Annotated in this window: 57 protein-coding genes and 3 pseudogenes (1 of these 60 only partly in view); 28 read left to right on the top strand and 32 right to left on the bottom strand. The window is 65.8% G+C overall.

Annotation, left to right across the window (positions count from 1 at the left end; all coding sequences use genetic code 11):
- Both BLV60_RS25725 and BLV60_RS25720 read right to left on the bottom strand, forming a co-directional pair.
- Nucleotides 1–199, bottom strand: partial view of a sensor histidine kinase gene (locus tag BLV60_RS25725; RefSeq protein ID WP_093058117.1) — the 5' end (the start) only. 1154 nt of this gene lie to the left of the window's left edge; 199 of the gene's 1353 nt are visible here — the first part of the coding sequence; the start codon lies at nt 197–199; its stop codon lies off the left edge, out of view.
- A 1-nt stretch (nt 200) separates the two neighbouring features.
- Complete coding sequence (locus tag BLV60_RS25720) at nt 201–884, bottom strand: response regulator (RefSeq protein ID WP_093058116.1); 684 nt, start codon at nt 882–884, stop codon at nt 201–203.
- Between the two features lie 121 nt (nt 885–1005).
- Here BLV60_RS25720 and BLV60_RS25715 point away from each other — a divergent pair, with 121 nt between their 5' ends.
- Nucleotides 1006–1695 (top strand): phosphatase PAP2 family protein, encoded by a 690-nt coding sequence (locus tag BLV60_RS25715; RefSeq protein ID WP_256329579.1) that lies wholly within the window; start codon nt 1006–1008, stop codon nt 1693–1695.
- Between the two features lie 19 nt (nt 1696–1714).
- On the opposite strand, the gene BLV60_RS25710 is transcribed toward BLV60_RS25715, so the two are convergent.
- Nucleotides 1715–2764, bottom strand: a complete 1050-nt coding sequence (locus BLV60_RS25710; RefSeq protein ID WP_093058115.1) for a threonine aldolase family protein — start codon at nt 2762–2764, stop codon at nt 1715–1717.
- Entirely contained in the window at nt 2761–3750 is a 990-nt protein-coding gene (locus BLV60_RS25705) for a Bug family tripartite tricarboxylate transporter substrate binding protein (protein WP_093058114.1), read from the bottom strand. Before BLV60_RS25705 ends, BLV60_RS25710 begins: the two co-directional genes overlap by 4 nt.
- Before the next feature lie 117 nt (nt 3751–3867).
- Between BLV60_RS25705 and BLV60_RS25700 the strand changes: the two genes are divergently transcribed.
- Nucleotides 3868–4740 (top strand): LysR family transcriptional regulator, encoded by an 873-nt coding sequence (locus BLV60_RS25700; protein WP_256329578.1) that lies wholly within the window; start codon nt 3868–3870, stop codon nt 4738–4740.
- A 10-nt stretch (nt 4741–4750) separates the two neighbouring features.
- Here BLV60_RS25700 and lpxO read toward each other — a convergent pair whose 3' ends face one another.
- From lpxO to BLV60_RS25685, 3 genes are all read right to left on the bottom strand, one after another.
- A complete protein-coding gene (lpxO, locus tag BLV60_RS25695; RefSeq protein ID WP_093058112.1) occupies nt 4751–5647 on the bottom strand; it encodes a lipid A hydroxylase LpxO in 897 nt (298 codons plus the stop codon).
- Nucleotides 5648–5740: 93 nt separating this feature from the next.
- A complete protein-coding gene (locus BLV60_RS25690) occupies nt 5741–7168 on the bottom strand; it encodes a sensor histidine kinase (RefSeq protein ID WP_093058111.1) in 1428 nt (475 codons plus the stop codon).
- A complete protein-coding gene (locus BLV60_RS25685) occupies nt 7165–7848 on the bottom strand; it encodes a response regulator (protein ID WP_093058110.1) in 684 nt (227 codons plus the stop codon). Before BLV60_RS25685 ends, BLV60_RS25690 begins: the two co-directional genes overlap by 4 nt.
- Nucleotides 7849–8092: 244 nt before the next feature.
- Here BLV60_RS25685 and BLV60_RS25680 point away from each other — a divergent pair, with 244 nt between their 5' ends.
- Nucleotides 8093–9253: an alpha/beta fold hydrolase gene (locus tag BLV60_RS25680; protein WP_093058109.1), complete on the top strand. Its 1161-nt coding sequence runs from the start codon at nt 8093–8095 to the stop codon at nt 9251–9253.
- Between the two features lie 16 nt (nt 9254–9269).
- On the opposite strand, the gene BLV60_RS25675 is transcribed toward BLV60_RS25680, so the two are convergent.
- Nucleotides 9270–10142 carry an NAD(P)-dependent oxidoreductase gene (locus BLV60_RS25675; RefSeq protein WP_093058108.1) on the bottom strand — a complete coding sequence of 291 codons (873 nt, stop codon included), beginning with the start codon at nt 10140–10142 and terminating at the stop codon, nt 9270–9272.
- Nucleotides 10143–10278: 136 nt separating this feature from the next.
- Here BLV60_RS25675 and BLV60_RS25670 point away from each other — a divergent pair, with 136 nt between their 5' ends.
- A complete protein-coding gene (locus BLV60_RS25670) occupies nt 10279–10632 on the top strand; it encodes a winged helix-turn-helix transcriptional regulator (protein WP_093058107.1) in 354 nt (117 codons plus the stop codon).
- 22 nt (nt 10633–10654) lie between these two features.
- Nucleotides 10655–11830 (top strand): serine hydrolase domain-containing protein, encoded by a 1176-nt coding sequence (locus tag BLV60_RS25665; protein WP_176928940.1) that lies wholly within the window; start codon nt 10655–10657, stop codon nt 11828–11830.
- A gap of 10 nt (nt 11831–11840) precedes the next feature.
- On the opposite strand, the gene BLV60_RS25660 is transcribed toward BLV60_RS25665, so the two are convergent.
- The 3 genes from BLV60_RS25660 to BLV60_RS25650 are packed head-to-tail and all read right to left on the bottom strand — an operon-like array spanning nt 11841 to nt 13237.
- Nucleotides 11841–12242 (bottom strand): OsmC family protein, encoded by a 402-nt coding sequence (locus BLV60_RS25660; protein WP_093058105.1) that lies wholly within the window; start codon nt 12240–12242, stop codon nt 11841–11843.
- A gap of 28 nt (nt 12243–12270) precedes the next feature.
- Complete coding sequence (locus tag BLV60_RS25655; protein ID WP_093058104.1) at nt 12271–12765, bottom strand: GNAT family N-acetyltransferase; 495 nt, start codon at nt 12763–12765, stop codon at nt 12271–12273.
- Nucleotides 12766–12769: 4 nt separating this feature from the next.
- The gene (locus BLV60_RS25650; RefSeq protein ID WP_093058103.1) at nt 12770–13237 is read right to left on the bottom strand and encodes a winged helix-turn-helix transcriptional regulator; all 468 of its coding nucleotides are present in this window, start codon (nt 13235–13237) and stop codon (nt 12770–12772) included.
- Nucleotides 13238–13365: 128 nt separating this feature from the next.
- Here BLV60_RS25650 and BLV60_RS25645 point away from each other — a divergent pair, with 128 nt between their 5' ends.
- The gene (locus BLV60_RS25645; RefSeq protein ID WP_093058102.1) at nt 13366–14667 is read left to right on the top strand and encodes a D-amino acid dehydrogenase; all 1302 of its coding nucleotides are present in this window, start codon (nt 13366–13368) and stop codon (nt 14665–14667) included.
- A 12-nt stretch (nt 14668–14679) separates the two neighbouring features.
- Here BLV60_RS25645 and BLV60_RS25640 read toward each other — a convergent pair whose 3' ends face one another.
- Nucleotides 14680–15762, bottom strand: coding sequence for an aromatic ring-hydroxylating dioxygenase subunit alpha (locus BLV60_RS25640; RefSeq protein ID WP_093058101.1), 1083 nt, complete (start codon nt 15760–15762; stop codon nt 14680–14682).
- 344 nt (nt 15763–16106) lie between these two features.
- On the opposite strand from BLV60_RS25640, the gene BLV60_RS25635 reads away from it, so the two are divergent.
- The 9 genes from BLV60_RS25635 to BLV60_RS25595 all read left to right on the top strand — a co-directional run bounded on the left by BLV60_RS25635 (nt 16107) and on the right by BLV60_RS25595 (nt 25220).
- Nucleotides 16107–17135: an ABC transporter substrate-binding protein gene (locus BLV60_RS25635; protein WP_093058100.1), complete on the top strand. Its 1029-nt coding sequence runs from the start codon at nt 16107–16109 to the stop codon at nt 17133–17135.
- Entirely contained in the window at nt 17132–17656 is a 525-nt protein-coding gene (locus BLV60_RS25630; RefSeq protein ID WP_093058099.1) for a nucleoside deaminase, read from the top strand. Before BLV60_RS25635 ends, BLV60_RS25630 begins: the two co-directional genes overlap by 4 nt.
- A gap of 32 nt (nt 17657–17688) precedes the next feature.
- Entirely contained in the window at nt 17689–18519 is an 831-nt protein-coding gene (locus BLV60_RS25625; protein WP_093058098.1) for an urease accessory protein UreD, read from the top strand.
- A gap of 118 nt (nt 18520–18637) precedes the next feature.
- Nucleotides 18638–19531, top strand: coding sequence for an iron-containing redox enzyme family protein (locus BLV60_RS25620; RefSeq protein WP_093058097.1), 894 nt, complete (start codon nt 18638–18640; stop codon nt 19529–19531).
- Nucleotides 19525–20469: a methyltransferase gene (locus tag BLV60_RS25615; protein WP_093058096.1), complete on the top strand. Its 945-nt coding sequence runs from the start codon at nt 19525–19527 to the stop codon at nt 20467–20469. Before BLV60_RS25620 ends, BLV60_RS25615 begins: the two co-directional genes overlap by 7 nt.
- Nucleotides 20469–21563 carry a hypothetical protein gene (locus tag BLV60_RS25610; protein ID WP_093058095.1) on the top strand — a complete coding sequence of 365 codons (1095 nt, stop codon included), beginning with the start codon at nt 20469–20471 and terminating at the stop codon, nt 21561–21563. Before BLV60_RS25615 ends, BLV60_RS25610 begins: the two co-directional genes overlap by 1 nt.
- A gap of 18 nt (nt 21564–21581) precedes the next feature.
- Nucleotides 21582–22403 carry a GNAT family N-acetyltransferase gene (locus BLV60_RS25605; RefSeq protein ID WP_176928938.1) on the top strand — a complete coding sequence of 274 codons (822 nt, stop codon included), beginning with the start codon at nt 21582–21584 and terminating at the stop codon, nt 22401–22403.
- Complete coding sequence (gene lplT / locus BLV60_RS25600) at nt 22400–23662, top strand: lysophospholipid transporter LplT (protein WP_256329577.1); 1263 nt, start codon at nt 22400–22402, stop codon at nt 23660–23662. Before BLV60_RS25605 ends, lplT begins: the two co-directional genes overlap by 4 nt.
- A 34-nt stretch (nt 23663–23696) precedes the next feature.
- On the top strand, nt 23697–25220 hold the full coding sequence (locus BLV60_RS25595; RefSeq protein WP_256329576.1) for a GGDEF domain-containing protein: 1524 nt from the start codon (nt 23697–23699) through the stop codon (nt 25218–25220).
- Nucleotides 25221–25235: 15 nt separating this feature from the next.
- On the opposite strand, the gene BLV60_RS25590 is transcribed toward BLV60_RS25595, so the two are convergent.
- Entirely contained in the window at nt 25236–26114 is an 879-nt protein-coding gene (locus BLV60_RS25590; protein ID WP_093058093.1) for a LysR substrate-binding domain-containing protein, read from the bottom strand.
- Between the two features lie 106 nt (nt 26115–26220).
- Here BLV60_RS25590 and BLV60_RS25585 point away from each other — a divergent pair, with 106 nt between their 5' ends.
- From BLV60_RS25585 to metC, 4 genes are all read left to right on the top strand, one after another.
- Entirely contained in the window at nt 26221–26811 is a 591-nt protein-coding gene (locus BLV60_RS25585; protein ID WP_093058092.1) for a cysteine dioxygenase family protein, read from the top strand.
- A gap of 86 nt (nt 26812–26897) precedes the next feature.
- Nucleotides 26898–28478 (top strand): rhodanese-like domain-containing protein, encoded by a 1581-nt coding sequence (locus BLV60_RS25580; protein ID WP_093058091.1) that lies wholly within the window; start codon nt 26898–26900, stop codon nt 28476–28478.
- 55 nt (nt 28479–28533) lie between these two features.
- Entirely contained in the window at nt 28534–29544 is a 1011-nt protein-coding gene (locus BLV60_RS25575) for a Bug family tripartite tricarboxylate transporter substrate binding protein (protein WP_093058090.1), read from the top strand.
- Nucleotides 29545–29578: 34 nt separating this feature from the next.
- Nucleotides 29579–30784, top strand: coding sequence for a cystathionine beta-lyase (gene metC / locus BLV60_RS25570; protein ID WP_093058185.1), 1206 nt, complete (start codon nt 29579–29581; stop codon nt 30782–30784).
- A 38-nt stretch (nt 30785–30822) separates the two neighbouring features.
- Here the strand turns inward: metC and BLV60_RS25565 are convergent, their stop codons facing one another.
- From BLV60_RS25565 to BLV60_RS25530, 8 genes are all read right to left on the bottom strand, one after another.
- Nucleotides 30823–31257, bottom strand: a complete 435-nt coding sequence (locus BLV60_RS25565; protein WP_143042638.1) for a hypothetical protein — start codon at nt 31255–31257, stop codon at nt 30823–30825.
- On the bottom strand, nt 31254–32054 hold the full coding sequence (locus BLV60_RS34705) for a TonB family protein (protein WP_093058088.1): 801 nt from the start codon (nt 32052–32054) through the stop codon (nt 31254–31256). The genes BLV60_RS25565 and BLV60_RS34705 overlap by 4 nt, the downstream gene beginning before the upstream one ends.
- Complete coding sequence (locus BLV60_RS25555) at nt 32045–32707, bottom strand: phosphoribosyltransferase (RefSeq protein ID WP_093058087.1); 663 nt, start codon at nt 32705–32707, stop codon at nt 32045–32047. Before BLV60_RS25555 ends, BLV60_RS34705 begins: the two co-directional genes overlap by 10 nt.
- A 22-nt stretch (nt 32708–32729) precedes the next feature.
- Entirely contained in the window at nt 32730–33422 is a 693-nt protein-coding gene (locus BLV60_RS25550) for a hypothetical protein (protein WP_093058184.1), read from the bottom strand.
- A gap of 99 nt (nt 33423–33521) precedes the next feature.
- Complete coding sequence (locus BLV60_RS25545; RefSeq protein WP_093058086.1) at nt 33522–33941, bottom strand: SEL1-like repeat protein; 420 nt, start codon at nt 33939–33941, stop codon at nt 33522–33524.
- 157 nt (nt 33942–34098) lie between these two features.
- A complete protein-coding gene (locus BLV60_RS25540; protein ID WP_093058183.1) occupies nt 34099–34902 on the bottom strand; it encodes a class I SAM-dependent methyltransferase in 804 nt (267 codons plus the stop codon).
- A gap of 112 nt (nt 34903–35014) precedes the next feature.
- Nucleotides 35015–35221: a YbdD/YjiX family protein gene (locus BLV60_RS25535; RefSeq protein ID WP_093058085.1), complete on the bottom strand. Its 207-nt coding sequence runs from the start codon at nt 35219–35221 to the stop codon at nt 35015–35017.
- A 4-nt stretch (nt 35222–35225) separates the two neighbouring features.
- Nucleotides 35226–37301 (bottom strand): carbon starvation CstA family protein, encoded by a 2076-nt coding sequence (locus BLV60_RS25530; protein ID WP_093058084.1) that lies wholly within the window; start codon nt 37299–37301, stop codon nt 35226–35228.
- Nucleotides 37302–37516: 215 nt separating this feature from the next.
- On the opposite strand from BLV60_RS25530, the gene BLV60_RS25525 reads away from it, so the two are divergent.
- The 5 genes from BLV60_RS25525 (at nt 37517) to BLV60_RS25505 (ending at nt 43300) form a co-directional block, all read left to right on the top strand.
- Entirely contained in the window at nt 37517–38767 is a 1251-nt protein-coding gene (locus tag BLV60_RS25525) for an FAD-dependent oxidoreductase (protein ID WP_093058083.1), read from the top strand.
- A gap of 124 nt (nt 38768–38891) precedes the next feature.
- On the top strand, nt 38892–39626 hold the full coding sequence (locus BLV60_RS34185) for a DUF3348 domain-containing protein (protein ID WP_143042637.1): 735 nt from the start codon (nt 38892–38894) through the stop codon (nt 39624–39626).
- A complete protein-coding gene (locus BLV60_RS25515; RefSeq protein ID WP_093058082.1) occupies nt 39623–41980 on the top strand; it encodes a DUF802 domain-containing protein in 2358 nt (785 codons plus the stop codon). Before BLV60_RS34185 ends, BLV60_RS25515 begins: the two co-directional genes overlap by 4 nt.
- Nucleotides 41980–42630, top strand: coding sequence for an OmpA family protein (locus tag BLV60_RS25510; protein WP_093058182.1), 651 nt, complete (start codon nt 41980–41982; stop codon nt 42628–42630). The genes BLV60_RS25515 and BLV60_RS25510 overlap by 1 nt, the downstream gene beginning before the upstream one ends.
- A gap of 28 nt (nt 42631–42658) precedes the next feature.
- A complete protein-coding gene (locus BLV60_RS25505) occupies nt 42659–43300 on the top strand; it encodes a DUF2894 domain-containing protein (RefSeq protein WP_176928949.1) in 642 nt (213 codons plus the stop codon).
- Between the two features lie 31 nt (nt 43301–43331).
- Here the strand turns inward: BLV60_RS25505 and BLV60_RS25500 are convergent, their stop codons facing one another.
- The 10 genes and pseudogenes from BLV60_RS25500 to BLV60_RS25455 all read right to left on the bottom strand — a co-directional run bounded on the left by BLV60_RS25500 (nt 43332) and on the right by BLV60_RS25455 (nt 49544).
- The gene (locus BLV60_RS25500) at nt 43332–43859 is read right to left on the bottom strand and encodes a YcxB family protein (protein ID WP_093058080.1); all 528 of its coding nucleotides are present in this window, start codon (nt 43857–43859) and stop codon (nt 43332–43334) included.
- A gap of 11 nt (nt 43860–43870) precedes the next feature.
- Nucleotides 43871–44398, bottom strand: coding sequence for a C40 family peptidase (locus BLV60_RS25495; RefSeq protein ID WP_093058079.1), 528 nt, complete (start codon nt 44396–44398; stop codon nt 43871–43873).
- Nucleotides 44399–44524: 126 nt separating this feature from the next.
- The gene (locus BLV60_RS25490) at nt 44525–44815 is read right to left on the bottom strand and encodes an HU family DNA-binding protein (protein WP_093058078.1); all 291 of its coding nucleotides are present in this window, start codon (nt 44813–44815) and stop codon (nt 44525–44527) included.
- 193 nt (nt 44816–45008) lie between these two features.
- A complete protein-coding gene (locus BLV60_RS25485) occupies nt 45009–46685 on the bottom strand; it encodes a tannase/feruloyl esterase family alpha/beta hydrolase (RefSeq protein WP_093058077.1) in 1677 nt (558 codons plus the stop codon).
- A 174-nt stretch (nt 46686–46859) separates the two neighbouring features.
- Complete coding sequence (locus BLV60_RS25480) at nt 46860–47258, bottom strand: hypothetical protein (RefSeq protein ID WP_256329575.1); 399 nt, start codon at nt 47256–47258, stop codon at nt 46860–46862.
- Nucleotides 47259–47277: 19 nt separating this feature from the next.
- Nucleotides 47278–47697, bottom strand: coding sequence for a hypothetical protein (locus BLV60_RS25475; RefSeq protein ID WP_218132250.1), 420 nt, complete (start codon nt 47695–47697; stop codon nt 47278–47280).
- Nucleotides 47698–47728: 31 nt separating this feature from the next.
- A pseudogene (locus BLV60_RS34700) lies at nt 47729–47895 on the bottom strand (SAM-dependent methyltransferase); the annotation flags it as partial.
- A 4-nt stretch (nt 47896–47899) separates the two neighbouring features.
- On the bottom strand, nt 47900–48145 hold the full coding sequence (locus BLV60_RS25465; RefSeq protein WP_093058076.1) for a hypothetical protein: 246 nt from the start codon (nt 48143–48145) through the stop codon (nt 47900–47902).
- Entirely contained in the window at nt 48142–48621 is a 480-nt protein-coding gene (locus tag BLV60_RS25460) for a type VI secretion system amidase effector protein Tae4 (protein ID WP_093058075.1), read from the bottom strand. Before BLV60_RS25460 ends, BLV60_RS25465 begins: the two co-directional genes overlap by 4 nt.
- 299 nt (nt 48622–48920) lie before the next feature.
- Nucleotides 48921–49544: a DUF938 domain-containing protein gene (locus BLV60_RS25455; RefSeq protein ID WP_093058074.1), complete on the bottom strand. Its 624-nt coding sequence runs from the start codon at nt 49542–49544 to the stop codon at nt 48921–48923.
- A 301-nt stretch (nt 49545–49845) separates the two neighbouring features.
- On the opposite strand from BLV60_RS25455, the gene BLV60_RS25450 reads away from it, so the two are divergent.
- Both BLV60_RS25450 and BLV60_RS34480 read left to right on the top strand, forming a co-directional pair.
- The gene (locus BLV60_RS25450) at nt 49846–50355 is read left to right on the top strand and encodes a DUF1993 domain-containing protein (protein WP_093058073.1); all 510 of its coding nucleotides are present in this window, start codon (nt 49846–49848) and stop codon (nt 50353–50355) included.
- Nucleotides 50356–50409: 54 nt separating this feature from the next.
- A pseudogene (locus tag BLV60_RS34480) lies at nt 50410–50583 on the top strand (hypothetical protein); the annotation flags it as partial.
- Between the two features lie 57 nt (nt 50584–50640).
- Here BLV60_RS34480 and BLV60_RS25445 read toward each other — a convergent pair.
- Nucleotides 50641–51204 carry a hypothetical protein gene (locus BLV60_RS25445; RefSeq protein ID WP_093058072.1) on the bottom strand — a complete coding sequence of 188 codons (564 nt, stop codon included), beginning with the start codon at nt 51202–51204 and terminating at the stop codon, nt 50641–50643.
- A gap of 506 nt (nt 51205–51710) precedes the next feature.
- On the opposite strand from BLV60_RS25445, the pseudogene BLV60_RS34180 reads away from it, so the two are divergent.
- Nucleotides 51711–51794: pseudogene (locus tag BLV60_RS34180) on the top strand (SEC-C metal-binding domain-containing protein); the annotation flags it as partial.
- An 81-nt stretch (nt 51795–51875) separates the two neighbouring features.
- Nucleotides 51876–53129 (top strand): hypothetical protein, encoded by a 1254-nt coding sequence (locus BLV60_RS34475; RefSeq protein WP_176928936.1) that lies wholly within the window; start codon nt 51876–51878, stop codon nt 53127–53129.
- Nucleotides 53130–54207 lie beyond the last annotated feature (1078 nt).

The following is a 54207-nucleotide window of genomic DNA, read 5'->3' as shown; positions in this document are numbered from 1 at the left end:
CCACCAGTTGCCCATCGGGGCCGCGCGCCAGCGCGCGCTGGATCACGGTGACGGTCTCCTGCCCGGTCTCGTCGACCACGCGGCCCAGCACCCAGGCCAGCCCGAGAAAGCCGCCCATCACCAGCGAGCCGACCACCACCTGCAACAGGATCAGGCTCCAGATCAGCCGCCAGCGCAGCGAGAGCAGGCTCAGTGTCATGTCATGCCGCCATGCGGGCGGCGCAGATCAGGTAGCCGACACCGCGAATTGCATGGATCTCCACCTGCGCACCGGCCTTGTCGAGCTTGGAGCGCAGCCGCGACACATGCGTGTCGAGCGCGTTCGACTGGATCTCGTCCTTGTGCCCGTACACACGGTCTTGCATGGCCTCGCGCAGCACGGTGCGACCACGGTGTTCGAGCAGTGCCTCGAGCACCAGCAGCTCGCGTCGCGGCAGCGTGAGGCAAAGATCGCCCACATGGGCCTGCCGCGTGTGATGGTCGAAGCGCAACTGCCCGAGCGTCATGACGAGGTTCGCCCGCACTGCTGGGCGCCGCGCCAGTGCGCGCACGCGCGCCATCAGTTCGTCCATCGAGAAGGGCTTGGCGAGGTAGTCGTCCGCGCCGCCGTCGAGGCTCAGCACGCGCTCGGCCACGTCGGTCATGGCCGTGAGCACCAGCACCGCGGTGGCGATGTGGTTCTGCCGCAGGAAGGCCACGAGCGAGAGGCCGTCGCCATCGGGCAGGCCACGGTCGAGCACGATCACGTCGTGCTGCGCCGACAACGCTGCCTCCTCGGCCTCGCGCAGCGAACTCGCCACGTCGACCACTGCCTGGTTCTGCCGCAGCGCCGAGGCCAGGGCTTGCGCCAGGTCGACTTCGTCTTCGACGAGCAGGATTCTCATGAGGGGTGCGACAAGGGCTGTGTGCAAAAAAGAAGCGGGCCATTCTAGGAGAGGCCTCATTGCAGCTCATTGCGGAAAGCGCAATGTTCACGCAATGCAGCTGCATAAGCTGGAGCACTGCATGACCTCCCGCCCGGCGACTTCCTCCTCCCACCCTTTCGTGCCCTGGTACGTGGCATTGGGCCAGCGGATCGCCACGCTCTGGGTGGTGAAGATGATCGGCACCACGGTCGGCATCTCGGGCTTCTTCGTCGTGTACTTCTGGGTGATGCACAACCCGCCATCGGAGCCGATGGTGATGCCGCTCACGCGGCTCGACCACTGGGTGGGGGTGAGCGACGACGCGATGGTGCTCTACGGCTCGCTGTGGTTCTACATCTCGCTGGCGCCGGCCTTCGCGAAAGACAAGGCAGAGCTCTGGGCCTGTGCGCGCGACGCCGCCATCATGGCCGCCGTCGGCCTCGTGGTGTTCTGGCTCTTTCCTACGACGGTGCCGGTGTTTGCGGTCGACTGGGCGCAGTACCCGGCTCTGCAGTTTCTCAAGGCCACCGACGTGGGGGGCAATGCATTTCCGTCGCTGCACGTCGCGTTCGCGGTGCTCACCGCGGTATTGCTTGAGCGCCAGTTGCGCAGCGTGACAGCGCCCACATGGTTGCGCGCGCTGAACATGCTATGGGCCTTCGGCATCGTCTACTCGACGCTGGCAACGCGACAGCACGTGCTGCTCGACGTGCTCGGCGGCACGCTGCTCGCGGCCGCCGTGAGCTGGGCCAGCACCACGCGCGACTGGCTGGTGTGGACCGAGGCCTGAGCCCCAGCACACCAGACAATCAAGCAGCAGCGCTCGCGGCGACGGACCTGAAAACCTCCAGGGCCGTGTCAATTTCGCGCTCGCCCGTATGACGATGGGTGACGCAGCGCAGCTTGTGCCTGCCCCAAGTCCGGGCCAGCACGCCCAGCTTGCGCAGCGCGGCTTCCCACTGAGCCGCGTCGAGCCCGGTGGCGCTCACGTCGACCTGCACGATGTTGGTCTGCGGCTCGTTGGCGGAAAGCCCACGGAGCTGGCCGATCCCGTGAGCGAGGCGGCGCGCGACCGTGTGATCGTCCGCAAGCCGGCCCACCATGGTGGTGATGGCAACCAGCCCCGCGGCCGCGGCGATCCCGACCTGGCGCTGGCTGCCCCCGAGCAGCTTTCTGTGCCACCTGGCACGCTGAATGGTGTCCGCCGGCCCGGCAAGCACGGCCCCCATGGGCGCGCTCAGGCCCTTGGACAGGCACAGCGAAACGGTATCGGCAAAGGCCGTGATCTCCGCAGCTGGCACGCCCAGTGCCGCTGCCGCATTCATCAAACGTGCGCCGTCCAGGTGGACCGCAGCGCCCGCATCCCTGGCCACTGCAAACACCGCCTGCATGTGGGTGAGCGGCAGCACCGCCCCTCCGGCGTTGTTGTGGGAAGTTTCCAGACAGACGAGCCCGGTGCGCAGCTTGTTGCGGCCCGGCCCCAAGGCCTGCGCGAGCAAGCCCAGGTCCATGGCGCCGTCGACGCCGGCAATGCCCTGATAGAACGACCCGGTCAGCGCGGCCGCGCCGCGCTCGGTCACGTAGATGTGCGATGCCGCTTCGGCAAGCACGACTTCCTGCCGCCCGGCCTGGGCGAGGATGGCAAGGAGGTTGGCCATCGTTGCGCTCGGGACATACAGCGCGGCCTCCTTGCCCAGCAGTCGGGCGGCCTCGGCCTCCAGCTCCAGCGCGGTCGGGTCGCCGTCGAGCCCGTCGTCGCCGAGAGGAGCGGAAGCGATGCGGTCGTACATCTGCTCTGTGGGCAGCGTCACCGTGTCGCTGCGAAGGTCCACCGGCGGATACATGCTGTCCTGGGTCATTCGGCAGTTGCGCCGGTCGCCTTCACGACCTCCGCCCATTTCTTTCTCTCGCTGTTCAGGAATGTATTGAACGCTTCCGGCGTTCCGGTCCGCACATAGATGCCGCGCGCGGCGAGATTGGCGCGGACATCCGCCGAATCGAGCACCCGGTTGATCTCCGTGTTCATGGTCCGGACGATGTTCTCCGGCGTCTTCGCGGGCACCACCACGCCGTAGAGCGTGTAGTACTCGAAGCCCTTGAAGCCGCTCTCGATGAAGGTGGGAACGTCAGGCAGCGATGGATCCCGCGCTCCCGAAGTCACGGCGAGCGCCCGCAGCTTGTGGTCCTTGATGAGCGGCAGCGCCGAAACGAGGGAGGAGATGTAGAAGTCGACCTGCCCGCCCAGCATGTCCGTCATGGCCGGGCCACCGCCCTTGTAAGGCACATGCAAAACGTTGGCTCCCGCCGTCACGCGCAGGTTCTCGGCCACCAGATGCCCGACGGTTCCGTTGCCGGACGATGCGTACGCAAGTTGCTTCTTCTTCGAGCCCGCCAGCAGCGAAGCAAGGCTGTCGTACGGACTGGAGGCATTCACCACCAGCACCGACACGCCCGTGCCGACCAGCGCAACCGGCGCGAGGTCCTTCGAGGGATCGAAGCTGAGCTTCTTGTAGAGGAACTGGTTGACCGTAAGGTTGCTGGTTTCGCCCAGCACGGCGGTGTAGCCGTCGGGCGGCGACTTCGCGCCGAACTCCAGGCCGATGTTGTTGCCGGCACCGGGCTTGGTGTCGACGACGACCTGCCACTTGGCCTGCTCGCCCAGCTTGGCCGCAAGCAGGCGGCAGACGGCATCCGTGCCCCCACCCGGGGGACTCGGCGAGACCAGGTGAATGGGACGCTCGGGCACCCACGCCGCGGCGGCCGCATGCGCTGCGGCGAGCGCGAGCCCCAAGGTGCATGCCAGGCTCCTGGCGCGCGCGAGACGATGGCGTCGGATGTCGTTCATGAGCGGGTGGTTCCGATCGGGCAGGTTGAATGAATTCAGCGAATCCTAGGCCCGCAATAAAATGAGTAAAGCGAGATATACAAATATCAACTGTGAGGATTTCTCATGAATCTCACGATGCTGGTCACCCTGCGCACCATCCTCGAACAGGGCAGCTTCACCGCCGCGGCCGGCGTCGTGGGCTGCAGCCCGAGCGCGGTGAGCCTGCAGGTCAAGCAGCTGGAGCAGTATTTCGGCAAGCCGCTGTTCGACCGCTCCACCCGCGTGGTGGCGCCAACGGCCTTTGCCCATGAGGTAGTGAGCGCGGTGGGCGACTTCTCCCACCGGCTGCAGATGCTTCGCTCCCGCCCGGTGGTGGAAGTGGCGGGCCGCATCAGGGTCGGCGTGATCACCAGTATGCAGAGCGACGTGCTGCCGCAGGCGCTGCATGAGCTTCGCCGGAAGCATCCGTCGCTGGATGTGGTGGTTCCCCCGCTGAACGACAGCGACGAAATGATCTCCGAGCTGAAGGCGGCGCGGCTCGACGTCGCGTTGCTCGTCAGGCCGGAAGCCGGCGGCTCGCGCCGGCTGGTCTGGCGGGAACTGCACCGCCAGCCCTACGTGTTGCTGGCGCCGCCGAATGCCTCCGGTAAAACCGTCAGGCAACTGCTGGAAGCCTACGACTGGATCGGATACGACCTGTCTCTTTCGGGAGGACGCGTCGCCGCGCGATACGTGCGCAGCCTGAAACCCGATGCGCGCTGCGTGATGGAGCTGCGCTCGATGGACGCCATCGTTGCAATGGTCGCCCAGGGCCTGGGGGTTTCCGTCGTCCCGCAGCCCAGGCGTCCGCTGGTCGATGCCTATGCGGTGCGCGAAGTGGGCCTGGGAAGTCGTGCTCCGTTTCGCAAGCTCTCGCTGGTCTGGCGAAACTCGGACGAAGGCAGCCGCAATGTCGAGGCGGTTGCACAGGCCTTCGCAACCGCCTTCGGCCTTCAGCGAAAGCCGTGAAAAGCCGGCATTACCAGAAGATCCAGAGGGCCAGGCCACCGAAGATGGCCCACTTCACGAGGTAGTACACGCGCTTGTCCCAAGCCTTCAGGCGCTTGCCGATCACGCGGATCTGGTAGATGTACTTGAAGGCGCGATTGATGCCGCCCGTCTTGTCGCCCGCGTCGTTGGGCGAGCTCGCTGCGGCCAGCAGGTTCTTCGCGAACCAGCGGTTCACGGCGCTGGCCCAGCGGTACTTCAGCGGGCGCTCGATGTCGCAGAACAGGATCACGCGGTCGTGGTCGGTCGTGTTCTCGGCGTAGTGGATGAAGGTTTCGTCGAACACCACAGCTTCACCGTCGCGCCAGTGATAGCGCTGGCCGTCCACGTCGATGTAGCAGCCTTCGACACCCGGCGTCCACAGGCCCAGGTGGTAGCGCAACGAACCGGCGAAGGGGTCGCGGTGGCGCACGAGGCGGCTGCCCGGCGGCAGCTCGGCGAACATCGCGGCCTTGATGGTGCCGATGCCCTTGAGCAGCTCTGTGGTGCGCGGGCACAGCACCGCGGCCGAGGGATGCGCTTCGTCGTACCACTTCAGGTAGAAGCGCTTCCAGCCGCTCTTGAAGAAGGAGTTGAAGCCCACGTCGTTGAACTGGCTCGACGCCTTGATGCTGCCGCCATTGCGCATGGCCAGCGCTTCTTCGCGGATGACTTCCCAGTTTTCTTCGAGCACGCGCATCTCGGGGAACTGCGCGGGCGACAGGTACGGCGTACCCGGCACCTTCGAGAAAAGGTACATGAAGACGTTCAGCGGAGCCAGGAAGGTCGAGTGATCAGAGAGCTGTCTGAAGAAGCGATGCCGCACCTGGCCGCGGAAATGAACGTAGAGCGCACTGAGCGCGAAGATGGCAAGAATGACCCACTTCATTTGGAAAGTGTCCTGTAAACAGCACCGGGTAGTGTAATTCTTTGCACCAAATTGGCCCTGCCCTGATCCTTTGGCCGTGCGCCGGGCGAGGTTTCAGCTGCAGAGCATTGGCTGCGGCGTATCGGCCATGGCCAGCGGCAGCCGCACGGTGGCCAGCAGGCCGCCGTTCGCGGTTTCACCAAGCGCGACCTCGCCGCCGTGCCGGTCGACCACCGACTTGACGATGGCCAGCCCCAGCCCGCTGCCGCTCTGGTTCTGGTCGGGGTTGCGGAAGAAGCGGTCGAACACCCGCTCGCGCAACGCGGGCGGAATGCCGGGCCCCTCGTCTGCCACCGTCAGAAGTGCCTGGGTGCCCTCGCGCGCCACATGCACGACCACCGTGCTCCCCGGCGGGCTGTACTTGATGGCGTTGTTGATTAGGTTGTCGATCATCGAGACCAGGCTTTCGCGCTCGCCGAGCACCGGCACGCGGTCTTCGCTCACCAGTTCCAGCTCGACGTTGCGGGCGCTGGCCAGCCCTTCGATCATGGCCAGCCGGTCTTGCACCAGCGCGTCGAGCGACAGCATCACGGGTAGCGCGTTGTCCGAAACCGCGTCGCTGCGCATGAGCTGCAGCAGCTGCCCCACCAGCCGCGCCGCGCGGTCGTTGCTGCGCAGCAGATTGCCCATGAGCTCGCGCTGCTGTTCGTCGGTGCTCTGCTCTTTCAGCGCCTCCACATTCACTCGCATGGCCGCCAGCGGGGTGCGCAGCTCGTGCGCGGCATCGGCGATCAGGCTGCGCTCGCGCGAAGTGCTGTCGCGCACCCGCTGCAGCAGGCTGTTGATGCTCTGCACCAGCGGCTGCAGTTCCTTGTGCGGCGGCGCGTACGACAGCGGCGTGAGGTCGGCCGGCCCGCGCTCTGCGGTTTCCTGGCTCACCCGGCGCCACGGCCGCAGCGCAAGGCGCACCGACAGCCACGCGGGAAACACCAGAAAAGGCAAGCTGATGACCAGCGGCAGCAGGTAGTAGCCGCGGTACATCACGGTGACCGTCAACCGCCAGACGCTGGGCTCGGCCAGCATCACGCGAACGTCCGAGGTGGGCGAGGCCAGCGTGCGCGCGCGCCACTCGCGGTTGCCCGCCTTCACGGTCTCGACGCGGTTCGGCACGGTATTCAGAATGACAGGCACGGCCGCCGTCGAGCGATAGATCAATTTGTCGCCCTGCCAGACCTGCAGCACCGGCGAGGTGTCCGAAGCGGCGTCGCCGTCGCCCATGGTTTCGAGCAGCGCAGCCTCGAAGGCGGCCAGGGTTTCCTGTTGCTTGTCGGGCTGGTCGGCCGTGTTCTTCGCGATTGCAATCACCGACTGGAAGATCTTGTCGAACTTCAGCAGCTCGGGGTCGTCGTAGGAGTCGTACAGCAGCAGCGCGATGGCCATGGTCCACAGCAAGGCGACCACGCCCATCTGCGCCAGCAGCAGGCGCCGCATCAGGGAAGGTTGTTTCCAGTTCTTCCAGCGCTGCGCCAGCGCCTGCATCATTTCTGCGTGCTCCGCACGAGCGACTGCACGTCGATCACGTAGCCGATGCCGCGCACCGTGCGGATGTAGCCCTGGCCGATCTTCTTGCGCAGGTTGGAGATATGCACTTCGAGTGAATTGCTGCCGTTGGCCTGGCCACCGGGCAGCACCTGCTCTTCCATCACGCGGCGCGTGACCACGCGGCCGGTGCGCTTGAGCAGCAAGGCCAGCAGGTCGAACTCGCAGCGCGAAAGCTCCACCGGCTCGCCATCGACGATCACGCCGCGCGTGGGCTCGTGCAGCGCCAGGCCGCGCATGCGGATGGTCTCGTCGTTGAAGCCGTAGCTGCGCCGCGCGAGCGCCCGCACGCGCGACAGCAGCTCGGCCAGCGCAAAGGGCTTGACGAGATAGTCGTCCGCGCCGTCGTCCAGGCTGCGCAGCCGGTCGGTCAGCGCGTCGCGAGCGCTCAGCACCAGCACCGGCAATATCTGCCGGTCGCGGCGCAGGCGGAACAGCAGGTCGAGCCCGTCGCCGTCGGGCAGGCCGAGGTCGAGCAGCACCATGTCGAAGGTGCCGCCGTCGAGGGTGCGCAAGGCGTCGTCGAGTCTGCGGACCCACACCACATCCATGCCTTGATTGGCCAGCGCGATGCGCACGCCGTTGCCCAGGTCAAGGTCGTCCTCAACAAGCAAGAGATTCATGAGCCTCCACGTGAACGAACCACTCCGTTTCCGGAATGTGGCCGGAGTATCAGCGACACGCCGGTGAAGCACTTCAGGAAATCTTCATGAATGCCGAAGCAGCCCTTCAGGTGGGGCCAGGACACTGGAGCGACTCCTCACCACACAGAAACGGAACACCGACGTGAATCGATCGCCCACCCTCCTGGCCCCTCGCGACCAGCCGGATCGCAACCGCCTCCGGCGGCGGGACATCCTCCATGCCATGGCACTGACCAGTGCTGCAGGGCTCGCCGCCTGCGGTGGTGGCGGCGGCCGCGGCGGCGTTGGCATCGGGCCCGGCATTGGCACGGATGCCAGTCCTGCTGCTCCCGCCGCTGCCGGCCCAGGTGCCAACCCGGATGCCCCCCCGAACACCAACCCGGGTGTTGGCGATGGAAGCCCAAGGAACGACAGTGGCGAAGGCAAAGTCTCCGTCATCGACCGCCGTATCAAGGTCTCGAGCTCGCCCGAAGTCTCGCTCCAGGTGCGCGACTGGCAGCCGCCCCGCAGCACCGGCCCGGTCTTTGTATTTCTGCCCGGGCTTGGCGCCAACGCGCGCAGCTTCGACGGCCTCGCACCCGCACTGGCCGCCAAGTCGCGCGTGATCGCGATCAGCCGCCGCGGCTACGGCCTCTCGGACAAGCCGCTGCCCGTGAAGACCGCCACGCAGTACTACGAGGTGGACACGCTCGTGGCCGACCTGAAGGCCGTGCTTGACGCCCTCGGCGTACGGCGCGCGGTGCTGGGCGGCCATTCGATCGCAGGCAACGAGCTCACGCGCTTCGCGGGCCTGTATCCCGAACGGACGCAGGGCCTGATCTATCTCGACACGACCTTCGACTACACGGTGGGCGCAGACAGTGGCGGCGAGGACGTACCGACGAACTCACTGCTCGAAGAACCCAAACCGAAGCCGGAGAACGGCCGCTCGCTGCAGGCTGCCATCGCCTTCTCCCGCCGCAATTCGAAGAACTGGTGGCCTGTGCTGGAAGCGAACTTGCGCGACAGCCTCGACATTCATGCCGACGGAAGCGTGAGTCTCAACACACCCAGCGAAGTGAATGACGCCATGGAAACAGCCGCCCACTCGTTCTCGCCCGACTACAAGGCCGTGCGCGCACCTTCGCTGGTCGTGACCGCCCTGCCTGCGGACACCCGCGACATGTTCCCGTGGCTGGAACTGCCGCTCGATGCCAAGACGCAGAAAGATGCCTCGGACTACGTGCGCATGATCCGTAGCGCGGCCATCACGAATTCGAACCAGCTCGTGGCGGCGCTCAACACCCCGAACCGGCTGACCCTCGACAACAGCAACCACACCGACTTCTTCATGGAGCGCGAGGCCGATGTGCTGCGTGCCATCCAGTTCATGACATGGGCTTGAGCCATGCCGATGCCTTTCAAGCGCGCAGCAGCTTGATCAACGCGGCGAGCTCCTCGCCGCCGAGCCCTGCCGCATCGGCCCGCTGGAAGAGTCCCGCGGCGAAGGCCGGAAACTCGGTGTTGATGCCCGACGCCTGCGCCGCCTGCAAGATGCGCTGCGTTGCCTCGACCGAGATGCGCATCGGGCTCTGCGAAATGCTGAAGTCGCCCGACTGGATGACGGAGCCCTCATGCTGAAGAAAACCCGCGAAGGTCGGCATGATGCCCGCAACGATGCGACCGTACTCGGCCACGTCGAAGCCTTCGTGCTCGGCAATGCGCGCACCGTGGATGAAACCCAGCATCGTGCCGTAGATGGTGGAGAGCGTAGCGAGGTCCATGGCCGCCGCGGCGCTCGCCTTCTCGCCCAGGTAGACGATGCCGCCGGCCAGCACCTTCAGCCACGGCTCGGCCTCGTCGAATACGTGCTTTTCGCCAGACACCAGCAGCGGCGTATCGGGCCGGCCCATCTGATCCGGCGCGGCCTGGATCGCGCCTTCGAGATACGCGGCGCCGTGGCGGTGAGCCCAGACCTCTGCATCGCGCGCGTCCTGCGGGCTGCCGGTGGTCAGCTGTATCAGCAGGCGGCCGTCCATGGCGGCCACGACTCCGTCGAGCGCGAGGATCGCATCGGCGCCCCGGTAGTCGTAGACGCACATCACCGCGACGCGGCTCGCACGCAACGCCTCGCCCGCGCCGCACGCCAGCACGGCGCCCTTCGCGACCAGCGCATCGGCCTTGCCGGGCGTGCGGTTCCACACCGCGACTTCGTAGCCCTGATCGAGATAGAGCTGAGCAATGGTGAAACCCATCGAGCCCAGGCCCAGAACGGAAACTCGCTTGTTGTTCATGACGATTCGATTTCTGTTTGTGAAGACAATTGAATCGTAGAAATTTCGCTTCTATATGGTCAAGTACCTACAATAAAGTCAGGTACTTACCAAAACGTATGTATTGGGTATTTACGGGGCATTCCACGGATAAGAAATGAAATCGAAGAAACCCTACAACTGCGGCATCGGGCCTGCGTTCGACGTCATCGGCGGCAAATGGAAGGCCGTCATCCTCTGGGAGCTGAACGCGCAGGCCTATCGCTTCGGCGAGCTCAAGCGGCTGCTGCCCGACATCAGCGAGAAGATGCTGATCCAGCAGCTACGCGAACTCGAAACCGACGGCATCGTCCATCGGGAGGTATTCCACGAAGTGCCGCCGCGCGTGGAGTACTCGGCAACCAAGCTGGGCGCCACGCTCAATGCGGCACTCGGGCCGCTGGCCGATTGGGGCGACCGCAATGCCAAGCGCATTGAAACCGCACGCGCGAAAGCCGAAGCGGCCAAGTAGGCCGGCACACCGGGAGCACCGAATGTCGTTGCGGAAGATTTCATCGGCCGTTCTGCTGGCCACGTCGGTGGCGTGGGGCCTCGCGCAGGCGCAGTGCGCGCCCTCGCCCATCTACGCCGGCCCGCCGATGCGCTCGGCGCCCGAAGCTGTATGGCAGAAGGACTTCAAGCGCTCCATCGACGGCGAGTTGCCTGTCGAGCTGCAGAAGGCACTCGGCGACGCGCTCGACAAGATGCTCGCGCACGTTCCCGCTGCCAGCGTGGCGGTCGCGATTCCCGGCGAAGGCATCTGGTCCGCCACGCGCGGCCTGGCTCGCAAGGAGCCGCCGCAACCCGTCGTGCCCGACCAGCCCTTTCAGGTCGCGAGCACCGCCAAGACCTTCACGGCCGCCGTCGTGCTGCAGCTCGTCGAGGAAGGCAAGCTCAGGCTCGACGACACCATAGACAAGTGGTTTCCCGACGCGCCGAATGCGAAGCTCACAACCATCGAGCAACTGCTGCGCCACACCAGCGGCCTCGTGAGCTTCAACGCGCTACCGTCGCTGGGAGCGGCCTACCGCACGCCCGCCGACGTCATCGCACTCGGCATGTCGCAAAAGCCGCAGTTCTGCCCCGGCACGAATTGGAGCTACACCAACACCGGCTACGCAATGCTCGGCGTGATCGTCGAGAAGGTGGACGGCGCTCCGTTCGCAGACGTGCTCACGAAGCGGCTCATCAAGCCCCTTGCGCTGAAGCACACAGCCATGCGCAAGCCGGGCGTCGAACTGCCCGTCGCCACGGGCCATGCAGCCGGCCGACCAGTTGACGCGCCGGACCAGTACGCCACGCCCTACGCCACAGGCGCGCTGGCATCGACCGCAGGCGATCTCGCGGTGTTCTGGCACGCATTGCTCGCGGGCAAGGTGCTGCCCGGCGAAGCGGTACACCGCATGTTCACCGGCATGCCCGCCATGCTCGGCCCCTATGCCGGGAGCAACGCGTTCTATGGCATGGGCGTGCAGCTCTACGACGTGCCCGACGGTCCCGGGTTGATGCTCGGGCACAGCGGCGGCATCGAGGGCTTCACGAGCATCGTGGCCTACGTGCCGGCCGACGACGTGTACATCGCCGTGTCGTTCAATGAGAAGAAGGTGCCGGCCGAGGCCGGTTTATGGGCGCTGCTGCGCGCGGTACGCACCTACCGCGTGCTGCATTGACCCAACCCGGTCAGTCCGCCCAGCCGGTCTCGATCTCGGTCTTCACCTCGGTCATGAGCTTGTGCACAGGGCACTTGCCGGCCACGCGCAACAGTTCGTCACGCTGCGCCTCCGTCAGGTCGCCGCTCAGCCGCAGGCCCGACTTGAGGCGGTAGACGCCCTTGCGCTCCTCGCTGTCGTCGCGGTCGACCACGACCTCGATGTCTTCCACCGGAATGCCCTTGCGCCGCGCATAGATCAGCACCGTGAGCGCCTTGCAGGCCGCGAGCGATGCGTCGTACAGGTCATGCGGCTCGGGGCCGGCGTCGCTGCCGCCGCCAGCGGGCGATGCATCGACCGGAATCTCGTGGTTGCGGATCTTCAGGATGTGGCGCGTGCCGGTGGTGCCGTCGCGGCGGATCGAGATCGTCATGCAGGTGTCCTTGGTAGGGAGTTGCGGTTCAGGAGGAAAGCGTCTTCACGTACAGGATGGTCGTGAACCCGCTGTGCCATTCGAGATCGGGGTAGCGGTCGGCCTCGCGGTAGCCGAGCGCGAGGTAAAAGCCCTGGCTCTGCGTGTTGAAGGTGTCGGTTTCGAGCCGCGCGAGCGCCACACCATCAGCGCGCATGCCGTCTTCGGCGAAGGCCATCAGGGTACGGGCGATGCCCTTGCGCTGACGCTCTGCCGGCACGTGCAGCGCATGCACGAAGTCGTGCTCCCAATGGACCATGCCGACCACCTCGCCGTCGATCTCCGCCACGAAGAAGGCCGGGCCCATCTCGTCGATGTAGCCCACGGGCTCGCCGCTCTCCTTGTAGGCCTTCGCGGCCTCGGGCGTGAGCTGCGGCAGCCAGGTGCCGGCGAAGGTGTCGTCGAGGATGGCCTTCACCGCGTCGAAGTCGTCGAGGCGCCAGGGCCGGATGGCGATGTCGGGAACGTCGTGGTTCTTGCTCATCGGTTCAGCGGTCGACGGCCAGCATCAGCGTTTCCTTGATTTCTTCCATCACCACGTAGCTGTGCGACTCGGCCGCCACCGGCAGCTTCTTCAGGATGTCGCCCAGCAGGTGCCGGTACTCGCTCATGCCGCTGAGCCGCGCCTTCACGAGGTAGTCGAAGCTGCCCGACACCAGGTGGCATTCGAGCACCTCGGGCATGTGCAGCAGTTCCTTGCGCACCTTGTCGAACACGTCGCCGGACTTGGCCGAGAGCTTGATCTCGACGAACACCAGCAGCGTCTTGCCCAGCGCCTCGGGCGACACATGCGCGTGGTAGCCCGTGATGACGCCGTCGCGCTCCATGCGCTTCACGCGCTCGGCGCAGGGCGAGGCCGACAGGCCGATGTGCTCGGCCAGCTCGGTCATGGAAACACGGCCCTGGCGCTGAAGCAGGTCGAGGATCTTGCGGTCGATTCGGTCGAGTTCGGGCATTTCACTTCGCGCGCGGCTTTGGACGATTGGCGGCAGTGTATTTCACTGCCAAATCGCTGAAAACAATGGAATCCACTGCATTGTGCACTTTAGATTCCACTCATTCCATCTGAATCAGTGAATACACCATGAAAGTCATCGTTCTCGGCGGCGGCGTGATCGGCACCACCACGGCCTACTATCTCGCGCGCTCTGGCGCCGAGGTCATCCTGCTCGACCGGCAGGCCGGCCCCGCCGAGGAAACCAGCTTCGGCAACGCCGGCCAGGTGTCGCCGGGCTACTCCACGCCGTGGGCTGCGCCGGGCATTCCGCTGAAGGCGATCAAGTGGATGTTCAAGAAGCACGCGCCGCTGTCCATTCGCCCCGACGGCACGATGTTCCAGCTGCGCTGGATGGCCGCGATGCTGCGCAACTGCTCGCCCGAGGCCTACGCGGTGAACAAGGAACGCATGATGCGCGTGGCCGAATACAGCCGCGGCTGCCTGCAGCAGCTGCGCGCCGACACCGGCCTGCAGTACGAGCAGCGCACCGGCGGCACGCTGCAGCTGTTTCGCACGCAGGCGCAGCTCGACGCGGTGCAGCGCGACATCGCGGTGCTCGAAGAATGCGGCGTGCCTTACGAACTGCTCGACCGCGATGCGCTCGCCGGCGTCGAGCCCGCGCTGGCCGGCGCGCGCGACCGCCTCACAGGCGGCCTGCGCCTGCCCAACGACGAAACCGGCGACTGCCACCTGTTCACGCGCGGCCTTGCAGAAATCGCGCGCGGCCTGGGCGTGGATTTCCGCTTCGGCCAGACCATCGACGGACTGGAGACCGACGGCAACCGCATCACCGGCGTACGCACCACCACCGGCAAGATCCTTACGGCCGACCGCTACGTGATGGCCTTCGGCAGCTACTCGCGCGCCGCCATCGCCTCGCTGGGCCTCGACATCCCGGTGTACCCGGTCAAGGGCTACTCGCTGACCGTGCCGCTGCTCGACGAATCGCTCGCGCCGCAATCGACCGTGCTCGACGAGACCTACAAGGTCGCCGTCACGCGCTTCGACAATCGCATCCGCGTGGGCGGCATGGCCGAACTCGGCGGCTTCGACCTGCGCCTGAACCCCAACCGCCGCGCCACCCTCGAGAAGGTCGTGACCGACCTGTTCCCCGGCGGCGACGTGCCGCGCGCCACCTTCTGGACCGGCTTGCGCCCGATGACGCCCGACAGCACGCCCATCGTCGGCGGCACGCGCTACGGCAACCTGTTCCTCAACACGGGCCACGGCACACTGGGCTGGACCATGGCCTGCGGCTCGGGCAAGCTGATCTCCGACATGGTGATGGGGCAGCGTCCGGAGATCCGCACCGACGGTCTTGCGATGGACCGCTACGAACAGGGCTCGTCGCACGCAACGCGCCCGAACCCGGCGACTGCTCCGGCTTGATGCGGAGGCCGCTCAGGCGGCCTTTGCAATCGGAATCACGGCACTGCTCATGCCGCGATAAACCTCCGCCTCGCCATGCTTCGCCAGCAGCTGCATCAGGTGCTTGCGAATCAGCATGCCGGGCCGGTCCGACTCCATCGAATACTCCACGCCGCGCCGGCGCGTATCGACCAGCGCATCGGGGTCGGTCGATTCCAGGATGTCTTTGTCCTCGCGCGTCACAGCATCGTCGAAGTCGATCAGCATCTGCGCGGTGCAATCGGCCTCTGTGTCGTTGCGGAACAGCCATTGGCACAGCTGCATGCGACCATCGTCGATGGGCGTGAAGCAGTTGATGATGATGTGGCGCACGCCGCTCGGGTACTCGATGTCGAGCCGGCGCGAGAACGGCAGGAAGTAGGCGTTGCGCATGTGGCGCGTGGTGATCGGGTCGGTCACGCCGCTGATCGCATGGAACTTCACCGGGTTGGTCGCTTCGATGACCGTCTCGGCATAGAAGCCCGATTCGTTTTCCACCAGCTCGTACTTGCTCGGCTTCGGGCTCGCGGCCACGCCGAAGGTGGCGCGGTGCACGAAGCTGAAGTGCGAGTTGTCGAAGGAGTTTTCGAGCGCGCGCATCGGACTGGTCTGCCACTCTTCGTAGAACTGGAAGATGGTGCGGTAGCCCGGGTCGTCGAATTCGGGAATGGCGGGAATGTCGGCAATGGGCTCTTCGAGCGCCACCCATGCATAGCCATAGCGCGCGGTGCAACGGTAGGCAGCGGTGCGGTACTCGGGCGAGATCTTGCGATCTGCTTCGTACTGCGGAATGCGGATGACCTGGCCGCTGCGGTCGTACGTCCAGCCGTGGTAGCCGCACTGGATGGCGCCGGTGCCGCAGGCCTGGCCTTCGCTGTCCACGCACCAGCCCTTCGACAGCTTCGCGGTGCGGTGGCAGCAGCGATCGCGCAGCGCAGCGGGCTGGCCGTCGGCATCGATGAAGAGAACGATGTCTTCGCCCAGCAGCCTGAAAGGCTTCGGGCCCTGTGCCAGTTCGGTGAGCGGCATGACGGCATGCCAGAACTTGCGGAAGACGGGTTGTTGGGTAACGAGCATGCGCGGACTCCTTCTTTGTTGCGTGGGGACGAACGTGAAAGAGCAATTTCCTGCCTGGATGCGTGGGCATCGCGCGGCTGAACGCTTCTACTCTGCGCAACATGCCTTGCAAATTGCGCGCCCGGATTGTGCGCCCGGCCAGGCTGCTCCTCCAAGCCCTCACCCTCAATGCCCGAGCAAAATGCTCGAAAGGGCCCTTGGCATGCGTCGTGCATGACCTGCTGCAAGAGTAGAAGCGTTCAGCAGCGCACGCACCACGAACGTGCGCCCGCCCGGAAATTGCTCTTGAAACGCCTTCTGCCCTGCGCAGGGGGATTCAAGACCCGAAGCTTCCGAGGCCCCACATGCAACGTCGATCCTTCCTCGCGGCCAGTGCCGCCACCCTTGCCGCCCCTGCCGTCTTCGCTCAAGGCAGCAACGGCAAGCTCACCCCGCTAAAGTTCACGCTCGACTTCCGCATCAACGGGCAGACCTCTCCCTTCTTCCTGGCGCTGGCCAAGGGCTACTACAAGGACGAGGGGCTCGACGTGAGCATCGACACCGGCGCCGGCTCGGTCGCCTCCATCACCCGCATTGCCAGCGGCGTCTACCAGCTGGGGCTGGGCGACATCAGCTCGCTGGTCGAGTTCAACGCGCAGAACCCCGGCACGCCGATGGTGCAGGCCGTGTACCAGTACTACAACCGTGCACCGTTCGTGATCATCGGCCGCAAGGACCGCGGCGTGACCGGCGATTTCAAGAGCCTCGCGGGCAAGAAGGTCGCGGCGGCGGCCGTCGAATCGACGCGGCGCGCCTGGCCGATGGTCGCGCGCAAGCAAGGCATGCGCGGCGACGCCTTCCAGTGGCAGACCACCGACTTCAGCGCGCGCGACAACGTCATGGTGCGCGGCGACGTCGATGCAGCCACCTACTTCCACGACTCGGCCGTGTCGTTGTTCGCGCGCATGAAGCCCGAGGAGTTGTCGGTGCTCAAGTACGCCGACGCGGGCGTCAACCTGTACGGCAACGCCATCCTCGCGAGCAGCAACCTCATCGCGCAGAACCCGAAGGTAGTGGCGGCCTTTCTGCGCGCGAGCAACCGCGCCATCGTCGAGACCTTTGCCAACCCGGCGCCTAGCATCGCGGCCATGCGCCAGCGCGAGCCCATCCTCGACGAGAAGATCGAACTCGAGCGCTGGGGCATCACCGCGCAATACGTGGGCGCGGCCGACACGCGCGGCCACGGTCTTGGCGATATAAAGAAACTCACGCTCGAACAGCAGGTCGACGAAGTGGCCGATGTCTTCGACCTCAAGGTCAAGCCCGCGTCCGACGCCATCTTCAACACTTCAATGCTTCCATCGCGCAGCGAACGCTCCCTCCCCAAGGCATGAACTCCAACAGCGACACCACCACCTATCCCGCCGAAACCACGCTCGACGAACGCGACGGGCGCTACCTGCGCAAGGCCATCGTCTGGTCGCATGCGGCACGTCGCCGGGGCAACCGGCCCTTCGGCTCGGTCATCGTCTCCGCCGCCGGAGAGGTGCTGGCCGAAGCCGGCAACAGCAATGCCGAAACCGGCGACTGCACTGCCCATGCCGAAGTCAACGCACTGCGCGCGCTGGCCGGGCGCAAGCTCTCTCGCGAAGAACTCGCGGGCGCCACGATCTACGCATCGGGCGAGCCCTGCGTGATGTGCGCCGGCGCCATCTTCTGGTCGAACATCGGGCGCGTGGTGTTCGGCATCGATGCCGAGCGGCTGCGCGTGTTTCGTGGCGAGCGGCAAGACCAGCGCGATGCCGAACTGTCGTGTCGCGACGTGTTCCGCGCCTCGCCGCATCCCATCGAATGCATCGGGCCGGCGCTGATCGACGAGGCCAGCGCAGCCCACGACGGGGCCTGGAAGACCTGAGACACCGCAAGCGAGCGCACTAGACTCGCTGCATGCCCTGGCACGCCCGTCTCCATCTCGCTTACCAACAAGAAGCCGCCCGCACCGTCGCCCGCTTTCGCCATGACGGTCCGCTGCGCATCCTGCAAAGCCTGTACCCCGAGGGCGACACCGTCTGCCACAACGTGCTGGTGCATCCGCCGGGCGGGCTGGTGGGCGGCGACACGCTCGACATCGACATCGAGGCCGCCGACGGCAGCCACGGACTGATCACCACGCCCGGCGCCTCGCGCTTCTACCGCTCCGAAGGCGAGCTGGCGCTGCAGCGCACGCGCATCCGCCTCGCGGCCGGCGCGCGGCTCGAATGGCTGCCGCTCGAAGCCATCTGCTACAGCGGCTGCCAGGCGGAGAACCGGCTCTCCATCGAGATCGCGCCCGGCGCCGAGCTGATCGGCTGGGACGTTACCGCGCTCGGCCTGCCGAACGCCAACCAGCCCTTCGAGCGTGGCACCTACCTGCAGCACATCGAGGTGCCCGGCGTGTGGCTGGAGCGCGGGCGCATCGACGCGGCCGACCACCGGCTGCTGCAAAGCCCCATCGGCCTCGGCGGCCACCGCTGCATGGCCTCGCTGTTCTTCGTGGCGGGCTCGCCGGTGGCGCGCGCCCGGCGCGATGCCTTGCTTGCACAAGCCCGCACGCTGCTCGAAGCAAGCCCGCTGTTCGACAGCGCCGGCGCCACCAGCCCGCACCCCGAAGTGGTCGTGCTGCGGGTTCTGGCACCCGTGGTCGAGCCCGCGATGCAGCTGCTGCGCCAGGTCTGGCAGGCATGGCGCAGCGAGCTGTGGCAGCTGCCCGCGGCCACGCCGCGCATCTGGGCGACCTGAGGCCGATCTCCCTCCGATCCCCGCGCCGAGGGGCGAATCTGTAGGCACTGTCTGACGGACAGCCGCGTTGCAAAGGCGCAACCTGATTCTTTTGCCCAGCGGATGACGAGGATCGGCCATGTCTCCTGACGACACTCCCGACGCGAACACGCAGCTTCACCGGCACCTGGCGCGGTTCAACGCCGAGCGACTCAGGCTCGGCAGCCCCTCGCCCCAGTGGCAGGACGACCTCGCCCGCGAGCATGCGTGCCGCCTGCTCGAAGGCAAATACCTCGAAGCCCTGCGCGCTTCGGTGCAGGCGGCGGCAGCGGCAGCGGCCGGCAACGCGCGCCACTTCATCAGCTGGTTCGAATCGCTGGCGCACACCGGCCCCGGCCAGCATCACCCGCTGTTCGACTGGCTGGCCGACGAGGCCACGCTGCCGCAGATGCGCTGGTTCCTCACACAGGAGGCCGCGGGCGAAGCCGGCTTCGAAGACCTGCTGGCCTACACCCAGGTCAAGCTGCCACCACAGCCCAAGCTGGAATGCGCGCGCAACTTCTGGGACGAAATGGGGCACGGCAAGCAAAGCGCCATGCACGGCCAGATGCTGGAGCACATGGTGCGCGAGCTCGACCTGCATCCGGCCATCGACACCACCGTGTGGGAGTCGCTCGCGCTCGCCAACACCATGGTCGGGCTGGCGACCACGCGCCGCTACGGCTACCACTCCATAGGCGCGCTCGGCGTCATTGAGCTCACGGCGCCCGGGCGCGTGAAGCAGGTGGCGGCCGGCATGCGCCGATTGGGCCTGAGCGGCCGCGCGCGCTCCTACTTCGACCTGCATGCGGCGCTCGACGTGTCGCATTCGCGCGCATGGAACCGCGAAGTGATCCGGCCGCTGGTCGAGGCCGATCCGGCCTGCGGGCAGTTCATTGCCGAAGGCGCGCTGATGCGCCTTGTCTGCGGCGAACGCTGCTTCGAGCGCTACACCGCCGAACTGCGGCACGCCGAGGAGGCCACCGCATGCTGAACGCGGCCGGCGTGCTGCGCCAGGTGGCGGCCACGGGCTACCGATTCACCACGGTCACCCCGCTGACCCACCAGCGCGTGCTCGCGCGGCGCGGGCGCGAGCCGGGCGCGACGCTGCGAGACATCTTCGGCTGGAACCTGTCGTTCGAAGCGCGCGCGGTGCCGCCGGAATTGCTGGCCGACATGGAGCGTGCCGGCATCGTGCGGCACACGGGCTCGCTGCTACGCAGCACCGTGCGCATCGCCAGCCTGGGCGACGACCTGTTCTTTCATTCGGCCTATCCGACGGTCGAGGAGAACGCGGTGTTCTTCGGGCCCGACACCAGTCGCTTCGCGCGCTTTCTCCACCACGCACTTGCCCGGCGCAAGGCGCAGCCTCATGTGCGCGTGCTGGACGTGGGTTGCGGCAGCGGCGCGGGCGGCATCGCGGTGGCACGCGCGCTGGCCGCCACGGGCACGCAGGCGACCGTCGTGATGAACGACATCAACCCGCTTGCGTTGCAGTACACGGCCATCAATGCGGAAGTGGCCGGCATTCCCGTCACGCTCGCGCAGGGCGATGCGTTGTCGGCGGTCGAGGGCGACTTCGATTTGATCGTGTCAAACCCGCCTTACCTCGACGACGGCGCGCAGCGCGCCTACCGCCACGGCGGCACGCGGCTCGGGCGAGCGCTCAGCGTGCGCATCGCGGCCGAGTCGCTGAAGCGGCTGGCGCCGGGCGGGCAACTGCTGCTCTACACCGGCGTAGCCATGGTCGATGGCGAAGATCCGTTCCTTGCCGAACTGCAGTCCCTGCTCGCAGCACCCGGCTTCGACTGGTCGTATGCCGAGATCGACCCCGATGTGTTCGGCGAGGAGCTGGAGCGGCCGGTGTATGCGCATATCGACCGCATCGCCGCCATCGGCCTCATTGCCACCCGCGCAACGGAGGCCGCGTGATGGCCGCCGGGCTCGACTTCGGCGTGGACACCGGCCGGCTGGCGGTGGTGCGCGAATGCAGCGTGCTGGAGCGCATGCCCAAGTGGCTCATCTGCGTGCCGCTGGTGGTGCAGTGGCTGTGGCTGTCCTTGCGCTACGGCGGCACGACCGTGCCTTCAGCGGCCAACCCGCACCTCACCTCCGGCGGGCTGGTTGGCGAAGGCAAGCTCGAATACTTCCGCGGCATGGGGGCGCTGGCGCGCTCGGTCACGGCCGACTACTGCGCGGTGTTCAACGACGGCACGGCAACCGAAGACTCGCTGCGGCACACCATGGCCAACGGCGGCCTCGCGTTTCCAGTGGTCGCCAAGCCCGACCTCGGCCTGTGCGGCTACGGCGTGCGCCTGCTGTCCGACATGGCAGCGCTGCTGGCCTACCTGGCCGTCTTTCCTCGCGGTGAAACGGTCGTGCTGCAGCGCTACCTGCCACAGGAAGGCGAGGCCGGCATCTTCTATGCGCGCGACCCCGACACTGGCGAAGGCCGCATCATCGGCCTGGCGCTGCGCTACTTTCCGCGCGTGACGGGCGACGGCCGCAGCACCGTGGCGCAGCTCGTGGCGGCCGACGTGCGCGCCCGCCGCATCGCGCGCTCGCCGCGCCACGAATGCAGCGTGTCGCCCGACAGCGTGCCGGCCGCCGGCCAGCAGGTGCGGCTGGCCACCATCGGCTCGACCCGCGTGGGCGGCCTCTACCGCGACGGCGCGGCGCTCATCACGCCCGAGCTCGTGCGCGCCATCGACGCCATCGCGCGCGACATGCCCGACTTCCGTTTCGGGCGCTTCGACGTGCGCTACCAGAGCCTGCGCGAACTCGGCGCCGGGCGCGGCTTCACCATCATGGAAATCAACGGCGCGGGCTCCGAAGCCATCGAGGCCTGGGACCCCGACACCGGCGTGGTGCAAGGCTTTCGCATGGTCTTCGCCAAGCAGCGGCTGCTGTTCGCCATTGGCGCGGCGCAGCGCAAGGCCGGCGTGCAGCCCATCGGCCTGCTCGCGCTCGCTCGGCTCAACCGGCGGCAGAACCGCCTGGTCGACCGCTATCCGCCCTCCAACTGAGTGAATTGCCGCACGCACATGGACATCACCGCCACGCACGCCCTGCCCCACCGTTCGCCCACGCCACTCGCGGCCGCTGCGCCCGTGCTGGAAACCCGCTGGGCCGATTGCGAAGAAGACGTGCGCGACGCCCAGCGCCTGCGCTTTCGCGTGTTCGCGCAGGAGATGGGCGCGCGCCTCACACCACCCGAAGGCACGCCGCCCGGGCTCGACGTCGACCGCTTCGACGCTTTCTGCGACCACCTGCTGGTGCGCGCCATCGACCCGCTGCAGGGCCCCGGCCCGCTCATCGGTACCTACCGCGTGCTGACGCCCGAGGCGGCGCATCGCGCGGGCGGCTTCTACACCGACACCGAGTTCGACCTGTCGCCGCTCGCGCCGCTGCGCGGCCGCGCGCTGGAGCTGGGCCGCTCGTGCGTGGATGCGGACTGGCGCTCCGGCAGCGTCATCATGGCACTGTGGGCAGCGCTGGGGCAGTACATGGTCGACCACGCGCTCGACACCATGATCGGCTGCGCCAGCATCGGGCTCGACGACCAGGGAGCGACGGCCGCGCGGCTGTGGCACCGGCTGTGCCGCACGCACCTGGTCGAGCAGCGCTGGCGCGTGGAGCCGCGCGTCGCGCTGCCGCTGGACAACGGGGCAGACGCCGATGCCGACAGCGATACAGCGCCTCCTGCCGCCCCGCCGCTCATCAAGGGCTATCTGCGCTGCGGCGCACGCCTGCTCGGCCCGCCCGCACTCGACGTGGCCTTCAACACCGCCGACCTGCCGCTGATGCTGCGCGTGGACGACGTGTCGCCGCGCTACCGCCAGCACTTCTTCGGCATGACCGCGTGAGCGCGGCGGCCCCACGCGCGCGGTCCAAGCGCGCGCTGCGCTCGGTGGTTGCCGCGCAGTTCTTCAGTTCGCTTGCCGACAACGCGCTGCTGATCGTCGCCATCGACCTGCTCATGCAGCGCCACGCGCCCGGCTGGATGACGCCAGCGCTGCGGCTGTTCTTCTATCTTTCCTACGTGCTGCTCGCCGCCTTCGCAGGCGCCGTGGCCGACGCGGCGCCGAAGGGCCGCGTGCTGATGGCCACCAACCTCATCAAGCTGGGCGGCTGCGCCCTGCTGCTGTGGCAGGTGCAGCCGCTGGTGGCCTACGCGCTGGTCGGCCTTGGCGCCGCGGCCTACTCGCCAGCCAAGTACGGCATCCTGCCCGAGCTGATTCCGCAAGAAGAACTGGTCGCCGCCAACGGCTGGATCGAGGCAGGCACGGTGCTGTCGATCCTGTTCGGCGTGGCGCTGGGCAGCACGCTGGTCGGCAAGGGCCTTGCCCTGCCCGCCATCGGCGCGGTGTACCTGCTGGCCGCCGCCTGCACGCTCGCGATTCCGCACAGCCCGGCACGCGACCGCGCGGCGCTGGCGCACCCGGGCCGGCTGTTGCGGGATTTCGGGGGCTCGCTGGCGCTGCTGTGGCGCGATGCCGATGCGCGCATCTCGCTGGCCGTTACCAGCCTTTTCTGGGCCGCGTCGGCCACGCTGCAGTTTCTGGTGCTGCGCTGGGCGGCCGAGCGGCTGGGGCTCACCCTGTCGCAGGGCGCGCTGCTGCAGATCGCGGTGGCCATCGGCATGGCGGCTGGCGCCGTCGCTGCCTCGCGCTGGTTCCCGCTCGGGCGTGCGTTGCGCGCGCTGCCGATCGGCATTGCGCTGGGCGCCGTGATATTGCTCATGACGCTGGTGACGCAGCCCGCCGTGGCCGCCGCGCTGCTGGTAGTGATCGGCACGCTCGCGGGCCTGCTGCTGGTGCCGATGAACGCGCTGCTACAAAGCCGCGGGCTGCTGTACATGCACCCGGGCCAGTCGATCGCGGTGCAGAACTTCAACGAGAGCCTGGCCTCGCTGGCGATGCTGGGGGTGTACGGCGCGCTGCTGTATTTCGATGCGCCGCTGCTGCCGACGCTTGCGGGCTTCGGCGGCTTCCTGGTGCTGGCCATGGGTGCGGCCCTCCTCTGGTCGCGCCGTCAGCAGCCGCAGGAGCGCTTCGGATACAGTCCCGCACCTAACCGCCTCTCGACCCGCAGCCAGAGTGAATCTCCGAAAATCCGCCAATAGCCTGGTCGTTCGTCTCCTCGTGATGGGTCTGGCGATGGCAGTCGTGGGCACCGCCGCCAGCTACATCCAGCTCACCCGCTTCCTGCGGGAAGACCTGACGAAATCAGTGGCGACGCAGCAGATGGCGCTGGCCGCCTACGTGGCCCGCGATGTCGACAACTACCTGGACGAACGGCTGTCGTTCCTGGAGCGCCTGGCTGGCACCCTGCCGCCGGAACTCCTGGCGCAGCCCGAGCAGCTGCATGCATGGCTGGCGGAACGCAACGCGCTGAGCGCCCTCTTCCCCCTTGGCCTGGTGGTCACCGATGTCACCGGCAAACGACTCGACGGGCGCGACAGCGCCGTACAGCTGGAAACGGGCGGTCCGGAATTCACAGCCGCATCCGCCGGGAAGCGCGCGGTAGGCCGCCCACGGTCCACGGCTTCTCAGCACTCGGCCCTGCCCATGGCCGCACCCATCCGCAACGGTGCCGGCCAGGTGGTCGCCGTACTGCTCGGCACGGCAGACCTCTCGGCCGATGGCCTGCTCGACCACCTGCAAGAGGGGCGCGTGGGCCAGGCCGGCGGCATCCTGGTGATCTCGCCGCGCGACCGCATCTTCGTCGCCTCGACGGACGTCTCGATGTCCCTCACGCCGACCCCGCCCGACGGCGTGAACCCGCTGCACGACCGGGCCATGGCGGGTTTCCGCGGCAGCGGGACGACACGCAACGCCAAGGGCATCGAAGAAATCTCCGCCATTGCCTCGGTGCCGAACAGCGGCTGGTTCGTGGTGGCGAGGCTGCCCGTGTCGGAAGCGCTGGCCCCGGTGTCGCGCATGCAGACCTTCATCCTGCAGCAACGCGCGCCCGCCGTGACGGCGGTGCTCGTCGTGATCGGCCTGATCATGGCGTGGCTGCTGCGGCCACTGCTGCGCGCCGCCGACCAGGCCGACCGCATGACCCGCGGCGAGCTCGCGCTGACGCCGCTGCAGGTGGTGCGCAATGACGAAATCGGGCACCTGACGCAAGCCTTCAACCGGCTGCTGGCCAAGCTGCTCGACAACCAGGAGGCGCTGGCGCGCCTGGCCCACCACGACACGCTGACAGGCTTGCCCAACCGCAAGTTGCTGGACGAGCGGCTGCAACAGGCGCTGGTCCATGCCAGGCAGCGCGCGCAGCAGGTAGCCGTGCTCTACCTCGACCTCGACGGGTTCAAGGACCTCAACGACACATTCGGCCACGAAGCGGGCGACAAGGCCCTCGGGGAAATCGCACACCGGCTGCGGGCCCTGGTGCGGCACACAGACACAGTGGCGCGCATCGGCGGCGACGAATTCGTGCTGCTGGCCACCGACTTCGAAGAGCCCGCGGAACAGGCCGCATTGACGCTGGCACGGCGATGCATCGACGCGATCGCCCAACCGCTGCAGCTGGAGCATTCAAGCATGGTCATTGGCGTGTCGATAGGCATCGCCCTGGGCAGCGGCAGCGAAACGCCGCAAGACCTGCTCGCCACGGCCGACAAGGCCATGTACCGGGCCAAGCAGGGCGGGCGCGGCAGCTACGCAATGATGTAGGCGACAGCAGGAGCCCTACGCCGGCATGTCGGTACGCGGCAGCCGCAGGTGCTTCTTCAGCGTCTCGAACACCTGCCGCGTGACCGGGTTCACCACATGGCTGCGCACGTAGAGGTAGTAAGCCAGGTCGGGTAGCCGCGGCATGCCGTCGCCCGCGCCCAGCACGCGCAAGCCCGCGTCGAGCTGCTCCACGCCGCGCGCCGTTACGCCCAGCCCCGCGCGCAATGCGGCCTTGATGCCGATCAGGCTCGACGAGGTGTAGCGCGGCGTCCAGGCCACGCCCGCCGCGTCGAGCGCCTCGTGGCCGATGCGGCGGAAGATGCTGGGCCCGTCGGCCATGATGAGCGGCACCGGCTTCGTCGGGTCGTGCACGTAGCTCGCGGCGCACAGCCACACGGTGGGCGAAGTGCGCAGCACCACGCCTTCGAACTGCGACTGCTCGTCGGCGCGGTTGGAGATGATCATGTCGACCTCGCCGCTCTTGAGCGATGTCATGAGATAGGGGCTGCGGCCGATGTGGATGTCGAGCTGCAGCAGCGGCGAGGTGCGCGCCACCTCGGTCAGCAGCAACGGCAGCATGGTCTCGGCCACGTCGTGCGGCGCACCGATGCGCAGGTTGCCTTCGAGCTGCCCCTGCCGCAGGCTGCGCAGCGCCTCGTCGTTCAGAGCCAGCATGTGATGCGCGTAGGTGAGCAGCCGTTCGCCGTGCTCCGTGAGCCGCTTCTGCCGTCCCTGCTTGGCGAACAGCGGATGGCCGATCTGCTCCTCCAGCCGCTGCATCTGCTGCGTGATGGCCGACTGCGTGCGCCCCAGGTGCACGGCCGCCGCCGCAAAGCTGTTGAGGCTGACGACGGCCGCAAAAGAACGCAGCAGTTCGAGATCGAGCGTGGGCATACATTAATTTTATTGATGTGTTTCCTGCTCTGCTTGGATTGTTGCGTCACGCCCCCGTCACTACAGTGAATGCACACCAAACAGGCAACCCCACTGGAGAAACTGCATGAGCACCCCTTCCGAGCAACGCCGCCAGGCCGTCGAGGCGTCCATCGCCGACATGAAGAAAGCCATCGGCGGCGCTGAAGCCACCCGCGAAAAACTCGACGTGGTGCTCGATTCGCTGCAAGACCTGGCCGCGCACACCGAATACTGGGGCGCCGCCGACTTCCCGCCGCCCGAGGCCGGCGAGCACCAGGCCCGCTACCTGATCGCCGAAGACCCGGACCAGAGCTACGCGCTGTACCTGAACGTGATGCGCCCGGGCAAGAAGATCGTGCCGCACAACCACACGACCTGGGCCTGCATCGCGGCCGTGGAGGGCACCGAGCACAACCGCGTGTACGAGCGCACCGACGACGGCAACGTGCCGGGCGTGGGCAAGCTGAAGCAGACCGAACTGGTCGTCGTCGCGCCGGGCAAGGGCATCGCGCTGATGCCTGAAGACATCCATTCGGTCGAGATCCAGGGCGAGCAGGTCATTCGCCACCTTCACATGTACGGCCGCGCACTCGAAACGCTGAACCAGCGCACCGCCTACGACCTGGCAGCAGGCACGTACCAGACCATGGGCATCGGCGTGCAGACGCGCCGCTAAGCGCTCCCTTCCCGGCCTTCCTTTTCCTCATGCGGGCCGCGCGCTGCGGCCTCGCAGGACTTCGTTCGTCCCAACGACTTGCTCTCATGACCTCCTTCATCGACCCGAAGACCCTCAAATCCTGGCTGCACGACGGCGGCGAGATCGCGCTGCTCGACGTGCGCGAGCACGGCCAGTACGGCGAGGCGCATCTGTTCTACGGCATTCCCCTGCCCTTCAGCCGGCTGGAAATCGATGCGCCGCGCCTCGTGCCGCGCCGCGGCGTGCGGGTGGTGGTGTACGACGAAGGCGATGCCGACGTGGCCGAACGCGCCGCCGCGCGGCTGGCCGTGCTGGGCTACACCGACGTGCACGTGCTGCAAGGCGGCGCCCGCGCATGGAAGGCCGCGGGCTACGTGCTGTTCGCGGGCGTCAACCTGCCTTCGAAGACTTTCGGCGAACTGGCCGAAGAGGTCTATCACACGCCCCGCGTCAGCGCCGACCAGCTCGCCGAGATGCTGGCGCGCAAGGACAAGGTCGTGGTGCTCGACGGCCGCCCCGTCAGCGAGTTCCACAAGATGAACATCCCCAGCGCCACCTGCTGCCCCAACGGTGAGCTGGCCTACCGCGTGCGCCAGCTGGTGCCCGACACCACCACGCCCATCGTCATCAATTGCGCGGGCCGCACGCGCAGCATCATCGGCGCGCAGACGCTCATCAACCTCGGGCTGCCCAACCCCGTCTATGCGCTGGAGAACGGCACGCAGGGCTGGTACCTGGGCGACCACACGCTGGAGCATGGCGGCACGCGGCGCTATGCGGACGACAGCGGCAACACCGACCTGCGCCCCGCCGCGAAAGCGTTGGCCGCCCGCTTCGACGTGCCGGCGGTGAATGCGCAGACCGTGCAGCAATGGGCCGCCGACACGAGCCGCAGCCTGTTCCTGTGCGACGTACGCACGCCGGAAGAATTCGCGGCCGGCAGCCTGCCCGGCGCGCAGCACACGCCCGGCGGCCAACTGATGCAGGCAGGCGACCAGTACTTCGGCGTGCGCGGTGCCCGGCTCGTGCTGTTCGACAACGACGGCGTGCGCGCACCGACCATCGCGAGCTGGCTGCGGCAGATGGGGCATGACGCGAGCGTGCTCGAGGGCGGGCTGGCGAGTGGCCTCTCGCTCGCACCCGCTGCGGCGCCGGGCGCAGCCGCACTGGCCACCATCGATGCGCAAGACCTCGCTGCACGAATCGAGCGCAACGAGGTGGCGGTGATCGATCTGCGCGGCAGCATGCAGTTTCGCGCCGGCCATATCCCGCAGGCGCGCTGGTCGATTCGCCCTCGCCTCGCGGCCGACGTGAAGAGCGAGACCCGCCAGCTCGTGCTGGTCGCCGACGATGCCGCGCTTGCGGCATGGGCTGCCGCCTCCGAACTCGCAGGCCACTCGCCCGCGCCGCTGCTGCTGGCCGGTGGCATGGCCGCATGGCGCGCCGCAGGACTGCCCGTCGAGGCCACGCCCGCGCTGCCCGCCGACAGCGACTGCATCGACTACCTGTTCTTCGTGCACGACCGGCACGACGGCAACAAGGAAGCCGCGCGCCGCTACCTCGCATGGGAGACCGGCCTCGTCGCGCAGCTCGACGCGCAGGAGCGGGCCGCCTTCCGCCTTCCCACCGCCGCATCGCACCCCTGAGCCCGGCTTTCGCTTTCTGTTCGTCCTTGTCCGTTCCTATTCCAGGAGTTCCGTCATGTCGTTCGCCAGCCGCATCCCGCACCTTGCCCGTTTTGCCGTCGCCGCCGCATGGCTCGCGGCGCTCGTCTTGCAGCCAGCCACAGCCGAACCGCTCGCGCCGCGCAACGGCTATCCGTCGCAGACGGTGAAGTTCATCTCGCCCTTCCCGCCCGGCGGCGGCAACGATGCAACCGCGCGCCTCGTGACCACGCGCCTGCCGGAAATCATGGGACAGGCGGCAGTGGTCGACAACCGCGGCGGCGCGGGCGGCAACATCGGCGCCAAGGCCGTGGCCGACGCCAAGCCCGACGGCTACACCGTGCTCACCTCGCAGGTGTCGATCATGGCCGTGAACCCCACGCTGTATGCGGCGCCCGGCTTCGACCCGATCAAGAACTTCATTCCCATCACGCAGATCAACGCCGCGCCGCTCGCGTTGGTGGTGGATGCCAACTCGCCGCTCAAGACTTTCGCCGACCTCGCCACCAAGGCCAAGGCCAGCCCCGGCAAGGTGACGTATGCAACGCCCGGCAACGGCACGCTGTCGCACCTTGTTGGCGTGGTGCTGTCGAAGGACGATGGCATCGCCATGACGCACGTTCCCTACAAGGGTGCCGGCCCCGCACTCACAGACCTGCTCGGCGGACAGGTCGACGTGCTCGTGACCTCGACATCTTCGGTCGCGGGCCTGGTGCAGAACGGCAAGCTGCGCGTGCTGGCCGTGACCAGCCCGCGCCGCATCGGCGTCTTCAAGAATGCACCGACGCTCGAGGAGCTGGGCTACGCCGGTGCGCGCTTCGAAGACTGGTACGGCTTCTTCGCACCGGCCGGCACACCGCCCGAGCGCGTGGCCTATCTGAACGAAGCCATCGTGCGCACGCTGCGCATGCCTGAGGTGACCAAGCTCGTGAACGACGGTGGCAGTGAAGTGGTGGCCAATTCGCCCGAAGCCTTCGCCGCGCAGCTGCGCCAGGACATCGACCGCTGGTCGCGCATCGTCAAACTTTCCGGTGCGAAGGCAGATTGACGCACCATCGAGGCTTGGCCAACGCTTGAACACCATGTCCAACTCGCACAAAGACTCCCCCGGACTCTCCCTCGACACCCGGCTCACGCGCACCGGCAAGGCACCTTCCTATGCCGGCGGCGCGCCCGTCAACACACCGCTGGTGCGCGCGAGCACCGTGCTGTTCGACAGCGTGGGTGCGATGCGCGACGCACGCGCGCGGCGCGACGACGAACGCATCTTCAGCTACGGCGCACGCGGCACACCGACCACCTTTGCGCTAGAAGATGCAGTGAGCGAACTCGAAGGCGCCTACCGCACGCGGCTCTTTCCGACCGGCCTCGCGGCCATCGGCATGCTGCTGCTGTCGTACCTGAAGCCGGGCGACCATGTGCTGATGTCGGACAGCGTGTACGAGCCCACGCGCAACCTCGTGCATTCGTTCCTGGAGCCGTACGGCATTCGCAGCTCGTTCTTCGCGGCGGACGGCAGTGGCATCGAGGAACTGTTCGAGCCCAACACGCGGCTGGTGTACGCGGAGTGCCCTGGCTCGCTGGTCTACGAAATGTGCGACCTGCCGAAGCTCGCGGAGCTGACGCACGCGCGCGGCGCGCTGCTCGCGGCGGACAACACCTGGGGCTCGGGCTGCCAGTACCGGCCGCTGGCGCTGGGCGCCGACATCTCGACGATGGCCGCCACCAAGTACCTCTCGGGCCACTCGGATGTGATGATGGGCACAGTCGCCACGACCGAAGCTGCGTGGCGGCCGCTGAACGAGCGCTGCGACGCATTCGGCATGACCGTGAGCCCCGACGACGCCTGGCTGGTGCTGCGCGGCATGCGCACGCTGTCGGCTAGGCTGCAGATGCACGAGCGGCATGCGCTGGAAGTGGCGCATTGGCTTCAGAAGCGGCCTGAAGTGGCCACTGTGTTCTGCCCTGCCTTGCCGCAGCATCCGGGACACGCTATCTGGAAGCGTGATTGCAGCGGGACGAATGGGCTGCTGTCCATCGAGCTGCAGCCCGGCATCGAGAGCGCCGCGGTCGAGCGTTTTGTCGATGCGCTCAAGCTGTTCGGGCGTGGCTCATCGTGGGGCGGCTATGAAAGCCTGGTAGCCTGGACCAACATGCGCGCGGCGCGCAGCGTGACGGATTGGAGCAAGCGCGGGGCGGTTGTGCGGTTGCACATCGGGTTGGAGGCGCCGGAAGATCTGACGGCGGATCTGGGGCGTGGGTTCGATGCGATGAGTGCAGCTGCCTGAAGACTGATGCCGGACGGCACGCCACGGCAACGGCTTCGCTAGCAGCAGTATTGATGGAGAGGCTTTTTCTGCGGTTGCCCCGGCACTGGTCTGGCGAGCGGTTCCGAATAGAAGACCCCTCTGTCCTTCAACCCATAAACCCGAACCTCGCTGCCCGCGCTTTCGGTGAGGGACCAGCAGCTTTTCCAGAGATAGAACTTGCCGTCCTTATATGAAAGAAGCGGTGGCTTGCCCTTCAGCGTTGATGCGGGCTCCACCGTCGAGACTCCCTCGATCTTTTGGAACGTGCCCGAGATGATCCAGTCGGCTGCTTTCTGGGCACACATCTGCTGCTCCATCAATGATGCAGACGCATCACACGGATTCGGAATTTCACATGCAGGGGGCGGCGGCGCGACGGACAACGCCCACGCGCTCGGTAGCAGGAGAGTGCAACACCCAAGAACGACAACGGCAGGCCAGAGCTTTTTCATTGCATGCCCTCGCGCTTCGGCCGCAGTGTGAGGATCATCTTGGGTGGCACCTTGCCATCGACATCCAGCGGCAGGCGTTCTGTCTTCGTGATGCCAACGGAGGCCGCCTTGTCCCAATCCACGAAGCCGCTCGACTTCGTGATCGTCTGCCCGACGATGGTGCCATCGGGGGCCAGCGCGAGCTCGAACTCCACCGCCGGGTTGCCCGGAATGGTTTCGGGATCCGCATAGATGATGTTCTGCCGGATGGCCGCCGCAATCCTGCCGGCCCAACCGCCCATGGGTGGTCGCGGCGCGCTGAGAACGAAGTTCATGGGAACCGCGCTCCACATGACGCCTGGACGGCCACCCATCTGGCCCGGCTCGAAGCGCAGGCATTTCGTGTAGTTGCGCGCAGCCTCGTCCAGCAATGGAAAACCACTCGACCTGGCAAGTTCCACCTGGGCAACATGGCCGGAAACATCGACCAGCGCCCGCATTTCCACCCGCCCCTGCTGCTCCTTGCGCCTCGACTCAGCCGGATAGCTCGGCTTACATTCGTTGAGGTCGCTGATGAGCCGGGGTGGCACGGGTGGGCCGATGGACGTCTTGTCGTCGGCAGCCTTGGGATGCTCCGCGCATGCAGCCAGCAGCGCCACGCATGAAATCAATGCTCCCGCACGCATTGCAAAGCGGAAGGCGCTGCGCCCCACTCCCTCGTTGTGTACTTCTCTCTGGACCATCACTCCGCTCCACTCGTTGGTGACGCAGGAGTCCACGGTGCGGAGGCGTCCGGGAAGAAAGATCATCAGCGCCATTGCGCCAGCGTCTGCCGCACCTCTTCGTCGCTGGGCGCCTCGAACGATTCGTACCAGGCACCGACGGCGAAGAAGGGCTCTGGCGTGTGCAGGCACACCACCTCGTCGGCATGGGTCATGGCGGGGCTCATGCTGCCGATGCCGGTCAGCGCTGACGGGTCGGCCGGTGTCTGCAGCGCATGGCACGCGAACGCACTGCCCAGGGGTACGGTCACGATGACCGAGACCGCACCAAGTGCCCTTGCAGCAATCACCGCTGCGCGCATCGACAAGCCGGTTGCGAGTCCATCGTCGACCAGCAGAGCCGTCATGCCATGCAGGTCGAGCGGCGCGCGATCGCCCCGGTATTCGCGCTCGCGCCGCTGCAGTTCGCGCTGCTCCCGTTTCAATGTGCGCGCCATACCAGGCGCTTCTTCGCCCGTCACGCGAATGCCGCCGACTGCAATGGCGCCGGCGGCGTATTCCTCATGGCCGGGCAGGCCTAGTTTGCGCACGATCAGCACGTCGAGCGGCAGGTGCAGCGCGCGTGCCACTTCGGCACCTACTGGCACGCCACCTCGCGGCAGTGCGAGCACGATGCAGCGCTGTGCATCGCGGTACTGGCTCAGCAATAACGCAAGTTGCCGGCCGGCATCGGAGCGATCCTTGAACATCGCATCCCTCTTCGTTCGCGCTTCATTCGCGGCTGCCCGGCGCGTGGGCGTCGCTGCTTTCAAGAACGGTCTCGGACCGCATCCCCGCGCCGCCACCACCGCCGCCGCCTTTGGCACCACCGCCTCGTCCACCGCCGGCCCCTTCGCCACGATCACCACGCGCAGGCGTGCCTTTCGCCCGCACGGGGCCCTGCCTGGGAATGCCCAGTTCTGCAGGGACTGGATCGAGGTCGAGCACGTCGCGGATGAAAGTGCGCAGCGCCACGACCAGCTCTGCCGTCTCGACAGTGCGGCCCGCGACCATGTCATTGGCCGCCTTGGCGGCGAGGCGCACGTGCGTCTCGGTGCCCAGCAGGATCACGTCGGAGAGCGCGGCTTCCACTGCATCGCGGATGCGGCGACGGCGGTCCGATGCGGACACGTCTGCATGAGCAGCCGCATCCTCTGCCGCCGCAGCCCCTGCCCGTTGCCGAAGCTCACGCAGATGACTGGGGTCAACGGCAAGGTCGCCGGTGAACGAACCGCCCAGCACCTTGTGGGCCGCAATGAGCGTCTTCAGCCGCTCGTTGATCTGCCGGTTCTGGCGCTCGCGACGCTGCTGCACGCTGTGCATCACGAGCAGGCGTATGCCGACCGCCACGACAGACACCAGCACCAGGCCCATCAGGGTCGTGAGCAGGCCTTGCCAGGAACTGAAATCGAGCACGTTGCGCATGGAGGACGGTCCTTGTGTCGAGGGCGACAGCACGCCCTCGTCGCCATGCGCCATTGTGCGACCAGTGCGCAAGCATGGCCGCGATCAGGCACTACGCATTCAGCCGCAGGCGCTCTTCCCCGCGGGCGAGGCGCGCAGCCGGTTCAGAAAGGTCAGCTGCACCTTCGCCGTTTCGCTGCCCTGCACCGCCGCGCGGCGCATCCACATGCCCGCTTCGCAGCGGTCGGCCTTCACGGCCGTGCCGTAGAGCGCGGGGCCGGTCATCAGCACCATGCCGAGCATCTCCTGCGCCTCGGCATGGCCTTCGTTGGCCGCCTGGCGCAGTTGTTCGAGCATCGAGCGGTAGTCGCGCGCGGCCTGTGCCTCCAGCGCGAGCTGGAAGCGCTGCTCGGCCTGCAATTGCGTGCCGGCGTCCAGCGGACTGGCCGCGCAGAGCGCGGCCGCCAGGAGCAGCGCTGCCGAGAGCAAGACCCGCCAGCGCAACGACAGGCCGGCAAGCTGGTTGAATTCGGGTTGCATCGATGTTCTCCACGATTGACATGGAAGACATCGTCGCGCCGCCGCGCCAAAGAAAGAAGCTGGAATTGACACAGGCCGCCTCAGTCGGCGCCTGAGCCCAATGACGGCTCGATGCGGCAACTCCTGCAACGGCCCCGGCGTGTCGGCCTGGCGGCGCTCAGCGTGCCCGCGCTCGCGTCAGCAGGTAGTTCTGGTGCACCACGTTGTCGACGTAGTACGGCTCGGCAAGCGCATCGAACTCGGACCGCAGTGCCGCCAGCTTCTGCGGATCGCCGGCGAGACCTTCCACGAGCTTGCGCATCGGGCCGACCGAGCGCTCGAGGAACAAGCGGAAGTGCTCGATGCTCAGGGCCGGAAATTGCATGGTGCCGCGCCCGAAGAACGGCGCCTCGAAGTGCGACCCCAGGCGCTCCGCGACGATGCCCGGGTTGCCCCATTGCGGCGGCGGCGACGCGCCGGCCGGAGGGGGCGGCGAGTTGCGCCCGATGAAGGCGAACATGCGCCCCACGAAATCCTCCGGCGGCCATGTGGCGAAGGCGATGCGGCCGCCGGGTTTCAGCACGCGGCGCATCTCGGCCACGGCAACTTCCGGACGCGGCGCGAACATGTGGCCGAACTGGCTCAGCACCACGTCGAAGGAGGCATCGGCGTACGGCAGGTTCTCGGCATCGCCTTCGGTCCAGGTGATGTCCCCATGCCCGGAGACGCCGGCGTTGTCGCGCGCGGCTTCGAGCAGCTCGGGCGTCAGGTCGAGCCCCGTGACGCGTGCGCCCCGGCGCGCCGCCGTGATGGCCACCACGCCCGTTCCGGTGCCGACGTCCAGCACCGCCTCGCCCTGCGCTACCTGCGCGAACCTGACGAGATGCCCAGCCACCGGGGTCGTGAACATGGCGGTCGGCGCAAAGGTCGACCACATCTCGCGCTGGCGGCCCTTGAACTCTGCAAACGGATCCTGGGACATATCGCCCTCCATGCCAGACATGGACGGGACTCTAGGCTCCGGGAACCGGCCCGTACATCCCTAGAGACGGGGCTTCGATCGGAAAGACCTGTAACGCAATGCCGCGCCAGGCTCAGCAGCAGCGCCCCTTGCCCGCCCCATAGCGCGCCTCCAGCCGCTCGCGGAAGAAGGCCTCGTAGCTCATCGGCGGCCGGTCGGGGTGGGTGGCCGCCATGTGCGTCAGGTAGGCGTCGTAGTCGGGCAGCCCGACCATGAGCCGCAGCGACTGCTTGAGCGAGCGCGCAAAGTAGCGCCCGGCTTCCGGCAATGCGAGGCCCATGGCGTCAGTGGGCAGCCGTTGCGGCTGCCGCGCCCACGGGCTCGAACGGCGTCTCTTTGGTGGTCGGCCGGTTGGCCGCGCGCGCCGCGAGGCAGGCCTTGATGCTGTACACCAGCACGCTCAGCACCACGAAGATGAAGAGCGCGCACAGCGCCGCGTCGAGACGGTCGTTGAACACGATGCGCGACATGGCTTCGGGCGTCTTGGCCGGCGCCACCAGCACGCCGTTGGCGATGCCTTCGGTGTACTTCGCGGCGTGCGAGAGAAAACCGATCTTCGGGTCGGCCGAGAAGATCTTCTGCCAGCCGGCCGTGAGCGTGCACGCCAGCAGCCATGCTGCCGGCGCAATGGCCACCCACGCATAGCGCTCGCGCTTCATGCGGAACAGCACGACCACGCCCAGCATCAGCGCCACGGCGGCCAGCATCTGGTTGGAGATGCCGAACAGCGGCCACAGTGTGTTGATGCCGCCCAGCGGATCGACCACGCCCTGGTACAGGAAGTAGCCCCAGGCCGAAACGCACAGCGCCGTGGCAACGAGGTTGGCCGGCAGCGAATCGGTGCGCTTGAGCGCGGGCACGAAGCTGCCCAGCAGGTCTTGCAGCATGAAGCGGCCCGCGCGGGTGCCGGCATCCACAGCCGTAAGGATGAACAGCGCCTCGAACAGAATCGCGAAGTGGTACCAGAAGGCCATCATGGCTTGCCCGCCGATCACCTGGTGGAGGATGTGGGCCATGCCCACGGCCAGCGTCGGTGCGCCGCCTGCGCGGCCGAGGATGGTGGTTTCGCCAACGTCCTTCGCGGTCTGCACCAGCATCTCGGGCGTGATCACGAAGCCCCAGCTCGACACCGTGGCAGCCACCTGCTGCGCGGTCGTGCCGACCAGCGCGCCGGGGCTGTTCATCGCAAAGTAAATGCCCGGCTCGATGCACGAGGCCGCAACCAGCGCCATCACCGCAACGAACGATTCGGCCAGCATGCCGCCGTAGCCGATGAAGCGCGCGTGGCGCTCGTTGTCGAGCATCTTGGGCGTGGTGCCCGAGGAGATCAGCGCATGAAAGCCCGACACCGCGCCGCAGGCGATGGTGATGAAGAGAAACGGGAACAGGCTGCCCGACCACACCGGGCCGTTGCCCTGCGCGAACTGCGTGATGGACGGCATCTGCAGCGTGGGCATCACGAACACGATGCCGATGGCCAGCGCGATGATCGTGCCGATCTTCAAGAAGGTCGACAGGTAGTCACGCGGCGCCAGCAGCAGCCACACAGGCAGGCTCGCGGCGATGAAGCCGTAGCCCACCAGCATCCACGTGAGCGCCTTGCCGTCGAAGGTGAAGAGCGGCGCCCATTCGGGGTTCTGGCTCACGGCCTGGCCGCCGAAGATGGCGAGCATCAGCAGCACGAAGCCGATCAGCGACACCTCGCCGATGCGCCCCGGTCGGATGTAGCGCAGGTACACGCCCATGAACAGCGCCACCGGAATCGTCGCAGCCACCGTGAAGGTGCCCCACGGCGATTCGGCCAGCGCCTTCACCACGATCAGCGCCAGCACCGCGAGGATGATGATCATGATCATGAAGGTGCCGAACAGCGCGATCATGCCGGGCACCACGCCCATCTCCTGCTTGACTAGGTCGCCCAGCGAGCGGCCGTCGCGCCGCGTGGAGATGAAGAGAATGATGAAGTCCTGCACCGCACCGGCGAACACCACGCCGGCCAGGATCCACAGCAGGCCGGGCAGGTAGCCCATCTGCGCGGCGAGCACCGGGCCCACCAAGGGGCCGGCACCCGCGATGGCCGCGAAGTGATGGCCGAACAGCACGTTCTTGTCGGTCGGCACGTAGTCGAGGCCGTCGTTGTGGCGGTGCGCCGGCGTCTTGCGGTTGCCGTCCAGGCCCAGCACCTTGTCGGCGATGAAGAGGCTGTAGTAGCGGTAGGCGATCAGGTAGGTGCAGATCGCGGCGGCCACCACCCAGAGGGCGTTGACGCTTTCGCCTCGGGTCAGGGCCACGGTGCCTAGCGCGAAAGCGCCGACCACGGCCACGACCAGCCACACCAGATGGCGTCGGATGCTGTGCATGCGGATGTCTCCTCGTTATTGACCCGAGGAGTTTTGCCGGGCTGCGGCGCGGGCGCATCCGTCGGACTGCGCAGGGCGGGCGCGTGGCTTTGCGTAATGGAAAACCCGGATACGGCAAGCGCCGGGCCGCTGTGCAATGCCTGCGGGCCTACATGCATGAACCGGACCACGCGCGAAGATCGAGCCCGTCATCAGGGAGCGAAAAGATAGAAGCCATGGACACACAACCACGCTGCTGCATCGCAGGTGGCGGTCCTGCCGGCATGGTGCTGGGCCTTCTGCTGGCCCGGGCCGGCGTGCCCGTCGTCGTGCTGGAAAAGCATCTCGACTTTCTGCGCGACTTTCGCGGCGACACGGTGCACCCGTCCACGCTGGAGATATTGCACGAGCTGGGCCTGCTCGAAGCCTTTTTGCAGCGCCCGCACGACCGCATCGAGGAACTGCGCGCCACCATAGAAGGCCGCAGCATCCCAGTGGCCGACTTCACGCACCTGCCTGCGCACAGCAGGTTTCTCGTGCTGATGCCGCAGTGGGAGTTTCTGGACTTCATGTGCGACGAGGCCCGGCGCTACCCGGGCTTCGAACTGTGGACAGATGCCGAGGCCATCGGCCTGCTGCAAGACAAGGGCCGAGTCAACGGCGTGAAGGTGCGGCGAGGCCGCCGCGCGGGCCAGCCGCAAGATGTCGAGCTGCACGCCTCGCTGGTGGTGGCGGCCGACGGGCGGCACTCCGCGCTGCGCGATGCCGCCGCGCTGCCGCACATCAGCTATGGCGCGCCCATCGACGTGCTGTGGATGGCCATTCCCCGGCAGGCCGGTGACCCATCGGCCACCGCGGGCCACGTCGCGGGGGGGCGTTTTCTGGTGACGCTGAACCGCGGCGACTACTGGCAATGCGCCTTCGTGATACCCAAGGGCGGCCACGATGCGCTGCAGGCCCGGGGCATCGGGGCATTCCATGAAGCGATCGGCAAGATCGCGCCCTTTCTCGCCGCGCGGCTGCCTGAGGCGCTGCCCGATTGGGACGCGGTGAAGCTGCTCGAAGTGACGGTCGACCGCCTCGAGGCCTGGTCATGCCGCGGGCTGCTGTGCATCGGCGACGCCGCGCATGCGATGTCGCCGGTGGGCGGCGTCGGCATCAACCTCGCCGTGCAGGACGCCGTGGCTGCCGCGAACCTGCTGGCCACTGCGCTGGCCGGCACAGCGACCGAGAAGGAGATCGACACCCTGCTGCCCCAGCTGCAGCGCCGCAGGGAATGGCCCGTGCGCGTGACGCAGGCCGTGCAGCGCCTCATACAAGACCGAGTGCTGATGCCAGTGCTCCACGGCGAGCTGACGGCCACGGTTGGGCACGTGCCCTGGCCGCTGCGGCTGCTCGCACGCTGGCCGCTCCTACGCAGGCTCCCGGCGCGGGCCGTGGGAATGGGCGTGCGGCCCGAGCACGTAACTTCGCCGCGCACAAAATGAAAAAGCTGGCATTTCGTTACACAGCCGAGGTCTGGCGAGGCCGCCAGAGAGGCCTTCGAGAGAGGGCCCTGTTGTAGACTGCGAGGTTTTTCGAAGAGGTGCGTTCAAGCGCGTTCAGGAGGTTATGGGGCAAGTTTCAAGGCGCACAGGTTTCAACGGCTCGGCGCTCATTCGCTTGCTTTCACGACTGACCGACATCGACGCTCGCGAACCCGCGCAACCCACCGCTGACCGGTTGAGCCAGTGGTTCGGCTGGACCGATGCCATCTCGCTGTCCGCAGCGCTCGATGGCGCACCGGCAACCACGCAGGCCAGCACGCGCGCTCCCCGCAACACCGAAGAAAGCGAATGCCAACGCGTGCGAACCGCGCTGGCAAACGCCATCGTCGAAGACACCACCTTCGGCACCAGCAAGGACGCAACGCCCGACTTCACCCCCTATCGCCGACGCTACCTCGCCCGGCAACAAGCGATGGAAGCAGGCGTCGGCTCTTTGCGCAGCCGGCTGCGCTCGGCGCTGGCGGCAAAGTCGCCGTCCATGGCCCGGCTCGCGTCCGTGGACGTGGTCATGGCGCAGGTGCTGGAGGCGCGAGAGCACAGCCTGCTGTCGGCCGTGCCGGGCATCCTCGAAAAGCACTTCGAGCGCCTGCGCAAGGCCGGCCAGGCACCCGACGTGCCGGACCTGCCGGACGGCGAACCAGAGACAGATAAAGACAACAGTGCCCAGCCCGACGAAGCGTGGCTGGCCGTGTTCCGCAAGGACGCCCAGGACGTGCTGCTCGCCGAACTGGACTTTCGATTTCAACCGGTCGAAGGGCTGCTCGAAGCCCTTCGCACCCAGGCCACCAGAACTACATGACCCGATTCCTTCAATACGCTGTCTTTGTCGCAGGCCTGGCCGTCGTTGGCTGGGTGGGCGCCGGATACATCGGCACGAACCCGCTGGCGCTGGCCGTTACCGTGATCGTCGGCGCGTTCTACATCATGGGCGCGCTGGAGCTGCACCGCTTTCAGCAGGCCACGGCCACGCTGACGCACGCCGTGGCAGAGCTCTCTTCCCCGCCCGAGAGCCTCGGCACATGGCTCGGCCAGCTGCACCCTTCGCTACAGAACGCCGTGCGCCTGCGTATCGAGGGCGAGCGCGTCGGCCTGCCCGGCCCGGCGATGACGCCCTACCTTGCAGGCTTCCTCGTGTTGCTTGGCATGCTCGGCACCTTCGTGGGCATGGTGGTCACGCTCAAGGGCACCGGCCTGGCGCTGGAAAGCTCGACCGACCTGCAGACCATTCGCGACTCGCTCTCCGCCCCCGTAAAGGGCCTCGGGCTGGCCTTCGGCACCTCGGTGGCCGGCGTGGCCGCTTCGGCCATGCTGGGCCTTGCCTCGGCACTGAGCCGGCGCGAGCGGCTGCAGGCCGGTCAGATGCTCGACACGAAGATCGCGACCGTGCTGCGCGTCTTCTCGCTCAGCCATCAGCGTGAAGAGTCGTTCAAGCTGCTGCAGCAACAGGCCCACGCCATGCCCGAGCTGGTCGGCCAGCTGCAGGCCATGATGCATGCGATGGAGCGGCAGACCCAGGCGCTGAACGAACGCCTCGTCAGCAGCCAGGACCACTTCCACAGCAAGGCCGAAGCCGTGTACGGCAGCCTCGCCACTTCCGTCGACCAGTCGCTGAAGCAGAGCCTGACCGAAAGCGCACGCGTCGCCAGCGCGGCGATACAGCCTGTCGTCGAGGCCACCATGGCCGGCATCGCACGCGAAACCGCCACGCTGCACGACACCATTTCGCAAACCGTGCAGCAGCAGCTCGATGGCCTCTCGAGCCGCTTCGAGGCCACCACCACCCGCGTGGCAGACACCTGGAAGACCGCGCTCGCCGAACACCAGCGCACAACCGAGGCGCTGTCGCAAGACCTGCGCGGCTCGCACGATCATTTCGCGCAGACCTTCGAGCAACGCTCGGCCGCGCTGGTAGACAGCGTTTCCACCCGCCTCGAAGGCGCTGTGAGCAGCGTGTCGGACACCTGGGGCAGCGCGCTCGCGCAGCACCAGCGCGTCAGCGAGAAACTCTCGGGCGATTCGCACCAGGCCCTGTCGGCAGCCGCGGCCACCTTCGAGCAGCATTCCGCCTCGCTACTGAGCACCGTGGACCAGGCGCACACAAAGCTGCAAACCGAAATGGCATCGCGCGACGAACAGCGCCTCTCGGCTTGGACGCAATCGCTGACAGCCATGGCCGCGTCGCTCCAAGACCAATGGCAACAAGCCGGCGCGCACAGCGCGAGCCAGCAGCAACAGCTGCTCGACACCATGGCGCAGACCGCGCGCGAAATGTCCGCACAGACGGAAGCGCATGCGAAGAGCACTGTCGCAGAGATCGCACAACTACTGCAAGCCGCAGCCGAAGCACCGCAGGCCGCGGCCGAAGTGATGTCCCAGATGGCATCGCGCGACGAGCAGCGCCTCTTGGCATGGACGCAATCGCTCACGGCCATGGCCGCATCGCTGCAACAGGAATGGCAACAGGTCAACGCACACAACGCAAGCCAGCAGCAGCAGCTCTTCGACACAGTGGCGCAGACCGCACGCGACATGACGGCACAGACCGAGGCGCATGCGAAGAACACCGTGGCCGAAATCGCGCAGCTCCTGCAAGCTGCCGCCGAAGCACCCCGTGCCGCAGCCGAAGTGGTGACCGAGTTGCGCCAGAAGCTCGCCGACAGCATGACGCGCGACAACGCAATGCTGGAGGAACGCAGCCGCATCCTCGAAACGCTGGCCACCCTGCTCGATGCAGTGAACCACGCCTCCACCGAACAGCGCACGGCCATCGACACGCTGGTGTCCGCATCGGCGGACCTGCTGGAGCGCGTCGGCAGCCGCTTCACTGAAAAGGCCGATGCGGAGTCCGAGAAGATGGCCGCCGTTGCCGCGCAGATCACCGGCAGCGCCGTCGAAGTGGCCAGCCTGGGTGAAGCCTTCGGCCTCGCAGTGCAGATGTTCAGCCAGTCGAACGACAAGCTTGTGGGCCACCTGCAGCGCATCGAAGGCGCGCTGGGCAAATCCATTGCGCGCAGCGATGAACAGTTGGCCTACTACGTGGCGCAGGCCCGTGAAGTGATCGACCTGAGCATCATGTCGCAGAAGCAGATCGTCGAAGACATGCAGCAGATCGCCAGCAGGCAGCAGCAAGCGCCGGTGGATAGCGAAGCATGATGCGCGAAGAGCTCGACGCCAGCTTCGACGAGCCGGGCGTGCCGGTATGGGCGGTGTTCGGCGACCTGATGGCCGGCCTGCTCGGGGCCTTTGTGCTCATCCTGGTGTGCGCGCTGGGCATGCAGCTGGAGCTTGCGTCGAAGCTGGAAACTGAAGTCAAGCAACGGCAGGCCGAGGCCAAGCGCCTGCAGACGCTCGAACAGGCCCTTGCAGGGCCGCTCGCGGCCGGCCGCGTGACGCTGGCCAACGGACGCATCGGCATCAACGGCAGCGTGCTGTTTGCCTTCAACTCCGCGGAGCTGCAGCCCGAAGGCCGGCAACTGCTGAAGAGCCTGGCCGCACCGCTGACCGCGTACCTCAAGTCGCGCGACGAGATCCTGATGGTGAGCGGCTTCACCGACGACCGGCAGATGCGCGACAACGCGCGTCAGTTTGCGGACAACTGGGAGCTGTCGGCCCAGCGGGCCCTGACAGTGACGCGTGCGTTGATCGAGGCCGGCATTCCGTCGTCGTCGATCTTTGCGGCCGCATTCGGCTCCGAGCAGGCAGTGGCGTCGAATGCCGATGCCGACGGGCGCTCGAAGAACCGGCGTGTGGAGATGGCGCCCACACCGCGCCCTTCCAACGCCAACACGAAGCCCCGTGACTGATCAAGAGACTTGCCGCGACACCGGCGCGATGGTCGCCGCAGCGATCGCGCGTGGCGATCAGCGCTTCGACCCTGTGCGCTTTCGTGTCATCGAGGCGATGGCCAGGCGCGCGACAGCGCACGGCGGCGAAGCGCGGCGCATGCTCGACGACAAGGTGGTCGCACTGCTGGCGGCGTACGGCGAGGATCTTCAGAAAGCAGCGCCTGCGGACGTTGCAAAGCCGCAAGCAGCAACGACTGAACGCGGTGCACTCGCCGCGCTCGTCGACCACATCGCCCAGCACGCGCCGGTCATGGATACCAGCCCGACCGCAACAGGCAAGGCGACGCCCGCCACCTCTTCTGCCTCTTCTGCCTCGTCGCCCTCCACCGAGCTGAAGTCGATCCGCTACTTCAAAAGCACCTGGTCCAAGCTCAGCGCCGACCGGCGCCTGACGCAGTCACTGGCAAAGGTGCCCGAGAACGCCGGCCCCCTCAACTCGCATCACCTCGTGCACCGCTCGCTCACGCTGATGCGCGACCTGTCTCCGGAGTACCTCAACCGGTTCATGTCGTATGTCGATGCGCTGTCGTGGGTCGATCAGTTGAATGGCGCTGCTGCAGCGGCAGCAAATGCGGCGAGCCCGCGCGCCGAAAGCCCGAAGAAGAGCGGTCGCGGCAAGGCCAGCTGAGGCCGGAGTCAACCGAAGCGGAGCCCTCACCTCAGGGCTTGCTCTTCAGATGCGAAGTCAGGCGCTCGAACTCGTCGGCAAACGATGCAGTGGCAGAACGAGGAAGCACGACCGCCTGCATCTCATCGGTAAAGAGATAGTGGTTCACGTCGTCTTCCTCGCGGGCCATGAAGCCCGCCCACAGAAGTTCTGACCGCATCGTTGCGGACTGGATCGTCAGCGCGCTGTCCGTGATGCTGACAGTCTGGGGCGAGAGAAACGTGCCATTGGGGGCGAACATGTACTTGCGCCAGAGCGCCTGGGAAACATGGGGCAGCGACACCAGCAGCAGGAAGACGATCATCACAAGGTACGCCATGAACCGAAGATGCGGCAGTTCGACGTAGTCGTCCAGCACGCGCACGTACGCCGCGACCAGCAATCCGACGCCCACCCATACCGCCGCGCGCAACATGAACAGGGTGGACGACAAACCCGGCTTGCGGCCAACGCGACGACCGACGACCTTCTGAAGGCGCGCGAAGTCTGTCGGAGTGAGGGTGAACGATGCTGCCGACATGCTTGCCGGACTCAAGGCCGCCGCGCCTGCACCGTCTGGCGCGACCAATAAACGCCATCCAGCCGATCAAGCCGCACCACGCCGCCAGTCGATGGCGCATGCACGAAGCGCCCCCCGCCCACATAGATGCCCGCATGCGACGGCGTGGACGGGCCGAAGAGCACGAGATCGCCCGTGCGAAGCTCGGACATCGACACCGGGCTGCCGAAGCCGCTCATCCGCGCCACGGTGCGCGGCGGCGACTCGCCTACGCTGTTGAGATACACGTACCCGATGAGCCCGCTGCAATCGAAGCCGCCATCAGGCGTGTTGCCACCATAGCGGTACGGCGTGCCTACAAGGCCGAGCGCGTGGATTGCGACGCTGTTCGATTGTTCGTCCGTCAACGTGCTGCTGACGGCGGGCCCCGGCCCTTGTCGTGGCCCCGATGGGCTTGCACAGCCCAGAACCAGAAGGCAGGCCCCTGTGAAAAGGAGCCGAAGCAGCCACTGCTGCAATGTGCGAGATTGTTGCGTTGTTGGCACAGGCGCGTCGTACATGTCGGATGGCTGGGCTCGTGAACGTGCATGAACTCTAGCGCGGAATGCGACGGCTTCCTGAAGATGAGGCCCTCCGAGGCCCGCGCTGCTGCGCCGACGCAACGGAGGGAAGAGAGGAAAAAGCGCTTACTGGCCTGCTGCAGGCGTGTTGACAGCGTCTTTCAGCGCCTTGCCGGCGGTGAACTTGGGCGCCTTGCTGGCCTTGATGGTCATCGGCTCGCCGGTCGACGGGTTGCGGCCCGTGCGCTCGGGGCGGCTTGCAACGGCGAAAGTGCCGAAGCCGATCAGTTGTACCGTGTCGCCGCTGGCGAGGGCGCGCGACAGGTTGTCGATGGCGGAATCGAGCGCGCGGGCAGCGTCAGCCTTGCTGAGGTTCGTGTCCGTGGCGATAGCGGCGATGAGGTCGGTCTTGTTCAAAACGGGGGTTCTTTCTTCAATCAGTAAAACGGTTGGGGGAAAAGTCCGTGACGCGAAAACGCACCGGGCTCGAACTTTAAACGCCCCACCGGGGGATCGAGACACGCATGCGTTTCAAAAGTGAAACATCGTGATCGATGCACGATGGTGCACGAAACTCGAGCACAAAACCCGATGGAAAGTACCAACGATGTCAGGACGCCCTGCAGCTGAAGTTTGCCGCGTCGTTCATCGAAGCACCCGCCGCCCCCTTGAACGCCGGCCACGCCGGCCAGCGACACATCGGCCGCGAGCGGTTGGCGTTCTGGTTGTTGTCGACCGAAGGAATCGTCTCAGGCGCCTGCCCCTTCTCGACCCAGTTGTCGAGCACCGCGAGCCCGTCGTAGCCGAGCCGGTACGGCCCCATGCCGTGGCCGAAGCCCGGCACGCTGTAGAAGCGAATGAATGAATCGACACCCGCCTGGCCGAAGGCGCCGACCTGGCGACGGTAGTAGTCCTCGGTGTTGTAGGGGCTGATGAAATCGTCCGCCGTGCCATGCGTGAGGATCAGCTTGCCGCCCCTGGCGCGGAAGGCCTCGAGGCTCACCGTCGTCACGTCGGTGATGCTGCCCAGTTGCTGCAGCCGTGCCCTGTAGCGTGCCGGCTCATAGCGCAGCGCATCGAGCGACGGGTTGCGCGTAGCGAAATACTTGGCGTGCGCCGCACCAATGGAGAACAGCAACGCATCGGTGGCGGCCGGCGGGTTCGACGGCACGCGCGATGCGCCGAACGACGACACCGAGAACACCGCACCTTCGAGCACCGGCCAGCGCGGAAACACCTGCTGCCCCGCAACCGCAAACCCCGCGTCGTAGGGCGATGCGATCTGCCGCACGGCCGCGATCTGCGCATCAGACAGGCAGAAGTCGCCGTTGTCGGCGCCACCAACGCAACGCAGCGTGGCCTTCACCTTGTCGATGTTGAAGACCACGTTGCAGGCCGCGACATTGCCGATGATCCCGTCCTTGGCGCCATCGAGCCCGTCGCAGGCGGCATACACCGCATTGACGAGCAGCGTCTTCTTGGCCGGATTCATCCAGCCCGCGCCGCCATTGGCATACAGCGCCTTGCCGACATGCAGCGACGCCAGTTGCAGCATCGTGATGTTGTACGCCGGGTAGTTGGCAATGGCCCCGTCGTAGTCGGCGGCGTAGCGCGCCGCGGCATCGAGCGCCTCGTGCCCGCCCTGCGATCCACCGATGAAATAGAAACGCCGTGGCGCCGCACCATAGCGCTGCCGGATGATCTCCAGAGCCACGTCGTGCGTCTTCTTGACCGACTGCTGGCCGTAGTTGAGAAGTGCCTCTTCGTTCAGCGCGAAATTGCCGTCGAAGTTGCCCGTGCCCTTGTGCCCACCGTCGCTGCCCAGCGTGACATAGCCCTGGCGCAGCGCGTTGGGTGTGCCATTAGGCTGCGCGGTGTAGGCACCCAGGCCGGTGACGAGCGTGCCGTCATAGCCGCCACCGCCCATCTGCAGCGCACGGCGGTTCCAAGCGGTGGGAAGGTTGACCTGGAACTCGAGGCTGGGCGCCGATGCACTCACGGGCAGCACGACGCCCTTGACCGCGCAGTACTCGCCATTGGGGTTGTCCGTGGCATTGGCGGGGACGAAGCTCGCGGATTGGACGACCGCGCCCGAGCTCGGCTTGCCGATGGCAGAGGCCGCGATCTTCATGTCTTGCAGCGCCGTGCACGCTGCTTGCGCCTGGGCCGTCTGGGCGGGCGTGATTGCGGGCTCGCTGACAGAGGCGCATCCGGCGAGTGCGGCTGCGGCGGCCAATGCGGCCAGGCTGATCGATGCGCTGCGCCTGCGGGAATCTGGAGTTGCCATTTGTCGCCTGTCTGAGTTGTTGTTGGACGGGCGGCAATGCGCCCAAGCCGCATGGTATTGAGAAGACCATGGCGCGTCGCCACGGGTTTGCGCGCATGCGTGTATCGCATCGATGCGGGTCTGCCCCAAGCGCGGACAACGACAGCCTGCAATGTTCGGCTTCAGTGCAGCATGTCAGAAGCCCGGTGCAGCACGCCATGACACGGTGTCCGGATACTGGCGATGCTCCTTGAAGCACAGGAATATCTCCACGACCGCATCTGCCACAAACCACTCATCGGACTTGAGCGTCAGCTCACCCGCACCAAACACAAGCAAGGTTCCATCCGGGAAAGCCGGGTTTGGCTTGTCGTGAAACGCCCTCTCCCGCTTCCCGGTTGCAGGGTCGAACCTCTCCACCATGCAGGTTGCCCGGCCACCCGCAACTTGAACGTAGCTTCCGTCTTCGCTCGTCAGCGATGCGTATGAGTGCTTTCCTGTGCTCTGGAGTGCGAGCACTCTCCGCCGAATTTGCGCATCCGTGGGCGCTTTGAGTTCGGAAAAGTTCTGTCCTTCGAGGCGCATCGTGTTCATATTGCGAGGAGTCTGACTCTCAACTGTTGAGTGCCCGCAGCACCTTGATTGCGATCGCTCCACGCCCCGCACCAATTCCGCGGTTGCGCGGGCTCGTGTTCTGAATCGCCGTCACGTCTTCCCAGATTTCCACCGATTCAACGACCCCATAAGTCGTGTCGGTGTCGATCTCGAAGTCCACGAACCTCTCGTCTTGCGTGAGCAGCAAGCCGCACAGCTTCGGCATTCCGGGGAAGTCGATATCCAGATCAACAACGATGGATTTCTCCCACTGAACACCTCGCTCAAGGCCAGTGACCTTGAGTGCTTCGGGGAGCGCGTTCTGCCGCCAGTGCATGGCTTCTCGACGGATCGCATCTTCGACCAAGGCGTTTTGTTCTTGTACGTTCAGTTTGCGATAGCGTGGTAGCGGCATGCAGCCAAGGGTCTGCAACGGCAAACCCACCTTTCGTTCGGATTGCACCGCGGCCTTAGAAGTCGAAGACCAGCAGCAAGTTGTTCGCGGGCATCGCATGCCGCTCGCGCCACGCGAGGCCTGATCGGCGTGCCTCTGTCGTCCCGCTCTCCAGACGGCGCATGCGGCCCAAGGCGCGACGTGCAGCATGTTGGCGCAGCAGATCGCGTCGAACTTCTTCTCTTCATCAGTCGGTTTTCGGGACTTTCTTGTTGCGCCACCGCCGGTACAGCCAGTTGCCAATCAATCCGCCGGCAACAACACAAAGTGCCTGCACGAACACGGCAATCATGAAGGCATCGGAGAGGTCGTACTCACTGCGTGCCACCTTCATTTCATACCAATGACCGATGCCGACCAAGATGACGTTCGAAAGGAATCCAAGCAGCAGTGCGCCGCCGGCGATGAAGAGAATCCGAAGAACTACGTTCATGGCACGTACCAGAACCAGATGGCTTCTGCCTTCCTCATATCGGTTGCCCATCCTTCGACCGACAAGTGCCAATGAATACGAAACCAGGAAGAGAACTTCGTCAAGCGGGAACCGTTCCATAGATCAATGTGGTCGCCCTGTCTGCCCTCTCCCCAGTAGTTCTGGATGAAGATGATCCCTGTGCGGCCGGCAATCTTTTCGAACCCTTCCTTGCCCAAGTACTTTTCAGTTCGATGCATCAACCCTGCTGCCGGGGAATCAAGCCAGTTTGCGAGCTCCTGTGCTCGTATCGGATACCTGGGCTTGTCCTTTTGCCATGAATAGACCCCTTTGAAGGACCTCATGTCCATAGCTGATCGAATAAAGGCTGCACCGACATCGATCGCGCATTGGTCTGTGTAGACCTTTTCATCCAACAAGGTATCGTCACCTTTGATTTTTGGATGATTGGCCCAAAGCGTTGCGAACGTAGGCATTAATTCTCCCTGGTGATTATTTGGATCTCGAAGCCTTGCAAGGCAAGGACTTCAGCTTGGCAGGCTAGCCTATCTCCAAGGAATGACGGTGAAGCTGAAACGGCCTAGAAATTACTCCCTCTTGCGGAAAAATTGCAAGTGGAACTTCGGGGGCATCGTCGCACAGAGCTCAACCCCTCTCCCTCTGTATCACCATGCTTTAGCCAAGAAATAAAGGCTCAATGCCATACGCGCGTGCTCCAGGCACAACCACTCGGCGGCGTTCCAGGCTGCACCTTGGAGACACCGGTACGCTGTATTCACTGGAGGCCGAAGACCAACAGCAAGTTGTTCGCGGGCATCGCATGCCGCTCGCGCAACGCGAGGCCTGATCGGTGCGCCTCTGCTGCCACGTCCTCCAGACGACGAATGCCCCATGCAGGATTTCGGGCGCGCAAGTCTTCGTCGAACGCCAGGTTGCTCGGCGCCGTTGGGACTTCGTCTTCGAAGTAAGGCCCGTACGTGATGAGCAATCCGCCAGGAAGCAGATGCCGCGCGGCCCCTTGCATCAGGGCGGCGCATGTGGCCCAAGGTGCGATGTGCAGCATGTTGGCGCAGTAGATCGCGTCGAACTTCTCTTCTTGGGTGAACGCGGGGCCCTGCGATGGCCATTGAGGGGCCATCACATCGAGTGGGAGTGGTGGGCGGAGATTGGGTAGCTCGGCTTCTGCGACTCGGCTTGCGAGTGCGGGGAGCATGCGGGCATCCGCGTCGGTGGGTTGCCAGATCCATTGAGACATTGCTGCGGCGAACAAGGCGGCGTGCTGGCCTGTTCCAGATGCGATCTCCAGCACGGTGCCATGCTCGCCGAGGATGCGAGTCAATGCATCGAGGATGGGCTGCTTGTTGCGGTCGGCTGCAGGGCTGTAGAGAAGGTCTGACATTCGAGTAGTACCTGGATGAGAAAGCTTGAAAACACTGGGGTAAGGATATCGAATGCTTGCCGGTCGGTCGACGATGTCTGCATTGCAGCGATCGCGGTCTGTCGTGCGTCTGCAATTGACGTCCGCTTCTTGCCAGTGAACTGCCCTTCAACGCGGCTGCTCCGACTACCAGCGGGAAGAAAAGCTAGCCACAAAAGCCGGGGCGATTCAGTTCGCCCTGTGCTGTTAGCCTTACATGGTCGGCAGGGCCCCTGCCACGCCAACTCCGGCCATCGTGCCCAATTTTTGAAGTGAACTCACCATGACTAGCCCGCTGTACAACGCCTCCGTTCCCGTCATGCAGCAGATGCTGCGCGCCCTGTCCGACGTGCTCAAGAAGGCCGAAGACCAGGCGACGCAAAGAAATATCGATCCAAATGCGCTGCTGCAGGCGCGGCTGTTCCCTGACATGTTTCCGCTGGTACGTCAGGTACAGATCGCCGCAGACTTCTCCAAGGGCATTGCCTCCCGCCTGGCTGGTGCCGAGGTGCCGTCCTGGCCCGACACCGAGGTCAGCTTCGCCGACCTGCAAGCGTTGATCGCCAAAGCTTTGGCCCATATCGGCTCCTTCAAGCCTGAGCAATTTGATTCCAGCGAAAGCCGCGAGATCGTATTGCGCCCCGGCACCCCCAAGGAAAAGAAGCTGACCGCAAGCGCATATCTTTTGCACTATGGACTGCCGCAGTTTTTCTTCCACGTGACCACCACCTATGCCATCTTGCGTCACAACGGTATGGAGATCGGCAAGCGCGACTACATGGGTGCCTACTGACCCAAGACAGACAGGCGTTCGGCCACTCTGGCCACTGCCGCTCGAAGTGCAAACGTGCACGGCAACCCCAATGTGTTGACGCGCGACATCGGCACCTCATCACTGGCGCAGGGTTGCGTGGGGCAATTCACCACGGTGCAGGTCGAGCGCTACGATGTCGTGCTGCCACCGATTCGCGCCTTTGAGCCACCAATGACGGTCCTCCGAGGGGCCTTCATCACCCGATGAAGGCGCCTTGAAGGCGCCGCCCTAGAGCCTGGGCCTGCCGGCACTCGAACGCGGTGTTCAACGGCCAGCGTACGGCAGCGACGAGTGATGCACGACGATGCGCAGCTTGCCGGCACCGTCCTTCACGAAAGTCCAGGTCTTGTCGACCGTGGTGACCTTGCCGTCCGGGTCAGTGAACAGCACGTTACCCAGCGTGCTGGCCACGTCGCCGTGGATGAGTACGGCAGTGTTGGCAATCTCGCATTTAGTCCAGCCCTTCAGGGCGAAGCCGGTGTCGTTGGGAAAGGCAGGGTTGCCGCCCACGAAGTACGCCAGCGCGCCGTCGCGAGCGGTGCGGAAGGTCTGCGGCGATGTCGTGAGCGTCGGCTTGAACAGCACTGCGCCCAGTTGGTAGGCGTAAGCGCTGTCGATGACCTTCTCGGCCAGCGCCCTGGCGGCCGGCTGCCCTCCGCTGGAATTCGCAGCGCTGATGTCGACCAGCGCCTTGCACCAGGCCTGCTGGGCCCCCAGGACTTCCGCTTCCGTGATGCTCCGGTCGACGACTTTCTCCTTGGCGGCGGCCGTCAAGATTGCCCCTGCGATCAGGAGGCTGGCGATGGCGCTGGGAATGAATTTTTTCATTTGGGTCTCCAATTGAAGTAGTTGGATACCGGAGCGGCCGGGTGGGTCGAGCCGAGACCCAAAGTGCATCAATACGACATGCACAAGGCATGATGCGCCGGCTGATTTGCTCTGAGTAAAAGATGCAAATGAAATGAATGGTTGTGCATTCGCGAGATAGCCAGGCGTGCAGGCCGGTCTCGCAACAGTCTGAAGCGGGCGCACACGAAGGACGGCTATGCAGGGCGGATTCAACCGGTCGATGCAACCTGCGAATGGCCGCTGAAGGCGGGAAGCTGAGGTGCAGCAAAGCAACCAGTTGGGTGTGCAGATCGCCTCAAGCCTCACGACCACTTCCGGTCAGCCGCACATAGCTGATCTGCCGTGACAGACTACGCCTCAGTGCTGAACCGCTGCCGGTGGTTTCACCCCTAAGGCATGATGTGAATCTATCTGCCGCGCCGCGAGCAGGTTCCTAACTCGCCGCGTGCGTGCATGCGTCGCATGGCGCGGCGTGGTGCTTTCTAGGAGCGCTTATGCCGAAGGTTGGGCGAAACGATCCGTGCCCCTGCGGCAGCGGGAAGAAATACAAACGGTGCCACGGCGCACTGGGTAGCCTAGATCGCCTTCAGGCGGCCATGACGATAGTGCCGCAACTCCGAGCCAGGCACGAGGCAAACGAGCACCAGCGCATGATTCAGCAAGGTCTTGGGAGGCCCATCGTTGCCACCAGGACTGACAGCGGACACCAAGTGGTCGCCGTGCGCAATCGCATTCTTGCATCCACGAAGTGGAAAACCTTTCACGATTTTCTGGTGGACTACCTAAAGGACGCGCTTGGGTCAGAGTGGGGCACCGCCGAACTGAAAAGGCCGATGGACGAGCGCCATCCCATCCTAGTTTGGTATCACCTCCTGTGCGATCAGCAACGGCAGTTCATTAAGGAGCCAGGCACAGTTGCCACGGCATCGGCCACAGGGGCTTTCGCCGCCTACCTGCACTTGGCGTATGACCTGTATGCCCTCGACCACAATGCCGACCTTCAAAGCAAGCTGATCCAGCGCCTTCGCAGCAAGCAGATGTTTCCCGGGGCGCGGTACGAAGTGCGGGTCGCAGCACTGCTCGCTCGTGCCGGCTTTACGCTTGAATTTGAGAACGAAGACGACCGCACATCGTCGCATTGCGAGTTCGTTGCAACCTACGCAAGCACGGGTAGGCGCTTCTCGGTGGAAGCAAAGAGGTCCGAGAGCGGGCGCGTGCAACGTCAACTCGTTCGGGCGCTTCGCAAGTCAGCTGACCATCCGCGTATCGTCTTCATTGACCTCAATGCCCCAGATCCCTCGACTGAAGAAGCCATACCGCTCTATGCGCAGCGCGGATTTGAGCTTCTTCGTCGCTTCGAGGAGTTCGATCCAGAAGCTCAACGCCTCCCGCCGGCCTACGTATTCCTCACCAACACGCCCTGGGAGCACCATCTGAATGAAACGAAATGGCGTTGCATCACATTGGGCGACAGTTTGCATATCGAAGAGTTTAAGAACGACCACCAGTACCATTCATTACGCGCTGCGATTGAAGCGAGGCGCGCGCATCTCGAGATGCACGCCCTCCTTCGCTCGATGCGTCAACATTCAACGATTCCCGCAACCTTCGACGGCGACATACCGGACTTCGCTTTTTCGACGGTCGACCGCAGTTTGATGATCGGAAGCAGATTGCTCGTACCGGGTCCTGACGGTGAAGAAGTTGAGGGCGTTCTGACATCCGGCGTAGTGGTAGAGCAAGAAATGTCGGCCACATGTGCTGTCCAGTTGGACGATGGGCGCTCGTTCATCGTGAGCTGCCCTCTGTCCGATGCAGAAATGGCTGCGTGGCGTCAGCATCCTGAGACCTTCTTTGGCGAAGTCTCCCGTGAAGGCAAGTGCGACACGGCCCTTGACCTCTAAGATTTCTTGATGGCGACGTATACGAAAACGCCTAAGGCCAAGCTGCTGGAGTTCATGGCTGGTGCGCCCGACATCGCCCGGTTGCGCGAGCTTGACCATGGTGATCTGGCAAGCATCTACTGTGAACGCGTGGCAGCTGCCGCGTTCGCCCAGTCTGGGACGAAGGCAACGCCGCTTTTGCAACCACGCCGAAGACGTGGTTCCTGAATCCACGGAAGCTCTCAGAAGCGACACCATTCTTGAAACGCCACTTCGCCCTCGATCGGTTGCGCATCCACGGATGACAGTCGCCAGCGAATCGGCATCTCTGTCTCGCGCACCTTAAGCCAAGATCCCCTCTCGACTACGGTCCTCACTTGATACACAACGCCCAGGTTCACCTCGGCTAGTCTTCAAAGCCCTGCCGCAACGTCTGCTTTGGGCGCGCCAGCTGATGTTCCACAGAGCGCCGCGGATGGCTCATCCATCTCTGCAGCGGTCCTGCAGGCCAGACTTCCGCAATACGTCAAGGATGCCATTGCCTACGTTACAGAGCCTTTGGATGTCGCAGACGGCACAGTGACAGGCGCCTCTCCAGCCACAGCCACCGGCACTGCCGCCGTGGCTCCTGCTACGGCGGAGGCCTTGACAGCGCGCGCCGCTAGCGCTCCGGTCAACGAAGCGCCCGTGCCCCCCGGGGGCGCCGTTGACTGACGCCGCATCTTTCGAGATTTCGCGCATCACAGATGAGCATGTCCTCTGGGCCTGCCACGTCATGGGACTACGCGAACGCACCGCGACCAGTTTCCGGTGACGCTGTCATTAACGGATAGCGCCTCGAGCGGCAGCTCCCAATCTTGACCGGGGGCCGCCGTTGTGCGTACGGCGACTCGCAGGCATAGACCGACTGCCAGCATTGGAGACCACCGCGACCTAGGACCTTCAAGGGCAGCTTCTGACAACAGCGGTCGCTTATCTTTAGCGCATGAGCGACCGCAATCAGTCGAGGCTGTGTGAAAACGCATTGAATCCGTGAATACCGTCGCCTAGATTGAGACAACGCCACGAACTGGGTTGCCACATGAAGCGATTCATCGAG

This window comes from Variovorax sp. YR634, assembly GCF_900106655.1.
In the GTDB taxonomy this organism is placed as follows: Bacteria; Pseudomonadota; Gammaproteobacteria; order Burkholderiales; family Burkholderiaceae_C; genus Variovorax.
The sequence above is the reverse complement of the archived record's forward strand: the minus strand, read 5'-3'. Positions and strand labels throughout refer to the sequence as shown.

Excerpts from the sequence above, each read along its gene's own strand:
- BLV60_RS25720 (WP_093058116.1), bottom strand. The coding sequence starts at position 884 with ATGAGAATCCTGCTCGTCGAAGACGAAGTCGACCTGGCGCAAGCCCTG.
- BLV60_RS25715 (WP_256329579.1), top strand. The coding sequence starts at position 1,006 with ATGACCTCCCGCCCGGCGACTTCCTCCTCCCACCCTTTCGTGCCCTGG.
- BLV60_RS25710 (WP_093058115.1), bottom strand. The coding sequence starts at position 2,764 with ATGACCCAGGACAGCATGTATCCGCCGGTGGACCTTCGCAGCGACACG.
- BLV60_RS25705 (WP_093058114.1), bottom strand. The coding sequence starts at position 3,750 with ATGAACGACATCCGACGCCATCGTCTCGCGCGCGCCAGGAGCCTGGCA.
- BLV60_RS25700 (WP_256329578.1), top strand. The coding sequence starts at position 3,868 with ATGCTGGTCACCCTGCGCACCATCCTCGAACAGGGCAGCTTCACCGCC.
- lpxO (WP_093058112.1), bottom strand. The coding sequence starts at position 5,647 with ATGAAGTGGGTCATTCTTGCCATCTTCGCGCTCAGTGCGCTCTACGTT.
- BLV60_RS25690 (WP_093058111.1), bottom strand. The coding sequence starts at position 7,168 with ATGATGCAGGCGCTGGCGCAGCGCTGGAAGAACTGGAAACAACCTTCC.
- BLV60_RS25685 (WP_093058110.1), bottom strand. The coding sequence starts at position 7,848 with ATGAATCTCTTGCTTGTTGAGGACGACCTTGACCTGGGCAACGGCGTG.
- BLV60_RS25680 (WP_093058109.1), top strand. The coding sequence starts at position 8,093 with ATGGCACTGACCAGTGCTGCAGGGCTCGCCGCCTGCGGTGGTGGCGGC.
- BLV60_RS25675 (WP_093058108.1), bottom strand. The coding sequence starts at position 10,142 with ATGAACAACAAGCGAGTTTCCGTTCTGGGCCTGGGCTCGATGGGTTTC.
- BLV60_RS25670 (WP_093058107.1), top strand. The coding sequence starts at position 10,279 with ATGAAATCGAAGAAACCCTACAACTGCGGCATCGGGCCTGCGTTCGAC.
- BLV60_RS25665 (WP_176928940.1), top strand. The coding sequence starts at position 10,655 with ATGTCGTTGCGGAAGATTTCATCGGCCGTTCTGCTGGCCACGTCGGTG.
- BLV60_RS25660 (WP_093058105.1), bottom strand. The coding sequence starts at position 12,242 with ATGACGATCTCGATCCGCCGCGACGGCACCACCGGCACGCGCCACATC.
- BLV60_RS25655 (WP_093058104.1), bottom strand. The coding sequence starts at position 12,765 with ATGAGCAAGAACCACGACGTTCCCGACATCGCCATCCGGCCCTGGCGC.
- BLV60_RS25650 (WP_093058103.1), bottom strand. The coding sequence starts at position 13,237 with ATGCCCGAACTCGACCGAATCGACCGCAAGATCCTCGACCTGCTTCAG.
- BLV60_RS25645 (WP_093058102.1), top strand. The coding sequence starts at position 13,366 with ATGAAAGTCATCGTTCTCGGCGGCGGCGTGATCGGCACCACCACGGCC.
- BLV60_RS25640 (WP_093058101.1), bottom strand. The coding sequence starts at position 15,762 with ATGCTCGTTACCCAACAACCCGTCTTCCGCAAGTTCTGGCATGCCGTC.
- BLV60_RS25635 (WP_093058100.1), top strand. The coding sequence starts at position 16,107 with ATGCAACGTCGATCCTTCCTCGCGGCCAGTGCCGCCACCCTTGCCGCC.
- BLV60_RS25630 (WP_093058099.1), top strand. The coding sequence starts at position 17,132 with ATGAACTCCAACAGCGACACCACCACCTATCCCGCCGAAACCACGCTC.
- BLV60_RS25625 (WP_093058098.1), top strand. The coding sequence starts at position 17,689 with ATGCCCTGGCACGCCCGTCTCCATCTCGCTTACCAACAAGAAGCCGCC.
- BLV60_RS25620 (WP_093058097.1), top strand. The coding sequence starts at position 18,638 with ATGTCTCCTGACGACACTCCCGACGCGAACACGCAGCTTCACCGGCAC.
- BLV60_RS25615 (WP_093058096.1), top strand. The coding sequence starts at position 19,525 with ATGCTGAACGCGGCCGGCGTGCTGCGCCAGGTGGCGGCCACGGGCTAC.
- BLV60_RS25610 (WP_093058095.1), top strand. The coding sequence starts at position 20,469 with ATGGCCGCCGGGCTCGACTTCGGCGTGGACACCGGCCGGCTGGCGGTG.
- BLV60_RS25605 (WP_176928938.1), top strand. The coding sequence starts at position 21,582 with ATGGACATCACCGCCACGCACGCCCTGCCCCACCGTTCGCCCACGCCA.
- BLV60_RS25595 (WP_256329576.1), top strand. The coding sequence starts at position 23,697 with ATGGCAGTCGTGGGCACCGCCGCCAGCTACATCCAGCTCACCCGCTTC.
- BLV60_RS25590 (WP_093058093.1), bottom strand. The coding sequence starts at position 26,114 with ATGCCCACGCTCGATCTCGAACTGCTGCGTTCTTTTGCGGCCGTCGTC.
- BLV60_RS25585 (WP_093058092.1), top strand. The coding sequence starts at position 26,221 with ATGAGCACCCCTTCCGAGCAACGCCGCCAGGCCGTCGAGGCGTCCATC.
- BLV60_RS25580 (WP_093058091.1), top strand. The coding sequence starts at position 26,898 with ATGACCTCCTTCATCGACCCGAAGACCCTCAAATCCTGGCTGCACGAC.
- BLV60_RS25575 (WP_093058090.1), top strand. The coding sequence starts at position 28,534 with ATGTCGTTCGCCAGCCGCATCCCGCACCTTGCCCGTTTTGCCGTCGCC.
- metC (WP_093058185.1), top strand. The coding sequence starts at position 29,579 with ATGTCCAACTCGCACAAAGACTCCCCCGGACTCTCCCTCGACACCCGG.
- BLV60_RS25565 (WP_143042638.1), bottom strand. The coding sequence starts at position 31,257 with ATGAAAAAGCTCTGGCCTGCCGTTGTCGTTCTTGGGTGTTGCACTCTC.
- BLV60_RS34705 (WP_093058088.1), bottom strand. The coding sequence starts at position 32,054 with ATGGCGCTGATGATCTTTCTTCCCGGACGCCTCCGCACCGTGGACTCC.
- BLV60_RS25555 (WP_093058087.1), bottom strand. The coding sequence starts at position 32,707 with ATGTTCAAGGATCGCTCCGATGCCGGCCGGCAACTTGCGTTATTGCTG.
- BLV60_RS25550 (WP_093058184.1), bottom strand. The coding sequence starts at position 33,422 with ATGCGCAACGTGCTCGATTTCAGTTCCTGGCAAGGCCTGCTCACGACC.
- BLV60_RS25545 (WP_093058086.1), bottom strand. The coding sequence starts at position 33,941 with ATGCAACCCGAATTCAACCAGCTTGCCGGCCTGTCGTTGCGCTGGCGG.
- BLV60_RS25540 (WP_093058183.1), bottom strand. The coding sequence starts at position 34,902 with ATGTCCCAGGATCCGTTTGCAGAGTTCAAGGGCCGCCAGCGCGAGATG.
- BLV60_RS25535 (WP_093058085.1), bottom strand. The coding sequence starts at position 35,221 with ATGGGCCTCGCATTGCCGGAAGCCGGGCGCTACTTTGCGCGCTCGCTC.
- BLV60_RS25530 (WP_093058084.1), bottom strand. The coding sequence starts at position 37,301 with ATGCACAGCATCCGACGCCATCTGGTGTGGCTGGTCGTGGCCGTGGTC.
- BLV60_RS25525 (WP_093058083.1), top strand. The coding sequence starts at position 37,517 with ATGGACACACAACCACGCTGCTGCATCGCAGGTGGCGGTCCTGCCGGC.
- BLV60_RS34185 (WP_143042637.1), top strand. The coding sequence starts at position 38,892 with ATGGGGCAAGTTTCAAGGCGCACAGGTTTCAACGGCTCGGCGCTCATT.
- BLV60_RS25515 (WP_093058082.1), top strand. The coding sequence starts at position 39,623 with ATGACCCGATTCCTTCAATACGCTGTCTTTGTCGCAGGCCTGGCCGTC.
- BLV60_RS25510 (WP_093058182.1), top strand. The coding sequence starts at position 41,980 with ATGCGCGAAGAGCTCGACGCCAGCTTCGACGAGCCGGGCGTGCCGGTA.
- BLV60_RS25505 (WP_176928949.1), top strand. The coding sequence starts at position 42,659 with ATGGTCGCCGCAGCGATCGCGCGTGGCGATCAGCGCTTCGACCCTGTG.
- BLV60_RS25500 (WP_093058080.1), bottom strand. The coding sequence starts at position 43,859 with ATGTCGGCAGCATCGTTCACCCTCACTCCGACAGACTTCGCGCGCCTT.
- BLV60_RS25495 (WP_093058079.1), bottom strand. The coding sequence starts at position 44,398 with ATGTACGACGCGCCTGTGCCAACAACGCAACAATCTCGCACATTGCAG.
- BLV60_RS25485 (WP_093058077.1), bottom strand. The coding sequence starts at position 46,685 with ATGGCAACTCCAGATTCCCGCAGGCGCAGCGCATCGATCAGCCTGGCC.
- BLV60_RS25480 (WP_256329575.1), bottom strand. The coding sequence starts at position 47,258 with ATGAACACGATGCGCCTCGAAGGACAGAACTTTTCCGAACTCAAAGCG.
- BLV60_RS25465 (WP_093058076.1), bottom strand. The coding sequence starts at position 48,145 with ATGAACGTAGTTCTTCGGATTCTCTTCATCGCCGGCGGCGCACTGCTG.
- BLV60_RS25460 (WP_093058075.1), bottom strand. The coding sequence starts at position 48,621 with ATGCCTACGTTCGCAACGCTTTGGGCCAATCATCCAAAAATCAAAGGT.
- BLV60_RS25455 (WP_093058074.1), bottom strand. The coding sequence starts at position 49,544 with ATGTCAGACCTTCTCTACAGCCCTGCAGCCGACCGCAACAAGCAGCCC.
- BLV60_RS25450 (WP_093058073.1), top strand. The coding sequence starts at position 49,846 with ATGACTAGCCCGCTGTACAACGCCTCCGTTCCCGTCATGCAGCAGATG.
- BLV60_RS25445 (WP_093058072.1), bottom strand. The coding sequence starts at position 51,204 with ATGAAAAAATTCATTCCCAGCGCCATCGCCAGCCTCCTGATCGCAGGG.
- BLV60_RS34475 (WP_176928936.1), top strand. The coding sequence starts at position 51,876 with ATGATTCAGCAAGGTCTTGGGAGGCCCATCGTTGCCACCAGGACTGAC.